The organism is Clostridium lentum, from assembly GCF_014287815.1.
GTDB classification, from domain to species: Bacteria; Bacillota; Clostridia; order Clostridiales; family Clostridiaceae; genus Clostridium; species Clostridium lentum.
Genome location: NZ_JACOOQ010000020.1, coordinates 1 through 50108 on the forward strand (window position 1 = coordinate 1; position 50108 = coordinate 50108).

The 50108-nt window shown below is 30.2% G+C and carries 40 protein-coding genes, 11 tRNA genes, 1 rRNA gene, 1 pseudogene and 3 other annotated features; of the genes and pseudogenes, 46 read left to right on the forward strand and 7 right to left on the reverse strand.

Annotated features, from left to right (window positions below):
* The 3 genes from H8R92_RS11010 to argS form a co-directional block, all read left to right on the forward strand.
* The coding region (locus tag H8R92_RS11010; protein WP_186835485.1) for an integrase core domain-containing protein at positions 1-434 on the forward strand (434 nt) is incomplete at its 5' end.
* A 288-nt stretch (positions 435-722) separates the two neighbouring features.
* Entirely contained in the window at positions 723-1763 is a 1041-nt protein-coding gene (locus H8R92_RS11015) for a helix-turn-helix domain-containing protein (RefSeq protein ID WP_022211375.1), read from the forward strand.
* A 73-nt stretch (positions 1764-1836) separates the two neighbouring features.
* Positions 1837-2054, forward strand: a binding site (T-box leader).
* Between the two features lie 48 nt (positions 2055-2102).
* A complete protein-coding gene (argS, locus tag H8R92_RS11020) occupies positions 2103-3860 on the forward strand; it encodes an arginine--tRNA ligase (RefSeq protein ID WP_022211376.1) in 1758 nt (585 codons plus the stop codon).
* 210 nt (positions 3861-4070) lie between these two features.
* Here argS and asnS read toward each other — a convergent pair whose 3' ends face one another.
* Positions 4071-5465 carry an asparagine--tRNA ligase gene (gene asnS / locus H8R92_RS11025; protein ID WP_022211377.1) on the reverse strand — a complete coding sequence of 465 codons (1395 nt, stop codon included), beginning with the start codon at positions 5463-5465 and terminating at the stop codon, positions 4071-4073.
* Between the two features lie 51 nt (positions 5466-5516).
* Positions 5517-5750 (reverse strand) — a binding site (T-box leader).
* Positions 5751-5912: 162 nt separating this feature from the next.
* Positions 5913-6611: a metallophosphoesterase family protein gene (locus H8R92_RS11030; protein WP_022211378.1), complete on the reverse strand. Its 699-nt coding sequence runs from the start codon at positions 6609-6611 to the stop codon at positions 5913-5915.
* A 137-nt stretch (positions 6612-6748) separates the two neighbouring features.
* On the opposite strand from H8R92_RS11030, the gene H8R92_RS11035 reads away from it, so the two are divergent.
* Positions 6749-7825, forward strand: a complete 1077-nt coding sequence (locus tag H8R92_RS11035; RefSeq protein ID WP_022211379.1) for a M24 family metallopeptidase — start codon at positions 6749-6751, stop codon at positions 7823-7825.
* 35 nt (positions 7826-7860) lie between these two features.
* Here H8R92_RS11035 and H8R92_RS11040 read toward each other — a convergent pair whose 3' ends face one another.
* Together H8R92_RS11040 and murC are read right to left on the reverse strand one after the other, a co-directional pair.
* Positions 7861-8679, reverse strand: coding sequence for a purine-nucleoside phosphorylase (locus tag H8R92_RS11040; protein WP_022211380.1), 819 nt, complete (start codon positions 8677-8679; stop codon positions 7861-7863).
* 28 nt (positions 8680-8707) lie between these two features.
* Positions 8708-10084: a UDP-N-acetylmuramate--L-alanine ligase gene (murC, locus tag H8R92_RS11045; protein ID WP_186835486.1), complete on the reverse strand. Its 1377-nt coding sequence runs from the start codon at positions 10082-10084 to the stop codon at positions 8708-8710.
* 250 nt (positions 10085-10334) lie between these two features.
* Here murC and purR point away from each other — a divergent pair, with 250 nt between their 5' ends.
* The 35 genes from purR (at position 10335) to lysS (ending at position 42710) form a co-directional block, all read left to right on the forward strand.
* Entirely contained in the window at positions 10335-11150 is an 816-nt protein-coding gene (gene purR, locus H8R92_RS11050) for a pur operon repressor (RefSeq protein WP_022211382.1), read from the forward strand.
* 120 nt (positions 11151-11270) lie between these two features.
* Complete coding sequence (gene spoVG / locus H8R92_RS11055) at positions 11271-11552, forward strand: septation regulator SpoVG (protein WP_022211383.1); 282 nt, start codon at positions 11271-11273, stop codon at positions 11550-11552.
* A 211-nt stretch (positions 11553-11763) separates the two neighbouring features.
* Positions 11764-13134 carry a bifunctional UDP-N-acetylglucosamine diphosphorylase/glucosamine-1-phosphate N-acetyltransferase GlmU gene (gene glmU / locus H8R92_RS11060; protein WP_022211384.1) on the forward strand — a complete coding sequence of 457 codons (1371 nt, stop codon included), beginning with the start codon at positions 11764-11766 and terminating at the stop codon, positions 13132-13134.
* Between the two features lie 59 nt (positions 13135-13193).
* Entirely contained in the window at positions 13194-14156 is a 963-nt protein-coding gene (locus H8R92_RS11065) for a ribose-phosphate diphosphokinase (protein WP_022211385.1), read from the forward strand.
* A 181-nt stretch (positions 14157-14337) separates the two neighbouring features.
* Positions 14338-15024, forward strand: coding sequence for a response regulator (locus H8R92_RS11070; protein WP_022211386.1), 687 nt, complete (start codon positions 14338-14340; stop codon positions 15022-15024).
* Positions 15024-16427, forward strand: coding sequence for a HAMP domain-containing sensor histidine kinase (locus H8R92_RS11075; RefSeq protein ID WP_022211387.1), 1404 nt, complete (start codon positions 15024-15026; stop codon positions 16425-16427). The genes H8R92_RS11070 and H8R92_RS11075 overlap by 1 nt, the downstream gene beginning before the upstream one ends.
* Positions 16428-16454: 27 nt before the next feature.
* Positions 16455-17567, forward strand: a complete 1113-nt coding sequence (locus H8R92_RS11080; RefSeq protein WP_022211388.1) for a S1C family serine protease — start codon at positions 16455-16457, stop codon at positions 17565-17567.
* Positions 17568-17691: 124 nt separating this feature from the next.
* A complete protein-coding gene (gene pth, locus H8R92_RS11085) occupies positions 17692-18267 on the forward strand; it encodes an aminoacyl-tRNA hydrolase (RefSeq protein ID WP_022211389.1) in 576 nt (191 codons plus the stop codon).
* Positions 18268-18290: 23 nt separating this feature from the next.
* A complete protein-coding gene (mfd, locus tag H8R92_RS11090) occupies positions 18291-21797 on the forward strand; it encodes a transcription-repair coupling factor (protein WP_186835487.1) in 3507 nt (1168 codons plus the stop codon).
* Between the two features lie 100 nt (positions 21798-21897).
* Complete coding sequence (locus H8R92_RS11095) at positions 21898-22950, forward strand: peptidylprolyl isomerase (RefSeq protein WP_022211391.1); 1053 nt, start codon at positions 21898-21900, stop codon at positions 22948-22950.
* Between the two features lie 238 nt (positions 22951-23188).
* Positions 23189-23737, forward strand: a complete 549-nt coding sequence (spoVT, locus tag H8R92_RS11100) for a stage V sporulation protein T (protein ID WP_022211392.1) — start codon at positions 23189-23191, stop codon at positions 23735-23737.
* 119 nt (positions 23738-23856) lie between these two features.
* On the forward strand, positions 23857-25392 hold the full coding sequence (locus H8R92_RS11105) for a putative polysaccharide biosynthesis protein (protein WP_022211393.1): 1536 nt from the start codon (positions 23857-23859) through the stop codon (positions 25390-25392).
* A 29-nt stretch (positions 25393-25421) separates the two neighbouring features.
* Positions 25422-26870, forward strand: a complete 1449-nt coding sequence (gene yabN, locus H8R92_RS11110) for a bifunctional methyltransferase/pyrophosphohydrolase YabN (protein ID WP_022211394.1) — start codon at positions 25422-25424, stop codon at positions 26868-26870.
* 232 nt (positions 26871-27102) lie between these two features.
* Positions 27103-27378: an HU family DNA-binding protein gene (locus tag H8R92_RS11115; protein ID WP_022211395.1), complete on the forward strand. Its 276-nt coding sequence runs from the start codon at positions 27103-27105 to the stop codon at positions 27376-27378.
* A 100-nt stretch (positions 27379-27478) separates the two neighbouring features.
* A complete protein-coding gene (locus H8R92_RS11120; protein ID WP_022211396.1) occupies positions 27479-27739 on the forward strand; it encodes an RNA-binding S4 domain-containing protein in 261 nt (86 codons plus the stop codon).
* Positions 27740-27792: 53 nt separating this feature from the next.
* Entirely contained in the window at positions 27793-28089 is a 297-nt protein-coding gene (yabP, locus tag H8R92_RS11125; RefSeq protein ID WP_022211397.1) for a sporulation protein YabP, read from the forward strand.
* An 8-nt stretch (positions 28090-28097) separates the two neighbouring features.
* On the forward strand, positions 28098-28487 hold the full coding sequence (yabQ, locus tag H8R92_RS11130) for a spore cortex biosynthesis protein YabQ (RefSeq protein WP_022211398.1): 390 nt from the start codon (positions 28098-28100) through the stop codon (positions 28485-28487).
* 78 nt (positions 28488-28565) lie between these two features.
* The gene (locus H8R92_RS11135) at positions 28566-28841 is read left to right on the forward strand and encodes an FtsB family cell division protein (RefSeq protein ID WP_022211399.1); all 276 of its coding nucleotides are present in this window, start codon (positions 28566-28568) and stop codon (positions 28839-28841) included.
* Positions 28842-28920: 79 nt separating this feature from the next.
* Positions 28921-29325 (forward strand): S1 domain-containing RNA-binding protein, encoded by a 405-nt coding sequence (locus tag H8R92_RS11140; protein WP_022211400.1) that lies wholly within the window; start codon positions 28921-28923, stop codon positions 29323-29325.
* Positions 29326-29548: 223 nt separating this feature from the next.
* A tRNA-Leu gene (locus H8R92_RS11145) sits at positions 29549-29635 on the forward strand.
* A gap of 22 nt (positions 29636-29657) precedes the next feature.
* Positions 29658-29733 (forward strand) — tRNA-Met (locus tag H8R92_RS11150).
* Positions 29734-29737: 4 nt separating this feature from the next.
* Positions 29738-29814, forward strand: a tRNA-Met gene (locus tag H8R92_RS11155).
* Between the two features lie 5 nt (positions 29815-29819).
* Positions 29820-29906 (forward strand) — tRNA-Leu (locus H8R92_RS11160).
* A 23-nt stretch (positions 29907-29929) separates the two neighbouring features.
* Positions 29930-30005 (forward strand) — tRNA-Met (locus H8R92_RS11165).
* Between the two features lie 6 nt (positions 30006-30011).
* A tRNA-Met gene (locus tag H8R92_RS11170) sits at positions 30012-30088 on the forward strand.
* Between the two features lie 5 nt (positions 30089-30093).
* Positions 30094-30180 (forward strand) — tRNA-Leu (locus tag H8R92_RS11175).
* A 253-nt stretch (positions 30181-30433) separates the two neighbouring features.
* Positions 30434-32818: a stage II sporulation protein E gene (spoIIE, locus tag H8R92_RS11180; RefSeq protein ID WP_186835490.1), complete on the forward strand. Its 2385-nt coding sequence runs from the start codon at positions 30434-30436 to the stop codon at positions 32816-32818.
* 113 nt (positions 32819-32931) lie between these two features.
* Positions 32932-34326 carry a tRNA lysidine(34) synthetase TilS gene (gene tilS, locus H8R92_RS11185; RefSeq protein WP_022211402.1) on the forward strand — a complete coding sequence of 465 codons (1395 nt, stop codon included), beginning with the start codon at positions 32932-32934 and terminating at the stop codon, positions 34324-34326.
* Positions 34327-34331: 5 nt separating this feature from the next.
* Positions 34332-34868 (forward strand): hypoxanthine phosphoribosyltransferase, encoded by a 537-nt coding sequence (gene hpt / locus H8R92_RS11190; RefSeq protein ID WP_022211403.1) that lies wholly within the window; start codon positions 34332-34334, stop codon positions 34866-34868.
* Positions 34869-34896: 28 nt separating this feature from the next.
* The gene (gene ftsH, locus H8R92_RS11195) at positions 34897-36702 is read left to right on the forward strand and encodes an ATP-dependent zinc metalloprotease FtsH (protein WP_186835488.1); all 1806 of its coding nucleotides are present in this window, start codon (positions 34897-34899) and stop codon (positions 36700-36702) included.
* Between the two features lie 236 nt (positions 36703-36938).
* Positions 36939-38609, forward strand: coding sequence for a formate--tetrahydrofolate ligase (locus H8R92_RS11200; RefSeq protein ID WP_186835489.1), 1671 nt, complete (start codon positions 36939-36941; stop codon positions 38607-38609).
* 132 nt (positions 38610-38741) lie between these two features.
* A complete protein-coding gene (locus tag H8R92_RS11205) occupies positions 38742-39521 on the forward strand; it encodes a type III pantothenate kinase (protein ID WP_022211406.1) in 780 nt (259 codons plus the stop codon).
* A 5-nt stretch (positions 39522-39526) separates the two neighbouring features.
* Positions 39527-40510, forward strand: coding sequence for a tRNA dihydrouridine synthase DusB (gene dusB, locus H8R92_RS11210; protein ID WP_022211407.1), 984 nt, complete (start codon positions 39527-39529; stop codon positions 40508-40510).
* A 191-nt stretch (positions 40511-40701) separates the two neighbouring features.
* The gene (greA, locus tag H8R92_RS11215) at positions 40702-41184 is read left to right on the forward strand and encodes a transcription elongation factor GreA (RefSeq protein WP_022211408.1); all 483 of its coding nucleotides are present in this window, start codon (positions 40702-40704) and stop codon (positions 41182-41184) included.
* A gap of 14 nt (positions 41185-41198) precedes the next feature.
* A complete protein-coding gene (lysS, locus tag H8R92_RS11220; RefSeq protein WP_022211409.1) occupies positions 41199-42710 on the forward strand; it encodes a lysine--tRNA ligase in 1512 nt (503 codons plus the stop codon).
* A 278-nt stretch (positions 42711-42988) separates the two neighbouring features.
* Here the strand turns inward: lysS and H8R92_RS13610 are convergent.
* Together H8R92_RS13610 and H8R92_RS11240 are read right to left on the reverse strand one after the other, a co-directional pair.
* Positions 42989-43502 (reverse strand): annotated as a pseudogene (locus tag H8R92_RS13610) (transposase); the annotation flags it as partial.
* A gap of 89 nt (positions 43503-43591) precedes the next feature.
* Positions 43592-44560: a polysaccharide deacetylase family protein gene (locus tag H8R92_RS11240; RefSeq protein ID WP_022211413.1), complete on the reverse strand. Its 969-nt coding sequence runs from the start codon at positions 44558-44560 to the stop codon at positions 43592-43594.
* Between the two features lie 221 nt (positions 44561-44781).
* Between H8R92_RS11240 and H8R92_RS11245 the strand changes: the two genes are divergently transcribed.
* The 6 genes from H8R92_RS11245 to murD all read left to right on the forward strand — a co-directional run bounded on the left by H8R92_RS11245 (position 44782) and on the right by murD (position 48471).
* A tRNA-Asn gene (locus H8R92_RS11245) sits at positions 44782-44856 on the forward strand.
* A 32-nt stretch (positions 44857-44888) separates the two neighbouring features.
* Positions 44889-44963: transfer RNA gene (locus H8R92_RS11250), tRNA-Asn, on the forward strand.
* Between the two features lie 32 nt (positions 44964-44995).
* Positions 44996-45070, forward strand: a tRNA-Asn gene (locus H8R92_RS11255).
* 33 nt (positions 45071-45103) lie between these two features.
* Positions 45104-45178 (forward strand) — tRNA-Asn (locus H8R92_RS11260).
* Positions 45179-45322: 144 nt separating this feature from the next.
* Positions 45323-45490, forward strand: a binding site (T-box leader).
* A gap of 49 nt (positions 45491-45539) precedes the next feature.
* Positions 45540-46931, forward strand: a complete 1392-nt coding sequence (locus tag H8R92_RS11265; protein ID WP_022211414.1) for a glycine--tRNA ligase — start codon at positions 45540-45542, stop codon at positions 46929-46931.
* A gap of 160 nt (positions 46932-47091) precedes the next feature.
* A complete protein-coding gene (murD, locus tag H8R92_RS11270; RefSeq protein WP_022211415.1) occupies positions 47092-48471 on the forward strand; it encodes a UDP-N-acetylmuramoyl-L-alanine--D-glutamate ligase in 1380 nt (459 codons plus the stop codon).
* Positions 48472-48490: 19 nt separating this feature from the next.
* Here the strand turns inward: murD and H8R92_RS11275 are convergent, their stop codons facing one another.
* Positions 48491-49522 carry a DUF5050 domain-containing protein gene (locus H8R92_RS11275; protein ID WP_022211416.1) on the reverse strand — a complete coding sequence of 344 codons (1032 nt, stop codon included), beginning with the start codon at positions 49520-49522 and terminating at the stop codon, positions 48491-48493.
* Between the two features lie 478 nt (positions 49523-50000).
* Here H8R92_RS11275 and H8R92_RS11280 point away from each other — a divergent pair.
* Positions 50001-50108, forward strand: a 16S ribosomal RNA gene (locus H8R92_RS11280); the annotation flags it as partial.

Below are 50108 nucleotides of genomic sequence, written 5' to 3' on the forward strand. Positions count from 1 at the left end.
TAGAAAACGTTTTAAAAAGAGACTTTACAACTACTTATATTAACGAAAAATGGGTAGGAGATATTACATATATTCATACTAGTAGGGATGGTTGGTGCTATTTAGCTTCAGTTCTTGACTTACATTCTAAAAAAATAATTGGCTACGCTTTCGGTAAAAGAATGATTAATGATTTAAAAGAGCTATGTAAAGAGTTTAATATTATACAATCATTTAGTAAAAAAGGTTGTCCTTATGACAATGCTTGTATAGAATCTTTCCATTCTTCAATGAAGAAGGAAGAAATCTATAGAAATACATATCGTACCTTCGAAGAAGCCAATATAGCTATATTTAAATATATTGAAGGTTGGTATAACAGAAAAAGGATACACTCTTCTATTAATTACATGACACCAGAACAATGTGAGTTATTAGCTAGAAGTGCAGCATAAAAAAGTTTGACTTTTTGTGTCCAAAATATTGACATAAGACCAGTTCACAAGAAATGAATTATAAGATTAGATAGTTTCACTTTCAATTCACTGATAATCAGGAATTTATAGGGGAGATTAAAGTATAAATTGTATAACTTTTATATTAATTATTTATATTAATTAACTCATGGTTAAATTTTTATCTTTACAATTAACTACAGCTCAATTGTTTACATTAAAATATCTTGTTAAAATAATAATACCAAAGGCTTTTGATATTATTTAAAATGAGAGGTTAATAATACTATGAAAATAAATGATATTATAAAGAAAAAGAGAATTACACTAGGAATGACACAGGAGCAAGTTGCAGATTATCTTGGTGTTTCAACACCAGCAGTGAATAAGTGGGAAAAAGGTGGCTGTTATCCTGATATAACATTATTACCAGCACTAGCTAGGCTTTTAAAAGTAGATTTAAATACATTACTTTCTTTTAATGATGACTTATCAGAGAAGGAAATAGGTAATTTTTTAAATGAATTATATGAAGTTGTAAGCACTAAAGGTTTTAATACAGCATATGAAGTAGCTATTGATAAGATTCAGCAATTTCCTAATTGCTATAAGTTGATTCTAAGCACTGCAACCATGTTATCAGGAATGATTTGTATGTTTGGAGTAGATAATAGAGAATACTATGAAGGACAAATAGAAGCTTTATATGTAAGAGTGCTAGAAAGTGAAGACTTAGAGGTTAAAAATGAGGCAACCTCTATGCTTATAAATAAATATTTAGAGAGAAATGAATATAAAAAAGCACAAAGCTGTATAGATAAATTACCTACTGTTACATATGATAAAGATAGGTTACAAGGAAGACTTTATATTAAAAAAGGTGAGTTTGATAAGGCCTCTGAACTTTTTAGCTATAAGTTAATAGAAGCAACCACAGATATTTTTACAATATTAATATCCATGATGGAAATAGCTTTAAAGGATGGTAGAAAAGAGGATGCCAAATATTTTGCAGAGATTTTAGACAAAACAACAGATTTATATGACCTATTGGATTACAATGGACAAGTTGGATATTTCAAATTATACAGTGATGAAAAAGATGCAGATAACTTTGTAATTGTACTTAAAAAAATGCTAGAAGCAATGAAAAAGCCATGGAACCCATCAAAATCTAAACTATATGCAAATATGAAGGTTAATCAAAGTGAAGAAGGATTTGAACAATTTATTGATACCTTTGTAAATACTCTGAAAAGTGATGTTGAAGGTGAACTAGGTTTTGTAAAAAATAATGAAGAATTTAATGAATTAATAAACAATATTTAATAAATAAAATAATAATTTGATTTTTCATTAAATTTGTTTTATCATATATTTTATATTAATATTAAGAAGAATAAAAAATTCTATGAAAAGAAGAGTACTTATTTATAATTATCTACTAGCGAGTAAGAATAGAGTGGAAGTCTTATAAGATATGAAATAAGGAAGAGGAACTTGGAGAAGCTACCTGAGCATTTATATGTAAGGGTGTGACGTTAACTGCGTTAAAGTTTTGAGTGAACTAGAATTTTCTAGTTAAATTGAGTGGTACCACGGAAATATTCCGTCTCTTTGTATTATAAAGAGGCGGTTTTTTTATATTAAAAAAATAGGAGGCAGATTATGAAAATATTTATTGATCAAATCAGCGATATAGTTAAAGATGTTTTTGAAGGACTTGGATATGACAGGGAATCAGGAAAGGTAACTGTATCAAATAGACCAGACCTTTGCCAATATCAATGTAATGGGGCGTTACCTAATGCTAAGAAACATGGAAAAGCACCAAGAGTTATAGCAGAAGAAGTAGTAGCTAAATTAAAAGAAAATAAAATTTTCTCTAAATTAGAAATAGCAGGACCTGGGTTTATTAATATAACAATTAATGATGAGTTCTTAATTGATTATATTAATAAGATGAACAAGGATGAAAAATTTGGTACTTCACCAGCAACAGAAATTAAAAAAATAGTTGTAGATTACGGTGGAGCAAATGTTGCTAAGCCTTTACATATAGGGCACTTAAGATCTGCAATCATTGGTGAAAGTATTAAGAGAATTGCTAAATACTTAGGACATGATGTTATTGGTGATGTTCACTTAGGAGATTGGGGTCTTCAAATGGGTATGGTTATTTCAGAAGTGGAAAGAAGAAATCCAGAATTACCATACTTTGATGCAAGCTTTGAAGGAGAGTATCCTGCTGAAGCACCATTTACAATAGATGAGCTTGAAGATATATATCCATATGCAAGTAAGCTTGCTAAATCAGATGAAGTTGTAATGGAAGCTGCTAAGAAGGCAACAGTGGAACTTCAACAAGGAAGAAGAGGATATGTTGCTTTATGGAAGCATATCTTAAATGTATCAGTTGCTGACTTAAAGAAAAATTATGGAGCATTAGATGTAAGCTTTGAATTATGGAATGGTGAAAGTGATGCACAAAAATTAATTCCAGATATGGTTAAGGAATTAAAGGAAAATGGATATGCACATGAAAGTGAAGGAGCTTTAGTTGTTGATGTAAGTAAAGAAGATGATAAAGCACCTATTCCACCACTTCTTTTATTAAAATCTGATGGAGCGTCACTATATGGAACTACAGATTTAGCTACAGTTGTAGAAAGAGTTAGAGATTTAAGAGCTAATGAAATAATATACTTAGCTGATAAGAGGCAAGGACTTCACTATGAACAATTCTTTAGAGCAGCAAGAAAATCAGGAATTGCTAGGGAAGATATAGTATTAGACTTTATTGGTTTTGGTACAATGAATGGAAAAGATGGTAAGCCATTTAAAACTCGTGAAGGTGGAGTAATGAGACTTGCTGACTTAATAAGCATGATTAAAGAAGCTGGTAAAGAAAAACTTAAAGATAATAAAAATATAACAGCAGAAGAAGTTGAAGAAATATCATCAAAAGTAGGGTTAGCTGCTTTAAAATATGGTGATTTATCAAATCAAGCTTCAAAAGATTATATCTTTGATATAGATAGATTTGCTTCATTTGAAGGAAACACAGGGCCATATATTCTTTATACAATAGTAAGAATTAAGTCTATCTTAAATAAAGCTGCCATGGATATTTCTAATGTATCTATAGATATACCAACAACTGAAGCAGAAAGAAACTTAATGCTTCAAGCAATTAAGTTCAATGAAATGATAGAAAGCAGCTTTAGAGATAGAGCACCTCATAAGGTATGTGAATATATATATGAATTATCCAATAACTTCAATAAATTCTACAACGATACAAGAATAATATCAGAAGAAGATGAAGCTAAGAAAGCATCATGGCTTGCATTAATAAATCTTGTGAAAAACATCTTAGAAGAATGCTTAGAATTATTAGGTATGGAAAGCGTTGAAAGAATGTAGTAAAAATGAAAAATTAAAACTGAATAATTTAATTTTTTATAAAAAAAAGCACCTTCAACAGGTGCTCTTTTAAATAATGGGGGGATGGGAACCTGTTTTTACACAGGTTTATATCTACATTTATAGTATTGACTTTATTAATAAAATTATACAAAAAATAAAAAATAATTTTAAAATAAAAAGAGCACTAAAGTGCTCTTTTTACAATATTTAGAAGTCGGATTGACCAGTTGTTCTTGGGAATGGTATTACATCTCTGATGTTAGACATACCAGTTATGTACATGATAAGTCTTTCAAATCCTAAACCAAATCCAGCATGTTTAGTTTCTCCATATTTTCTAAGTTCTAAGTACCACCAGTAATCTTCTTCATTAAGATCTAATTCAGCCATTCTTGTCTTTAAGACATCAAGTCTTTCTTCTCTTTGGCTTCCTCCTATGATTTCACCTATTCCTGGAACTAAACAATCAGTTGCAGCAACAGTTTTTCCATCATCATTAAGTCTCATGTAGAATGCCTTGATATCCTTTGGATAATCTGTAACAAATACTGGCTTCTTGAAGATTTCTTCAGTTAAATATCTTTCATGTTCTGTTTGAAGATCAATACCCCATTCAACTGGATACTCAAAATCTTTTCCACAGTTTTTAAGAAGTTCAACTGCTTCTGTATAAGTAACTTTACCGAAATCTGAAGTTACTATATGATTTAACTTATCTAATAATCCTTTTTCAATGAATTGGTTGAAGAAAGCCATTTCTTCTGGACATTCATCCATAACGTATTTAATTACGTATTTTAACATGTTTTCAGCAAGTTCAATATTATCATCTAAATCAGCAAATGCTATTTCAGGTTCAATCATCCAGAATTCAGCTGCATGTCTCGCTGTATTTGAATTTTCAGCTCTGAAAGTAGGACCAAATGTATAGATATTTCTAAATGCTAAGGCATAACTTTCACCATTTAATTGTCCTGAAACTGTAAGGTTAGTTTCTTTGCCAAAGAAATCTTCTTTGTAATCAATTTTTCCATCTTCAGTTTTTGGAATATTATTAAGATCTAAAGTTGTAACCTTAAACATTTCTCCAGCACCTTCACAGTCACTTCCTGTTAAGATTGGAGTATGAGTATATACAAATCCTTGATCTTGGAAGAACTTGTGGATTGCATATGCTGCTACAGATCTTACTCTGAATACTGCTGAGAAAGCATTACTTCTTGGTCTTAAGTGAGCAATTGTTCTTAAGTATTCAAAAGTATGTCTTTTCTTTTGTAATGGGTAATCAGAATCTGACATACCTTCTATTACAACTTCTTTAGCTTGAATTTCAAATGGCTGTTTAGCCTCTGGAGTTTCTACTAAAGTACCAATAACTTTTATTGATGAGCTGATTGGTAATTTTGAGATTTCTTTAAAGTTTGATAGGTTGTTATCAAAAACCACCTGAATATTTTTAAAGAAGCTACCATCATTAACTTCTATAAATCCAAATGCATTTGAAGCTCTTAAAGTTCTTATCCAACCAGAAATAGCAATTTCTTTAGTTAAATATTCTTGAGAATTTCTGTAAAGTGATTTTACTAAAACTACGTCTTTCATAATTTACCTCCTAAAAATTTTTATAATAAAAAAACCTCTCATCTCCATAAATAATGGGACGAAAGGATAACTTACGTGGTACCACCCAAATTGCCTATATTAAGGCCACTTAGTGCATAATGCAAAATTAATAACGGATTAAACCCGTCTAAGCCTACTAAAGTTTTACTGGTTCGGTTAGAAACTCCGAGATGTTCTTCACAAATGATTTCGTATAAGGCTTACACCATCCCTTATTCGCTAAAAACTACCTTCAAATGCTACTCTTCTCTTCATAGTAATTACGATATTTATATTTAATAATTCGATTTTACAATAGTTTGCTAACATTTGCAACTTAAATTCATAATATAATAGCTATTTATGGCTACTTAAAATAAATAAATTAACGTGAAGGGTACATTCATTGTTTAACTAAAGTAGAGCATCTTTCAATGCTCTATTTTATTACTCTTGTCCTGTTTCATATGAGTTTACTATGGCTGAAGGGAAGTTTAACATAGTACAGTCTTTCATGATTCTTTTGTATTCATATTTCAGTTCTCTGATAGTAACATCAATTTTACCTAAATTGTTAATATCTAATATTGCGTATGTAATATTAGGTCTACCTATTTTAGGTTTTCCAATACTTCCTATATTAACAATAAGTTTATCATTAAATTTTTTTATATATGGTATATGAGTATGAGCACAAATTAAAACATCATCTTCAAAGTTTTCCATAACTTTTTTTGTGTTTTCTGCATCTTCAAATAGGTATTCATTTATTAAGTTAGGACTTCCATGAGTAAAGCATAAATTAATACCGTTAACTGTATATTTTAATTTTTCAGGCAATGAATCTAAATAAAATTTATTTGAAGTTCTTAATTCAGAGCATGTCCAAGGTAAAGAAAAAGAGTTAATTTCAGTATTTCTTATATAAGTATAAGCACCATCCACCACTGAAGCATCATAATTACCTTTTATACAAGGAATTTCTCTTCTCTTTATTAAAGCAATAACTTCATTAGGATGAGGTCCGTAACCTACAAAATCTCCTAAGCATACTATCTTGTCTACTTTTTGATCATCTATATCTTCTAATGCTTTCATTAATGCGTATATATTTCCATGAATATCTGATATGGCTGCTATTTTCATTTTTAAATCCTCCAATGTATTTACTAAGATAATTATATCATTAATTATAATTTTAGTGACAAAAATAGAAGTGGATATTATTGAAAATATAAAGTATTATTATAGAAAGAATTGATAGTGTTTTGGAGGTGTTTTTTATGAAAAATAGTAGAGTAAATAAGGTTTTAGAAGGAATGATGAGAGAAGGATTATCACAAATGATAATTACATCTCCAGCATCTATATTTTATTTAACAGGAAAGTGGATACATCCAGGTGAAAGAATGATTGCTTTATATATAAATAAAAATGGCAATCATAAAATGGTTATTAATAGGTTATTCCCTGTATATGAAGATTTAGGTGTAGAAATGATTTGGTATGAAGATACTGAAAATCCTATAGACCACTTAAATAAATGTATTGATAAGAATGAAATTTTAGGAATAGATAAAGATTGGCCAGCGAAATTTTTAATACAACTTATTAATAGTAATGTAGCTAAGGGATTTGTTAATGGTTCGCCAATTATTGATAGAGTAAGAATGATTAAAGATGCTGAAGAGATAGAAATAATGAAAGCATCATCAAAAATAAATGATGCAGTAATGCTTAAGCTTTGGAATAACTTAGAAGTAGGTAAATCTGAAAAGTATTATGTAGGTCTTTTACAAGAATTATATGAAAGTGAAGGAGCATCAGGATTTTCATTTTCTCCAATAATAGCCACTAGCCCTAATGGTGCAGATCCACATCATGGCACAGGCAAGGACCTTATCAAAGATGGCGATAGTATTGTTTTAGATATTGGTGGAAAATATAATTCTTACTGTTCAGATATGACGAGAACAGTATTTATTGGAAAAGAGCCAAGTAAAGAACATGCTGATATATATAATATTGTAAAGAGTGCTAACGAAAAAGCTATTTCAATCATTAAAGAAGGTGTGAAGTTCTCAGATATAGATAATGCAGCAAGAAATCTTATTAAAGATGCTGGTTATGGAGAGTATTTTACTCATAGAACAGGTCATAGTATTGGAATAGAAGTACATGATTTCGGTGATGTAAGCGGAGTAAATCATGAAGAAGTAAAAGCAGGCATGATATTCTCAGTAGAACCTGGAATATACCTAAAAGACAATATAGGTGTAAGAATAGAAGATTTAGTATTAGTGACAAAAGATGGTTGCGAAATACTAAATTCAGTAACTAAAGAAATAGTTGTATTATAAAAAGCTAAAAAGCTGTACCGCAAGGTACAGCTTTTTTAAATTGTTTTAACTATTCTATTCATTAAATTAATGAAGTTAGTTTTAACTTTTGTAGAAGTTTCCATAACTTCTTCATGGCTTAAAGGCTGATCTAGTATTCCAGCAGCCATGTTAGTAATGCAAGAGATTCCCACAGTCTTTATACCAGAGTGGTTTGCAATGATAACTTCTGGAACAGTAGACATACCAACAGTGTCACCACCTAAAATTCCAACCATACGAATTTCTGCTGGAGTTTCATATGTTGGACCAGATAGCATCACATAAACCCCTTGCTTTAAGTTTAATCCTAAATCTTGGCCTGCTTCTAATACTTTATTTCTTAGGTCTTTGTTATATGCTTCAGACATATCAGGGAATCTTGGACCAAACTCATCAAGATTTCTACCAATTAAAGGATTTGTACCAGAAAGATTGATATGGTCATTAATAATCATTAAATCTCCAGGGTTTAAATCTGTATTTACAGCTCCACAAGCATTAGTTACAACAAGTTTAGAAACTCCTAAAAGCTTCATAACTCTTACAGGGAAGGTAACTTCTTGCATTGAATATCCTTCATAGAAATGAAATCTTCCTTGCATAGCTATAACTTGCTTTCCTTCTAATAAACCAATTACTAGTCTTCCTTTATGTCCTTCTACAGTAGATGTAGGGAAGTTAGGAATATCGGCATAGTCAAAGAATTCAGCTTGCTCTATTGTATCAGCTAAAGAACCAAGACCAGAACCTAATATTAATCCTATTTCAGGGGTATATTTGCTTTTGCTTTTTATAAATTCAGCAGCTACTGATATTTTGCTTAATAAATCCATTAGTATCACCTCTTAAGTTTATTTTTTATTAAGAATTAAGTAGAAGTTCTCCTACTTTAACAACATCTCCAGCTCCTACAGTAAGAACTAGATCATCTTTTTTAACTTTATTTTTTAAGTAGTTTGCTACTTCTTCATGGCTATGAAGATTTATGCAGTTAAAACCTTTTGCTCTTATAGAATCACCAAGTTCATCTGATGAAACAAGACCAGTATCTTTTTCACGGGCAGCATAGATATCCATTAGGATAAGCTCGTCAGAATCTTTAAAGCAAGTAGTAAAGTCATCAAATAAAGTTTTTGTTCTAGTATAAGTGTGTGGTTGGAATACACAGTATACTTTATTATGAGGAATAAGTTTTGCTGTATTTAAAGTGGCAGCAATCTCTACTGGATGATGAGCGTAATCATCAATTATAGTAGCACCATTAAATTCTCCTTTGTATTCAAATCTCTTATGAGCACCTTTGCAGGCAGCTAAGCCATTAATAACAGCTTCATTAGGAATTTCTAAGATTAAAGATGTACATATTGTTGCTAGAGCATTTAGGATATTATGTCTTCCTGTTGTGCTTAAAGTAACATCAAATAATTCCTTATGATGATGGAATACAGTGAAAGTAGCACAACCCTTATTGTTAAATGAAATATTACCAGCTGTAACATCGCCTTTATCAAATCCGTAGCTTAAAGTTTTACATTTTGCATAGTTAAGAACTTCCACTACTCTAGGATCTTCTGCACAACCTACTAGATATCCGTCATCAGGGATTAAGTCAGAGAACTTTTTAAAAGTATCTTCAATATGATTGATATCTCTGTAATAATCCAAATGATCAGCATCTATGTTAAGGATAATACCTATGTAAGGGTAGAATTTTAAGAAAGATGCTTTATATTCACATGCTTCTGTTACAAAGTATTCACTTTCGCCAATCTTATAGTTTCCATGGATAGCATCAACATCTCCACCTACAAGGATAGTTGGATCTAAGTTTGCTTCAATAGTTATGTGGGAAAGCATAGAAGTAGTAGTGGTCTTCCCATGAGTACCAGCAATAGCTACATTATACTTATGTCCTTTCATGATATAGCCTAAGAATTCAGCTCTATCCATCAATTCTATGTTTTGAGCTTTGGCTTCTATTAATTCTGGATTATCAGCAGGAATTGCAGCTGTGTAAACAACTAAGTCAACGTTTCTTAAGTTTTCTTTTTTATGTCCAATATATATTTCAGCATTAGCTTCTCTTAATTTATTTAAAACTTCAGATTCCTTAGAATCAGAACCAGAAACTCTATATCCTTTTGTTAGTAGTATAGCAGCAAGTCCGCTCATACTTACTCCACCAATTCCAATGAAGTGGACTTTCTTATGTTTATCGATATTTAAGTCAAAAGCCATCATATCAACTCCTTTATATAATCTATCTATAATTATATACAAAATTTACAATTTGAACATATAAAATAATAAATATATGAAAATATATATTGAAAAAAAGGGGATAAGGCAATTATATATATTTAGAAAGATTTTTAAAATTAGTGAGTAAAACTATTGATAATAAGCTATATTTAGAATAAAATATGAATATTATAGGGTAGAAAAAATATGAAAGTTCGTGATGAGGCATATAAAGAAAGGAGAAAAAATGGAAAAATTAAGCAGAAATAATAGGGTTGTAATCATTACTAAGATTTTAGTTGAAAATCCCAATAAGGTAATAGGCTTAAATAGATTTTCAGAATTATTAAATGCAGCTAAGTCAACAATAAGTGAAGATATAGTTATTGTTAGAGAAGTACTAGAAAAATTAGAAATGGGTAAAGTTGAAACTATATCTGGAGCAGCTGGAGGAATAAAGTTCATTCCTCAAATGGGCGTTAGTGCTAAAGAAGAGTTTGCTAATGAATTATGTGATGCACTTATGGAAGAAGGAAGAGTTGTTCCAGGTAACTTCATCTATTTAACAGATATAATGTATAATCCACAAATAATAAGTAAGGCAGGTGTCATATTAGCTTCTTATTTCAAATCAATGGATGTAGATTATGTTGTGACAGTTGAAACAAAAGGTATTCCACTGGCTTATGAAGTTGCTAAGAGTTTAGGTATAGAGTTAGTAATTATAAGAAGAGAAAATAAAGTTACAGAAGGGCCTACTGTTTCTATTAATTATTTATCAGGCACAAGTGGAAGAATACAACAAATGTCTTTAGCAAAGAAATCTATGAAGCCTTCTAGCAGATGTGTATTTATAGATGACTTCTTAAGAGGCGGCGGAACAGCTCAAGGGATAACTGATTTATTAAAAGAATTTGATAGTGAATTAGTTGGTACTGGGGTGTTAGTTGATAATATAGGTGTTGTCAATAAGAGAGTAACGGATTATGTTTCAATCATCGATATTGAGTATATAAGTGAAGACGGTAAGATAAAAGTAACTCCTTCCAATCTAATAAAATAAGAAAAAACCAGTTGTTTGATATATTTTTTTGTAAAATTTAAAAAAAATTAAGTAAAAAAAAGGATTTTTAAACTTTTTATAGAAATATATTTATATAAAAGCAACTGGAGGTGGAGTGAAATGACAATCACAGACGTTAGAGTTAGAAAAATAGCATCAGAAGGAAAAATGAAAGCTATTGTATCTGTGACATTTGATAATGAATTTGTAGTACATGATATTAAGATTATTGAGGGGCAAAATGGTTTGTTTATAGCAATGCCAAGCAGAAAGACACCAGATGGTGAATTCAAAGATATTGCACACCCAATCAATACTGAAACAAGAGAAAGAATACAAAGTGCAATTTTAGAAGCTTATGAAAAGGCAGTTTCTGAAGAAAGCCTAACTGTAAGTGAATAAAATTTATATCAAATATTAATTAAAAAGAGGCATAGCCTCTTTTTTGTTAAAATAAATATAGTATATTATTTCATTATAGTTAAATGTAAGCTATATATATTTTATAGAGGAAGGTTGAAATCAAAACGTTAATGAAATATAATATATTAAGGTATGCGAACAATAAATGGATAAAATGAAATTTTGTCCTCATAATTGAAGAGGTGAATTTATGTATAAGTGTGCTCTTATTTTAGCAGCAGGGCAAGGGACAAGAATAAAATCTGATTTACCAAAGGTATTACACAAAGTTTGTGGAAAAGAAATGGTTAATCATGTTATAGATACATTAAGAAAGGCAAAAATTGAAGATGTAAATGTTATTGTTGGAAAAGGTGCAGAATTAGTTAAAGAAAAAACTAATAGCAGAAATGTTAGCTATTCACTTCAGACAGAACAGCTTGGAACAGGTCATGCAGTTAAAAGTGCTATAGAGTTTTTAAGTGGGAAAAAAGGAACTGTAGCAGTTTTTTGTGGAGATGCTCCATTGATAACAGAAGAAACGATAGGAAGATTATTTAATGAACATATCAATAATGAAAATAGCACAACACTTTTAACATCTATATTAGATGATGCTACAGGGTATGGAAGAATCATCAGAGATGGAGAAGAAGTCCTTAAGATAGTTGAACATAAAGATTGTAATGAAGAAGAATTAAAGGTTAATGAAATGAATGCAGGAGTTTACTGCTTTGATATTGAAAATCTTTTAAACTCTTTAGAAAAATTATCTAATAACAATGCACAAGGAGAATACTATTTAACAGATGTTATAGGGATTCAAAAAAGCGAAGGTAAAAAAGTTGGCGCTGTTGTTGTTGATTATGAAGAAACAATTGGTGTAAATTCAAGAAGACAGCTGGCAGAAGTTGAAGAAATACTAAGAAACAGAATAAACAACAGACATATGGATAATGGAGTCACATTAATAAATCCAAGTGTTACGTATATAGGTGCTGATGTAGAAATAGGCAAAGATACTATTATATATCCAGGAAATACTATTGAAGGTGTAAGTAAGATTGGAAGTGGGTGCATTATATATCCAAATTCAAGAATAAATAATAGTGTCATTGAAGATAATGTTCAAGTAGAAAGTTCTGTAATAATAGATAGTAAAATAGGAAGTTATACAACAGTAGGTCCATTTGCTTATATAAGGCCAGAATCTATCATAGGAAGCCATGTTAGAATTGGTGATTTCGTTGAAATAAAGAAATCAACAATTGGCCATAATACGAAAGTATCACATTTAACATATGTTGGTGATGCTGAAGTAGGAGAAAATTGTAATTTTGGCTGTGGAACAGTAACAGTTAATTATGATGGAAAAAATAAAAATAAAACAATAATAGGAAACAATAGTTTCATTGGATGCAATACTAATCTTATATCTCCAGTTAAGGTTGAAGATAATACTTATATTGCAGCAGGATCAACAATAACTAATGATGTAAAAGAGGGCGAACTTGCAGTAGCAAGAGCTAAGCAAAGAAACATTGAAGGTTGGGTTGAAAAAAGAGGGTTAATTAAAAAGTAAGTATTCTTACTTTATAATATAAATAGCTAGACAGCCAAAATAAGGAGGATCTAATAAGTATGATAGCTCATGGAAAAAACATAAAAATATTCGCAGGTAATTCACATCCAGAATTAGCAGAAGAAATTGCAAATTTATTAGGATTGACATTAGGAAATTCAAAAGTTTCAACTTTTAGTGATGGGGAAATATCAGTAGATATAAATGAAACAGTTAGAGGAGCAGATGTATTTATCGTTCAATCTACTAGCAGCCCAGTAAATAACAACTTAATGGAGCTTCTAATCATGATAGATGCTTTTAAAAGAGCATCAGCAGGAAGGATAACAGCAGTTATTCCATACTATGGTTATGCAAGACAAGATAGAAAGGCAAAATCAAGAGATCCAATTACAGCTAAGTTAGTGGCTGACATATTAACTGCAGCAGGAGCAGATAGAGTATTAACAATGGATTTACACGCATCACAAATTCAAGGGTATTTCAATATACCAGTAGACCATTTATTAGGATCACCAATATTGGCAGAACATTTCATTGAAAATGGATTTGAAGAACAAGATGATGTAGTTGTTGTATCACCAGATCTTGGAAGTGTTACAAGAGCAAGAAAATTTGCAGATAAGCTTCATGCACCAATTGCTATAATTGATAAAAGAAGACCTAAGGCAAATGTTTCTGAAATAATGAACATTATAGGAGATGTAAAAGATAAGAGATGTATACTTATCGATGATATGATCGACACTGCTGGAACTATTGCCAATGCAGCAAATGCATTAAAAGACTTAGGTGCTAAAAATGTATATGCATGTTGTACTCATGGTGTATTATCAGGACCAGCTTTTGAAAGAATAAATAATTCTGCTATTGAAAAGCTAGTTATGTTAAATACAATACCATTACCAGAAGACGAGCAAAATTTAGAAAAATTCAATTCAATATCTGTTGCGCCTATATTTGCAGAAGCTATTAGAAGAATTTATGATGATAAGCCAATAAGTAAATTATTCGAAAACTAATTACATAAAATAATCTTCAAGTTATAATTAATTTGAGGATTATTTTTTATTTTAAAATTATAGCAAGATTTCTTTAAAATAATAAATATAAAAAAATGTAACAAATGTTAATTTTATAAGAAAAGTAAGGTAGTTTGCTAGGTTTTAGGATAGAATATTTTTATAAGGATGGTGTAAGAAAATGGACGATAAGTTAGGAAAAATCTTAATTGTAGATGATGATGAAAATATAAATGAGCTAATAGACATGTATTTAAAAAGCTCAGGTTATGAAACAAAAAAATGTTTTAATGGGCTAGATGCTTGTAATATAGTTACTAATGATAATATAGGATTAGTAATTTTAGATATTATGATTCCAGGAAAAGATGGTGTGGAAGTACTGAAATTTATTAGAAAGCAAAGCAATGTACCAGTGATAATGCTTACGGCAAAAGGTGAAGTCTTTGATAAAGTACTTGCTTTAGAACTAGGTGCAGATGATTATATGGTAAAACCTTTTGATCCAAAGGAGCTTTTAGCAAGGGTAAAGGCTGTAACTAGAAGATATAGTCCAGAAGTTAAAAATAATGATGTTATAAAGTTTAGTGATCTTACTATTGATATAGGAGGATATGAAGTAATTTATAGGGATAATATGGTAAAGCTTGCACCGAAAGAGTTGGAATTACTACACTACATAGCTAGTTCTCCCAATAAAGTATTTACTCGTGAACAACTGATGTATGAAGTTTGGGGATATGATTATCCAGGGGATTCAAGAACTGTAGATGTCCATATCAAGAGGCTTAGAGAAAAACTAAAAGGCGGAGAAACATGGGAGGTACAGACCGTATGGGGTGTTGGATATAAGTTTGAGGTGAAGTAATGTCAAGGAAAGAAAGTATAAACCAAAGGATAATAGTCACCTTTATTTCTGTTACAAGTATAGTGTTGATTTTTCTAGGTTCAATTATGACGATATTATTTAATAAAAATTACCACAGTACAAAATTATCAAATTTAGAAAAGCAGATGGGTATAATTGAGAATTCCATAAATAATTATTTAAATCAACAGGATGGTTCATATAGCCAACTTAAAGAAATAATAAAGATGGCCTGCATATCAACTAATACTGAAGCTATAATTACCGATAGGCTAGGATATGTATATTTAGTGAATGGGGAAGATTATCAGAATTTAATGTATAGCAAAATTAAATTAAATACAGAGTCTTTATCTTCCAATATAGAATTTAAGAAAGAAGTATTTAAGGTAGATAATGCTTCAATAAAGGGATATGTAAAAGCTATATATGAAGATGGTGAAATTGATGGATATATGATTATGGTTATGCAAAATGAAAGTGAAAGAAATTTTAATATGTTTATTATTTGGATAACAGTTATCATTGAAATAATAATCTCTGCAATAGTAATTAAAATAGTAACTAATCAGATAATCATAAGGCCAATAGATAATATTAATAATGTAGCTAAAAGGTTAGCAAAAGGTGAAGTAGAAAAGAGAGTAGTGGTAAATTGTAATAATGAAATTGGAGAGTTAGCAGAATCATTTAATATGATGGCAGAATGCTTAGAGAAGTCAGATACAAAAAGGAGAGAATTTATATCAAATGTATCTCATGAGCTAAGATCACCAATTACGTCTATAAAAGGATTTATTGGAGGTATTTTAGACGGAGTAATTCCAAGAGACAGAGAAAATTATTATCTTAAAATTGTTTATGATGAAGTAGATAGACTAGCAAGGCTAGTAAATGATTTATTAGATATGTCGGCTATGGAGTCAGGAAAATTTAATTTGGCAATTACTGAATTTGATATTAACCAAGTTATAAGCCTTTGTATTTTAAACTTAGAGCACAAGATTCAGGAAAAGGGGTTAAATGTTAAAGCCACATTCCACAATAACAGGGCTTATGTATTAGGTGATAGGGATAGAATAATACAAGTAGTTACAAATATTATTGAAAATTCAATTAAATATAGTAATGATGATGGCGAAATAAAGATAGATGTATATTCTAAAGGAGAAAAAATATATGTAGATATATTTAATTCTGGAGAATGTATAGAGGAAAAAGAACTTAATAAGATATGGGATAGATTTTATAAAAGTGATAAATCAAGAACTAATAAGCTTAGTACTGGATTAGGGCTTCCTATAGTAAGGTCTATATTATCACAACATAATGAAGATATATGGGTGAAGAATATAGAGGGAAAAGGTGTTAGCTTTATATTTACGCTAAAGAAATCTCACTAAAAGGGAATTGTTTCGGAGGTGTAATTGATGGATGATAATGTTGATAGAAAAACTAAAGAAAATGATAAGATCTATAAGATAATTTTTGAAAAGAAAAATACTCGTACTAATATACGCATAGGAATTAACTTAGGAATTATAGTAATAATAGCATTAATAGTATTAAGTGTATTTTTAAATTTTATTATTAAATATAAATACGGAGATGTTATTGAAGAAGTTAAAAATACAAAATTTAATAAAAATAATATGATTATTAGTGATTATACTTCAGTGGTAAAGAAAGTATCAAAGTCATTGGTAACTATAACTGAAGATAATGGAGAAGCTAATAGTGTTACAGGCGTAGTCATAACTGAAAGAGGAGTAATACTAACTAATTATTCAGGAATCAAGGATATGGAACACTTAAATGTGATCTTTAATAATGATGAAGAAGAATCTGTAGAGGGAAAGCTTTTATTAAAGGATGAAGAATTTGATTTAGCACTAATTCAAGTAGATTATGAAGGGAATATTCAGGCTATTAAGTTGGCTGATGAAGATAGCATTGTGGAAGGACAGGGAATAGCTGTATTAGGCAGTGTATACTCTGAAGGTCAAAAAATAGAAAGTATTATTCCAGGAATAATTGTCGCTAGGTATAATAAGTCAGGAAAATACGATACTTTAGTAGAAGAATGTACCTTGCTTCAAATAAGTGCACCTATTAACTTAAATAATACAGGTGGTCCTATATGTAATGCTAATGGTGAACTTATAGGAATAGGTAGTCTTTATCTTACTGAAAAATTTGGTTTAGAAGGCGTTTATTATGGTATTGAATTGAAAAACTTAGATAATATAATAAATTCAACATCAATAATAAAAGAAGTATTAGGTATTACAGAAGGTGGAATATTGATGGATATAGAGCATCATAAACATGGTTTTTATGTTGGACAATTGAAAAAAGTCGGAAATGCATATAAGTCTGGTATTAAGCCAACAGATATCATAGTATCAATTGAAGGCGTTAATATATCTAATATTAATGGAATAACTGAAATGTTAAATTCTAAAAATAAAGGAGATACTATATCTTGTGAAGTCTTAAGTGATGGAATTATAAAAGAAGTAGAAATAAAAATATATAATTAATATATAAAAGGATATTTGGTGATTTATGCTAAGTATCCTTTTATTAAATTTATTATTATTTTATAAAAGGAAAAAATGGTATAATATAAAGTAGATTATTTTAGTACAGAGAGGAATTGACAGAATGTATTTAGTAGTAGGATTGGGAAATCCAGGTAAAGAATATGAGGGAACAAGACATAATATAGGATTTGAAGCCATAGATTATTTAAGTGATAAGTATAATATAGAATTAAATAGGGAAAAATTTAAAGGTGTTTTTGGTGAAGGATTTATTCAAGGTAAAAAGGTAATTTTATTAAAACCAACTACATATATGAATTTAAGTGGAGATAGTATAAGGGAGGTAGCTAATTTTTATAAGCTTTCTAATGAAGAAATTATTGTCTTATATGATGATATAAGTTTAGCTATTGGAAGGCTTAGGGTAAGAGAGAAAGGAAGTCATGGAGGACATAATGGGATAAAGAGCATTATAGCTAATTTGGCAACAGATGTATTTCCAAGAGTTAAAATTGGTGTGGGAGCACCAAAAGGAGATTTAGTTTCGCATGTTTTAGGGAAATTTTCTAAAGAGGAAAATGAAGTTTTAGATAAGACATTAAGGGCAGTAACAGAAGCTGTGGAAATAATGATAGATAAAGATACTAAGGAAGCAATGAATAAGTGTAACGGATTTGATGCTTTAAAGTGTGTTTAAACTTTTAAGGAAGGTGTGTATAAATGAGATTACAGGGGGTAATGCAGCCCTTAAAGGATAATATGAAATTTAAATCAATAACTGAGAAAATTTCAGAAAAAACATTCCCTATAAATATATATGGCATATCGGAATCAGGTAAAAGCTACATTATAAATGGAATATTTGAAGAGAATGATAATTCTATGGTGATAGTAACTCATAGTGATGTAGATGCCAAAAATTTATATGAAGATTTAAGTTTTTATACAACGGATGTTTTTTATTTTCCAGTGAGAGAAGTAGTATTTTATAATGTAGATGCTATTTCAGGAGATTTAAGATGGGCAAGGCTAAAGGTAATAAAGGAAATATTACAAAACGAAAGAAAGAAAATAATAGTTACTTCTATAGATTCACTTACATCTTTATATACTCCTAAAGAGTATTATTTAAGATATAGTATGATAATAAAGACGGGAGATAATGTTGATTTAAAAGAAATATCTAAAAGTCTTCTTCAGTGTGGCTATGAAAGAGTAGAAGTTGTTGAAGGAAAAGGTGAATTCTCATTTAGAGGAGGGATACTTGATGTATTCCCTCCTACATCAGCATACCCATATAGAGTTGAATTGTTCGGTGATGAAGTAGATTCAATAAGGACATTTAATACAGAATCCCAAAGAAGTATTGAAAAGGTAAAGGAATTTAGTATTTTCCCTTCTAAAGAGGTTATTGTAGATGATGAAGGTAGAAATAGGGCAGTGCAAACTATTAATGAAGAATTAAAAAATATAGTTGCTAATGTATCTAATTTAAATAAAGAAAGTGTAGAAAAAATAAAGGGAATAGTAGGAAAAAATATTGAGTTACTAAATAATACTTATTATTTTGAAACCATTGATAGTTATTTACCATTTTTCTATGAAAAATTAGATAGTTTCTTTGATTATTTAGATGGATATACTTTTATAGTAGATGATTTTAAAAGAAGCTTAGGAAAAATGGATAGTATTTATTATGAATTCAATGAAAATTATATATCATTCCTGCAAAGAGGAGACATACTTCCACTACAAAATAATCTTTTATTAAATAAAGGAGAACTGGAATCTAAATTAGAAAATAGTAGCCTTATAACATTAAGTTCATTCTTAAATAAAAGTGACAATTTATTTAATACTGTAGATATTGGTTTTGAGGAAATTACATTAAATAAATATAATGGACAGTTAAATTTACTTATTGAAGATATTGAGGAGCGTAAGGAAAAGAAATATAAAACTGTCATACTTGCAGGAACAAGACCAAGAGGCGAAAGGTTAGTGAAAACCCTTATGGAAAAAGGGATTTCCAGCACATATAAAGATTCAATAGATAAAATTGAAGCTGGAGAAGTAGTAATTACTTTTGGTAATCTTATAAGAGGATTTGATTATCCAGAATTAGAACTTAGTATTATTTCTGATAAAGATATTTTTGGTGAGACAAGAAGAAAACATTCTGGCAAGGCAGTAAAAAGAAAAGGTGTTGCTAAAATAACTAGTTTTGCAGAGTTAAAACCTGGTGATTATGTAGTTCATGCAAACCATGGAATTGGTATATATAAGGGAATTAAGCAAATGGTAGCTGGTGGAACCACTAGAGATTATCTAGATATTGTTTATGATAAAGGCGATAAGTTATATGTTCCAGTAGATCAGCTTGATTTAGTACAAAAATATATTGGTAGTGAAGGAAATTCACCAAAGATTAATAAGTTAGGTGGAGCAGAATGGCAAAAGGCAAAAGCAAAGGCAAGAAAATCTATCAATGAAATTGCTCAGGATTTAGTGAAACTTTATGCAGCAAGAGCAACGCTTAAAGGCCATAGCTTTGGAAAAGATACTGAGTGGCAGAGACAGTTTGAAGATGAGTTTCCATATGAAGAAACACCAGATCAATTAGCATCATTAGAAGAAATAAAAAGTGATATGGAATCAGATAAACCAATGGATAGATTGCTTTGCGGAGATGTTGGATACGGTAAGACGGAAGTTGCCATAAGAGCTGCTTTTAAAGCTGTAATGGATGGAAAACAGGTTGCTTTCTTAGTGCCAACCACTATTCTAGCAGAGCAGCATTATAATAATTTTATTAAAAGATTTTCTGATTTTCCTATAAAAATAGATATGATAAGCAGGTTTAGGACACCAAAGCAACAAAAGGCAACACTTCAAGCTTTAAAGGAAGGTAATGTTGATATATTGATAGGAACTCATAGGCTTGTATCAAAAGATATTGTATTTAAGGATTTAGGATTACTAGTTGTTGATGAAGAGCAAAGGTTTGGTGTTTCTCAAAAAGAAAAAATAAAAGGTATGAAAAAAAATGTGGACGTACTTACATTAAGTGCAACTCCTATTCCAAGAACACTTCATATGTCCCTTACAGGAGTGCGTGATATATCAGTAATTGAAACACCACCAGAAGATAGATATCCTATTCAGACGTATGTTGTGGAACAAAATGATCAGCTTATAAGAGATGCCATACTTAGAGAAATAAGTAGGGATGGTCAAGTTTATTTTGTATATAATAGAGTGCAGAACATTGATAGTATGGCTAACTATATTAGAGATCTTGTACCTGAATGTAAGGTTGGGATTATGCATGGTAAAATGACAGAAAAAGAGTTAGAAACTGAGATGATAGCCTTTATGAATAAGGAATATGATGTTTTAGTATGCACTACAATTATTGAAACTGGTATTGATATATCAAATGTTAATACAATGATTGTGCATGATGCAGATAAGATGGGACTTTCGCAGCTTTATCAATTAAGAGGAAGAGTTGGAAGAAGTAATAGGGTAGCGTATACTTACTTTATTTATACTAAGGACAAGATACTTACAGAAGTAGCTGAAAAAAGACTAAAAGCATTAAAGGATTTTACTGAACTTGGATCAGGATTCAAAATTGCCATGAGAGACTTAGAAATAAGAGGAGCTGGAAATATGATGGGGTCATCTCAACATGGGCATATGGCGAGTATTGGCTATGATTTATATTGTAGAATGTTAGAAGACACCGTAAAATTAGTAAAGGGTGAAATTGAAAATGAACCTATAGAAACATCAGTAGATATGAAGGTGGATGCATTTATACCATCATCATATATAACTGATGAAATTCAAAAGATAGAAGTTTATAAAAAGATTGCCGCCATTGAAGATATCAATGATTTTATGGAAATAAAGAGTGAATTAGAAGATAGATATTCAAATATTCCTGATTCAGTGTATAACTTGATGGATATAGCATATATCAAGAGCCTATGTAAAGGCTTATATATTGAAGATATAAAGGAAATTGCTAAAGAGTTAAGGTTTAAATTTGTTAAGGGATATAAAGGCTTCGAAGGTATATATAGTGTTTTATTGAAGCAATATAAAGATGATGTGATATTGTACTTTGGAGAAACGCCATCATTTGCAATAAAGTTAGATAATATAAAGAAAGAAGCCGCATTAGAATATTATAAAAAATTATTAGAAGATATAAGTTAAAATTCACAAAAAAAATACACTATAAAAATTGAATAAAAGCAATAATACTGTTATACTTAGACGTAGATACTTAAAAAAGATGTAAAGTGAGGGAGTAACTTTGGGAAAAGTAAAGAAATTAGTAGCAGCAGCTATGGTATCTGTTATGTCATTATCAGTTGTAGGCTGCAATATGATAGAACAAACAGCTGAATCAAAAGCTAAGACTGTATTAGCTAAAGTTGGAGATACTAATATAACACTTGGAGATGTTGATTCAGAGTTAAAGGCTGATATAGACAATTTAAAACAAACTTATGGGCAAGATTATGAATCATCTATACCTGACTCTTTAAAAGAGCAATTAAAGACTGTAAGAACTCAAGTTTTAAATCAATTAGTTAATGAACAGATAATGTCTCAAAAAGCAAAAGCACTAAATTTAATTCCTTCAGATGAAGAATTAGAAAGTAAAATAAGTGAGAAAACAGAAGAATTAAAAGGTGTTTATGGTGGAGAGGAAGCATTCAAATCAGCTTTAGAGTATTATGGATATACTGATGAAACTTTCAAAGAATTTATGAAAACTCAAGTAATTAGTGAAATAGTAACAGAATATATGACTAAAGATGTTACTATATCTGATGAAGAAGTGGAAAAATACTATAATACTAATATAGCTAATTACACAACAAAACCATCTGCTACAGCAAACCATATATTATTTAAGTCTAATAATGAAGATAAGGAGGCAGCAGATGCTGAAGCTCTAGCTCAAGCTAATGAAGCAAAAGCTAAAATTGATTCAGGTGAAGTTACTTTTGATGCATTATTTGAAAAATACTCAGGAAATAAAGCAGCAGGAGTATATCCTATATCAGAAAGTTTAGGAACAGTTGAATATGATAAATCTGGTTATGATACAGATTTCCTAGCAGGACTTGAAAAACTTGGAGAAGGTGAAATTTCAGCTCCAGTTAAAAGTTCTTTTGGGTATCATATAATAAAAGCTACAAATGTTGTGAAAGAATCAACAGTTAAAAGTTTTGATGAAGTTAAAGACAGCATTAAAGAAAAGCTATTAACTGAAAAGAAGAAAGAAGTTTATAATACTAAATTAGAAGAGTGGAAAAAAGAATTAAAAGTTAAAACTTATGAAGATAAGCTTTCATAATTAGTAGTGCAGGAGTAGTTTCCTGCACTATTTTTTTGAATAAATATAGATAAAAATTTCTTGAATTTATTATTCATTACTGAGAATTCAGAATTTAAATATGTTGGAATAGGTTAGAATTAAACCCTCTCTAGACTACCCATTATAAATAATGGGTATAAGTGCATAAAATTTCTAATACTCCAAATAATAATAGCGTAAATACTAGTCAAATGAAAAAGGGAGGTAGCTCGTAGAAATGAAAGCCACTGGAATTGTAAGACGTATTGATGATTTAGGAAGAGTAGTAATACCAAAGGAAATAAGAAGAACTTTAAGGATAAGAGAAGGAGATCCTTTAGAAATTTTTACAGATAGAGAAGGTGGAGTAATATTAAAGAAATATTCTCCAATTGGTGAATTAACTGATTTCTCAAAAGAATATGCAGAAAGCTTACAGCAAGCAATTGGACATATAATATTAATAGCAGATAAAGATGCTTTTGTTTCAGTAAGTGGTGCATCAAAGAAAGATTATATAGAAAGAAAAATAAGTAATGAATTAGAAGGAATTATGGATGGGAGAAAAGCCACTTTAATTGTTGAAGAAGGTAAGACAATACCTTTACATAACGATGAAGATGTAGGAGAGTATAGCAATCAAGTTATAGCACCTATCATAGCTGAAGGTGATGCTATTGGTGCAGTAATGATACTTTCTAAAACTCCTGGAGAGAAATTCAGCGAGATAGAATTGAAACTTGCAGAAACAGCAGCAGCTTTTTTAGGAAAACAAATGGAACAATAAAAGTAATTAACATACAAAGAAAACTTGCGGTGAAAGGAGGAAAAGAAAAAATAAAAGGCATAATACCTCTAGGCTTGAAATAAGAATTAATTAGTAATATAAGTTTGGAGGTATTAAATATGAAGAAGCAATCTTTGATTAAAGGAAGCATAATTCTTGGACTAGCTGGAATTATTGCGAAATTTTTAGGCTTCTTTTTTAGATGGCCGTTAATAATGCTTATAGGCGATACTGGAATTGGATATTATCAATTATCATATCCTTTATATATGTTTTTTGTAGCGATGGCTTCAGGAGTACCCATTGCAATTTCTAAAATGATTTCTGAAAAAAATGCTGTGGGAGATATTGAAGGAAGCTATGAAGTTGTTAAAGAATCAGTTTATTTAATGGCAACACTAGGTATAGGCACATCTTTATTATTATTTTTCTTAGCAAAACCTATAATATCATTTCTTAAATGGAATTCTAAATCATACTATTCATTAATAGCTATTTCTTTTGCACCTATGATGATATCATTTGTAAATGTGTTCAGAGGATTTTTTCAAGGTATGCAGAACATGACACATACGGGAGTTTCACAAATATTAGAACAAATGGGACGAGTTATAGTAGGGGTAGGGATGGCAATAATTCTTTTACCAAAGGGTATTGAATATTCAGCAGGAGGTGCTTCACTTGGGGCTGCAGGTGGAGGCATATTAGCATTAGCATATTTATATATTAAATATTCTGAAGTAAGAAAGGAAAATGGAATAAAGAAAGTTAAGAGTAATCCAGAAGTATTAAATAAAATACTTCAAATAGCTATTCCAATTTCTATTGGAACTACAGTGGGAACTATAATGAGCTTGATAGATTCAATACTTGTGCCGCAAAAACTTTTATTAAGTGGTATAAGCGAAGCTAATGCAACCATACTTTATGGACAACTTACAGGTAAAGCATCAGTTTTGGTAAATATACCATTAACAATATCTATGGCAATTGGTACTTCATTAATACCAATCATTGCTGAAAGCTTTATATTAAATAAAAAGAAGAGCATGGAAAGTAAGATAAATATGTCTATGAAGCTGTCAACGGTGATAGCTTTTCCAAGCACTTTAGGATTATTCTTTTTGGCAGAACCTATCATGAAATTAATTTTCTTTAAGAATTATCAAGGAATAGAAATATTAAGATACCTTTCACTTTCCATACCATTCATAATAATTACTCAAACATCTACATCTGTATTGCAAGCATCAAATCATTATATAAGACCTGTTATAAACTTATTTATAGGGTGCTTAGTAAAGGTGCTATTAACATGGTATTTAGTACCGATACCTAAGATAAATATATATGGAGCAGTCATAGCAAGTATAGGGGCATATATAACTGTGGCAATGCTTAATATGATATCTTTAAAAGGTAAGCTTAAGGTAACTATAGATTACTATAATTGTTTTTTTAAACCTCTTGCAGCAGCACTTGCTATGTCTGCAGGCGTAGTAATGACTTATGTGAAAGTGATGAAGTCCATAGAAAGTGATAGTATTTCTTGCTTATTAGCAATATTTGTGGGTATTATTATATATATGATAGCAATTATGCTTTTGAAAGTCTTTCGTTTAGAAGATATAAAAGGCAGGTTAGTAAAAAAATAATTAAAAGAAATACAAAAGGAGAAAAGTTTATGATAAAGATAGTAGGTCTTGGTCCAGGAGCTCCAGAAGCGTTAACATATGGAGCAATTAAAGCATTAGAAGATAGTGACAATCTTTTCTTTAGAACAGAAAAGCATCCTACCGTTGATTATTTAAAGGGAAAACTAAAGGATTTTAACACTTGTGATAACTATTATGAAACAAGTGATAGTTTTGACGAAGTTTATGAAAAGATTGCAAAGGATTTAATTAGCAATTATCAAGAAAAAGGGGAACTTGTATATGCTGTTCCAGGGCATCCTCTTGTAGCAGAAAGATCTGTATTTAACTTAATGAAGCTTTGTGATGAAAATAATATAACATATGAAATATTGCCAGCAGTAAGCTTTATTGATGCAATGATGGATGTTCTTAAGATTGATCCAATAGAAGGATTAAAGGTTATTGATGCATTTGATATTAAAAATCAGGTTCTTGATAAAAGAATAGGGACAATTATAACACAGGTATATAATCCTTTAATTGCGTCAGAAGTAAAGTTAGAACTTTTAGAGTATTATAATGATGATACAGAAATTTATTATGTAAGAGCAGCAGGGATAAAGGGTGAGGAAAGTGTAAGAAAGATACTGCTATATGAGCTGGATATGCAAGAAGATATAGATTATCTTACGTCTGTATATATTCCTAAAAATCTTGAGAATAAGAAAGATGTATATGATCTTGTAAACTTAATAAGAACATTAAGAAGTGAAGAAGGTTGTCCATGGGATAGAGAGCAAACTCATGAGAGCATTAAAAATCAATTATTAGAAGAGTGTTATGAAGTGATGGATGCCATTGAAAAAGATGACATAGACTTATTAATAGAAGAACTAGGTGATGTACTTCTTCATGTAATTTTCCATGCTGTAATTGGAGAGGAAGATGGCTACTTTAATCTATCTGACGTAGTGGATGGAATATGTAGCAAGATGATATATAGACATCCACATGTGTTTGGTGATGAAACTGCAGATACAAGTGAAGAGGTGCTTAAAAACTGGGATGATATAAAGAGTAAGGAAAAGAAGTTTAATACTATATCAGAAGAGATAGATGCTATAGCCAATGCTTTGCCAGCTTTATTAAAAGCACATAAAGTACAAAAGAAGGCAGCAAGAGTTGGGTTTGATTTTGAAAATACATTAGAAGCAGCAGCTAAAGTTCAAGAGGAATTAAACGAAATATTAACTGAATATAATTCTAATAATATGGAAAGAATAATAGATGAAGTTGGTGATTTACTGTTTGCATGTGTAAATTTAGCTAGATTATTGAAGGTAGATGAAGAGGAAGCCTTAAATAAAGCAAGCAAAAAATTTGCAATAAGGTTTAAATACGTAGAAGATAAAGTATTGCAGAATAATAAATCTATGAAGGACGTGTCTATTGATGAACTAAATAAATTTTGGGATGAAGCTAAAAATAATGAATAATACTGTTTGTTAAAAGGAATTTCAAGATTTATGGAGAATATTTAATTTAAAGTAGATTATTGAACTATGCTACATGAAAATGTTGTGATAGCTACATTTTTATAGAAAAATAGCTGTATTGCTATAGACTAGTGTTAAAAGTGGTTATATAATAAGGTAATGTAGTTATAGTACATAGGTATAACAGTTAACTACAATAAAAAATAGCTGTTTATTTAAGGAGGATGTAATTGTGAATAAAGCAGAATTAATTACTAGCATGGCTGAAAAAAGCCAATTAACTAAAAAAGATGCAGAAAGTGCATTAAAGGCATTTATTGATTCAGTTCAAGAAGCTTTAGAAAGTGGTGAAAAAGTTCAATTAATAGGATTTGGTACTTTCGAAACAAGAGAAAGAGCTGCTAGAGAAGGTAGAAACCCAAGAACTAAGGAAACTATCACTATTCCTGCATCAACAGTTCCAGTATTCAAAGCAGGTAAAGAATTTAAAGATAGAGTAAACAAATAATTTTTTATAAGAACCCGAGTTTTTCTCGGGTTTTTATTTTAATATATAGAAAAAATATAATAAAATAAATATTACAAAGAAGTGTTTGGAGGAAGAGAAAATGAGATTAGATAAGTACTTAAAAGTATCTAGAATAATTAAAAGAAGAACTATAGCTAAGGAAGCATGTGAAAATGGAAGAGTTGCTATAAATGATAAGGTAGCAAAACCATCTACAGATGTTAAAGAAGGGGATATAATTGAAATTACTTTTGCTACAAGAAAGCTTAAAGCTAAGATAGTTAATATAGCTGAGCATGTTAGAAAAGAAGAAGCCAAAGAAATGTATATAATAATTGAAGGGGAAGAAGATAAAGAATAAATTATAGGCTACTTTCATATATTTTAAATAAGGAATATATGGGGGAGTAGATAATGGAGAAAAAGGTTGAAAATAGTAAGTTAGAAGATAATAGAGGAAACTTAATTTTAGAATGTAGAAAAAAACTTACTATGACTGGAATAGTTGAAGTAATAAGCTTTGATGAAGAAAAAATAATGCTAAATACTAAATTAGGTCCTTTAACGATAAAAGGTTTAGGATTAAAAATGAATAAACTAGATGTACAAAATGGTGATGTGATCATTGTGGGAGAAATAAGTGCAATGATATATAGTAGCAAGGAGATTAAGAAAGAAAAAGAAAGTATAATTGGAAGGCTATTTAAATAGGTGAGAGCATGCCATTACCAATAAATATTCAATTTAGTATAATAGTATATTCGTTTTTATCAGGATTATTAACAGGCGGAATGTTTGATTTATATAGAATTATTAGAGGAAGCAAGGTACCAAAACCTATCCTTGTTATTGAAGATATATTGTTTAGTATTTTAGCAGCAATGATAGTATTTACATTTTTGTTATATACTGATTATGCTTTTTTGGGAGCATATGTGTATATATTTATAATTTTGGCAATATTTATTTATATGAAGTTTATTAGTCCAACATTTATTTCTATTGAAAGGTCTATATTTGATTTTATTTCAAAAGTAGTAAGAGTATTGCTAAATAATGTATGCTATGCTGCAAAACTGATTTTTTCTTTTATTACAGGAAAAAGATAAATACTCAAAAAATTACTTGAATAAAGTAGTTAGAATGTTTAAAATATATTTATATTATATAAAAGAAGGTACTATTTTATGAAAAAGAGGCTTACATTAAATAAAGTAATTATAATTGTGATTTTTGCTGTATTTATATTTAGTCTGATTAGACAAGGAGTTGCTCTAAAAAGAATTAAAGAAAATCTTTCAGTGGAAAGGCAAAATTTAAATCAGCTAAAAGAAGAAAATGAAAAGTTACAAGCCGAAGTTGAAAGTGCTCAATCTAATCATGAGTATATAGAAAAGCTTGCTAGAGAAAGATTAGGGTTAATCAAAGATGGTGAGCAAGTTATAGAAAGTTTAGAGCCTTAAGAATAGTATTATTTAAGATTAAAAAGGTTATTATTTTAATAACATATATTAATAAAATTTAAGGAGGATTCTTTGTAACATGACCTTAATGGCAGGAAACATATTAGAAGGTACAGTAGTAAATATCACAAATTTTGGAGCTTTTGTAGAAATTGAAGGAAAAACAGGCTTAGTTCATATATCTGAAGTAGCAGATTCTTTTGTAAAAGATATAAGAGAGCATCTTAATGAACAAGATAAAGTTAAGGTGAAGGTAATATCAATAGATGATAATGGAAAGATAAGCTTATCAATAAAGCAAGCAAATGTTGTTAAAAAGTCAGCAAAGCCAGCGGAAATTGAATGGAAACAAGAAAAGAAAAAAGCTCAATCTGGAGAAAAATTTGAAGATATAATGTCTAGATTCTTAAAAGATAGTGAAGAAAGACAACAAGACTTCAAAAAACATCAAGAATTTAGAAGCAGAAATAAAAAAGGTTTTTAGATAGAAATATAATATTTTAATTTAATATATAAATAAGAACACAGAATTTTTTCTGTGTTTTTATTATTAACATAGGGAAAATATTGTTCTCAAATAGCTATTTTATTAGGGTTACATAAAAAGTCGCAAAAAAATAAAAAAAATAGCGAAAAAATGTTGACACGTTATAAAACATAATATATAATTAATTTTGTCGTCAGGCGGCGACGAAAAGTAAGAATAAGCTGAAGTGGCGGAACAGGCAGACGCACAGGACTTAAAATCCTGCGGTAGCGATACCGTACCGGTTCGATTCCGGTCTTCAGCACCAATAACTAAATTCAACTTTATATCGCGGGGTGGAGCAGTTGGCAGCTCGTCGGGCTCATAACCCGAAGGTCGTAGGTTCAAGTCCTGCCCCCGCAACCATCATGGCGGAATAGCTCAGCTGGCTAGAGCACTCGGTTCATACCCGAGGTGTCGTAGGTTCAAGTCCTATTTCCGCTACCATATAGGCTGAAGTGGCGGAACAGGCAGACGCACAGGACTTAAAATCCTGCGGTAGCGATACCGTACCGGTTCGATTCCGGTCTTCAGCACCAAGTTGAATTTAGTTATACAATATCGCGGGGTGGAGCAGTTGGCAGCTCGTCGGGCTCATAACCCGAAGGTCGTAGGTTCAAGTCCTGCCCCCGCAACCATAATATGGCGGAATAGCTCAGCTGGCTAGAGCACTCGGTTCATACCCGAGGTGTCGTAGGTTCAAGTCCTATTTCCGCTACCATATAGGCTGAAGTGGCGGAACAGGCAGACGCACAGGACTTAAAATCCTGCGGTAGCGATACCGTACCGGTTCGATTCCGGTCTTCAGCACCAAGAGATTCAAATTTTATTTGAGTCTCTTTTTTCTTTTCATAAAAATAATAAAAAATAGATAATTACGACAAAAAGTATTTATTTAAAGAAGAAAAAATATGAATATAAAAGAAATAAAATAAAAAAACTAGCATGATAAAATGAAAATGGAAAATTAATGTCTTACGAAAAAAATACTGGAAAACACTAAATGACATAATAATTTAATGGTAAATGATATCATTAAGTTATTGTTAAGAAAGGTGTGATTGAAATGCAATATGATGCAGGGGTTTCGGTATATAAGAGAATTGATAGTAAAAAAGATAGAATTACTAAATATAAATTAACAGCAGCTAAAATTATACTTATATTATTATGCGGATTTATGTTAAGTAGGGTAAAGTTTAGAGTGGTGGATGGATTGACTATTACACCTTTTGGTATGGCATTTTTGATTTCAGTTATAAATAAAAGAAGAAGTAAAGAGACTATAATTGCTTTTTTTGGAGTGATTATAGGGGGGTTAAGTGTTTATAGTAATGATGCTGATTCATATGTATATCCTATTTTAGCAATTTCAATACTATTGATTTTCTATATAGCAGATAAAGCAGGGAGAAGAATTAAGACTAATAATATATGTATAATATGTGTAGTAGAATTCTTAATAATTGAAAGTATTTTTGGTAGTCAAGGTTTATCTGTTAATATAGCCTTTGCATTAATTGAAAGCTTAAGCATAATACCAGTATTTTATGTTGTTAATTATGGCATAAGTTGTTTAGATGAAATAAAGCATAATTATTTTTTTAATATGGAAGAATTGATAAGTATGGCCATAGTATTATGCTTAATGGTTGCAGGGATTGGAAATATTGCTTGCTTCGGTGTAAGTATAAGAAATATCGCAGCTTTGGCTATTATAATAGTAATAGCATATGCAGGAGGAGCATCAATAGGAACAGTTATTGGAGTAACCATGGGAATAATCGTAGGTGTAACCAGTAAAAATATATTACTTTTTATAAGTTTATATAGTTGTTGTGGGCTAGTTGTTGGTGTGTTTAAAGAAACTGGTAAAATATTTTCGGCTTTGGCGTATTTAATTGTAAGTTCAATAATAGTAGGATATTCAGTAACAATAAATATATATGGAGCAGTGGAAATAGCAGTGCCAGCAGTGATTATGTTGTTAACTCCAGCCAAGTTTATAGAGGGTATTTTGCAGGAATTAAGTAATGAAGAAAAAAATAGGATAATAAATGAAGCACAGATAGATGGAGTTAAGAGTGAATTTGTAGAAAGAATAGAAAACTTAAAAAAAATATTAGATAGATTATCTAAATCTATGAATAAATTATCAGGAAATCATAAGTTGTTAGTAAAAGATAAAAGCTCAGCTATGATAGAGAATCTTGCAGATCGAGTATGTAGTAATTGTGAAATGAACAGCAAGTGTTGGGGAAAGGAATTAAATAAAACTTTCTTTGAATTTTCAGAACTCATTGAGATGTTCGAACAAGGAAAAGGAAAGATAAATAAAAACCTTAAAGAAAATTGTGTTAAAAGTAATACTTTAATTAAGAGTTGTGAGGAATTTTATAATACTACTACTGTTAATGAAGTCTTAAAAGAAAGAATGGGTGAAGGAAGACAACTTATTGCAGAAAATATTGCTGGCATATCTCAGGCGATGGATGATGTAATAAAGGAATTTACAAGAGATGTAGATAATTGTTATGAGCTGGATAAAGTCCTTAAGAAAGCTCTGTCTAGAAAAAATATAGCATATAAGAATATATATTCTTATACTGATAAAAAGGGCAGGTTAAAGATTAAAATGCTTATGGAAAATTGCTATGGAGAAAATATATGTGGAAAAGCAATACTTCCTATTTTAAAGGAAGTTTTAAGAGTACCTTTTTCTATAAGTGATGAAGGTTGCAGGATAAATCCAGAAACTAATGAGTGTTCAGTGGTTATTGAAGAAAGTCCTAAGTATCATATGTTATCATATGTGGCATCAATACCAAAAGATGGAGAAAAATTTTCAGGAGATAGTTTTAATTTTGGTAAAAATAAAAATGGAATTTATGTAATAGCTTTAAGTGATGGTATGGGATCAGGTCCTGATGCAGGGTTAGAAAGTAGTGTTGCCATAGATATAATTGATGAATTTATAAAATGTGGATATGATGAAGAAATAGCTATAAAAGCTATAAATTCAATTATGAATATGAAATTTAGTGAAGATGAAAAATTTACAACATTAGACATGTCCATGGTTGATTTATATAGCGGAGAACTTTCAGTTATAAAAGCAGGGGCAGTGGCAACGTTTATAAAGAGGTATGAAGATGTTCAGGTAATAAGTGATAATTCATTACCTTTTGGAGCTGTGGAAGAAATTGAATACAAGAAGAAGAAAAAGAAGTTAAAGCATGGAGATATTGTTATAACCATCAGTGATGGAATTTTAGATGTAGATAAAAATAATATTGGTGATTATTCATGGTTGAGGACTTATTTAGAGAAGGCAACAACTAATCCTGAGCAATTATCAAGAGATATCTTAGATAAGGCAAAAGAATTAAGTAATGGAAAGGTAATGGATGATATGACAGTAGTGGTATCAAAATTATATTCATTATATTAAAAGAGGGGATTAGTCCCTTCTTTAATATTTTATATTAGATTTATATATTTACTTTAAAAAAATGTAAAGGTATTATTAAGGATGAAAATATAAAGCAAAGTAGGGGATATAAAGTGATTAAAAAAGTTAAATATTTCATTATAGATAATAACATGATAAAGGCAGAAGAAAAAATACTAGTAGCTTTGTCTGGTGGTCCAGATTCAGTTTGTCTTTTACATATATTGTATAGCCTTAAAGAAAAGTTAAATATAAAGTTAGGTGCTATACATATAAATCATATGCTTAGAGGAGAAGAAGCACTTAAAGACGAAAGATATGTAAATGATATCTGTGAAAAATTAAGAATAGACTGCTATATAGAGAGAATAGACATAAACAAAGTAGCCAGTGAAAATAGTATATCTCTAGAAATGGCTGGTAGAGAAGAACGTTATAAGGCATTTCAAAAAATAAAAGAAAAATACGGATATGATAAAATTGCTGTAGCTCATAATGCAAATGATCAAGCAGAAACAATACTTATGCGTATGATGAGAGGAACTGGTTTAGAAGGATTAGTAGGTATAAAGGCTGTAAGGGAAGGAGGAATAATCAGACCTATACTTTGTTTAAATCGTAGTGAGATAGAAAGCTATTGTGCAGAAAATCATTTAATGCCAAGAATAGATAAAAGTAACATGGAGAGAATTTATAGCAGAAATAAAGTGAGACTGGATATACTTCCTTATATGAAAGAAAACTTTAATAAGGATATTATAGATACTTTGAATAGGATGGCATTAATATTAAGCAAGGATAATGAATATATTGAAGAGCAGTCTAATAAATGTTATGAAGAGTATTGTAAATGCACAAATCATAAGATAGTTATAGAACAAAATCTTTTTGTAAAAGAAAAAGAAGCAATAGTAACGAGAGTGATAAAGCGAGCTTTTAAAGAAATATCCAAAAGTCATCAAAATTTTGAAATGAAACATATATATGATGTCATTGATTTATATAATAAAGGAACAGGAAAAAGTATAAATTTAACTAATAGTATCATAGCTGAAAATACTTATGGAGATATTATATTTAAGAAGAAAAATAATATGAAAATCACTAAAGAAGAAAGTGAAGTCTCTATTATGAAAGAAAGTGTAATTGAAGAAATCAAATTTAAAAATTACATGATTAAAATGGAGGTAATAGATAGAGAAAAAAACGTAGAATTTTCCAATAATGCCTTAATAAAACTTTTTGATTATGATAAGATAGAAGAGAGAATTGTAATTAGGAATAGAAAAGATGGAGATAAGATGAAACCTTTAGGGATAAAGGGTACAAAGAAACTAAAGGATATCTTTATTAATCTTAAAGTTCCTAGAGAGGAAAGAGACGTTATTCCACTTATATGCTTTGATGATGAAATAGCTTGGATAGTTGGGTATAAGGTTTCTGAAAGTTTTAAAATTACAAAAAGTACTAAGAGAGTGCTGAAAATATCTTTTGAAGGGAAGGAATAAGTATTATGAAAGAAGGCATTAAGGAAATTTTATTTAGTGAAGAGGAGATTAGTATAAGAACTAAAGAATTGGCTAAAATTATTGACGAGGATTATAAGGGGAAAGACTTATTGCTTGTAGGAGTTTTAAAAGGTTCAGTAGTCTTTATATCAGAATTACTAAAGAGATTACATAATCCTTGTGAAATAGATTTTATGGCAATATCTACTTATGGAAAGGAATCAAAAAGTAGTGGCGTAGTAAAAATACTTAAGGATTTAGATAGAAGTATAGAAGGAAAAGAAGTATTGATTGTAGAAGATATAGTTGATAGCGGCATTACATTGAAATATTTAATGTCTTATTTAAGTAGTAAAGGTGCATCTTCAGTAGAAATTGTTACATTATTAAATAAATCTGCTAGAAGAGCTGTAAATGTTAATGTAAAGTATATAGGTTTTGAAGCACCAGATGGATTTTTAGTAGGATATGGTTTAGATTATGCTGAAAAGTATAGAAATTTACCTTTTATAGGTATATTAAAAGAAGAAATATATAGTTAAAAAGTACTAGATGAAAGGGGGGCCTTGGATGAAAAAATATTCAAGTGCAACTATTTGGATAATAGGATTGTTGTTGTTTTTTGCAATAGCAACTTTCATGCTTGATGGAAGCAGTGTGTCAAATAGAATGGTATATAGTGATTTTCAACAAAAGTGGATTAATGATCAGGTTGAAAGTATAAATGTAAATTCTGATAAGATGACTATTGAGGTAACAACACGGGATGAAAATAAGTATACGGTATATGCACCAAGTTCTATGATTGAATTTTTAAATGAACAATATCCTAAAGATGATATTAAAATAGAATATGTTGCACCGTCTAATAGCAGTATATGGGTAAGTCTACTTCCTACTATAATGATAATTATATTGTTTGTAGTATTTATCTTCTTCTTTACACAACAGTCACAGGGTGGAGGAAGCAGTGGAAGAGGAGTAATGAACTTTGGAAAAAGCAAAGCTAAGATGGTTACTCCTGATAATAAGAGGGTAACTTTTGATGATGTAGCAGGAGCTGATGAAGAAAAAGCAGAATTAGAAGAGATTGTTGACTTTTTAAAGCAACCAGCAAGATATGTAGAAATGGGAGCAAGAATTCCTAAAGGAGTTTTATTGGTTGGGCCTCCAGGTACTGGGAAAACACTTCTAGCAAAAGCAATAGCTGGAGAAGCAGGAGTACCTTTCTTTAGTATTTCAGGATCAGATTTTGTTGAAATGTTTGTTGGTGTTGGTGCATCAAGAGTAAGGGATTTATTTGAACAGGCTAAAAAAAATTCTCCATCATTAATATTTATAGATGAAATAGATGCTGTGGGAAGACAAAGAGGTGCTGGTCTTGGTGGAGGACATGATGAAAGAGAACAGACATTAAATCAATTACTAGTAGAAATGGATGGTTTTGGAGCTAATGAAGGTATTATAATGATAGCTGCTACTAATAGGCCTGATATATTAGATCCGGCTCTTTTAAGACCAGGAAGATTTGATAGACAAATAATGGTTGGTAGACCTGATAGAAAAGGTAGAGAAGCTGTATTAGAAGTTCATACTAAGAAAAAGCCGTTAGACAACGATGTTAGTTTGGATGTTCTAGCAAAAAGAACTCCAGGATTTAGTGGAGCTGATTTAGAAAATCTAGCGAATGAAGCTGCACTTTTAGCTGTTAGGAAGAACAAAAAGAAAATAGGCATGGATGAATTTGAAGAAGCTATAACAAGAGTAATAGCAGGGCCAGAAAAGAAAAGTAGGACAATAAGTGAACATGATAGGAAGCTTACTGCTTATCATGAAGCAGGTCATGCTGTAGTAATGAAATGCTTAAAAAATTCAGATCCTGTGCATGAAATAAGTATAATTCCAAGAGGTATGGCTGGTGGATATACAATGCATCTTCCAACAGAGGATAGGACATATACATCAAAAGAAAAGTTATTAGATGAAATGGTTGGACTTTTAGGTGGTCGTGTGGCTGAAAAACTAATTTTAGGAGATATAAGTACAGGTGCTAAGAATGATATTGATAGAGCAAGTTCCATTGCCAGAGCTATGGTTATGGAATATGGTATGAGTGATAAAATAGGAACTATATCATATGGTAGTGATAGCAATGAAGTATTTTTAGGTAGAGATTTAGGAAGAGGAAGAAACTTCAGTGAAGAAGTAGGAGCAATGATAGATAAGGAAATTAAGAGTTTAATTAGTAATGCTTATAATACTGCTGAAGAGTTATTAAAGAAAAATGTTAATAAGCTACATGCAGTAGCTAGTACTTTGTTAGAAAAAGAAAAAATTGATGGCAAGGAGTTTGAAGAAATTTTTGATGCCAACTAAAAGTAATGAGCTATATCAGGATATATTTTGATATAGCTTATTTTTTTAAGAGAAATTTTAAAATAATAAAGAAAAGACATACATTATATTTTTAAATATATAAAAAGAGTAATAAGAATCAATAAAATACGAAAAATATTATAAAAACTAACAATAATATTCGATTTGGTGTTTTAAATATTTTTTTTCAATGATATAATTAATTATAAAGTTAATTAGTAGTGGAGGTATACTAAATGAAAAGCGATATACAGATAGCTCAAGAAGCTAAGATGAAAAATATAAGAGAAATTGCAGCAGGATTAAACTTAAGTGAAGATGACATTGATCAATATGGTAAATATAAATGTAAAATATCTTTAGATGTACTAGAAAGAAGTAAGGAAGAAAAAAAAGGAAAGCTAGTATTAGTAACAGCTATAAATCCAACACCAGCAGGAGAAGGTAAATCTACAGTAACTATTGGGCTTGGTCAGGCTTTGAATAAAAGAAATAAAAAAGCCATAGTAGCTTTAAGAGAACCATCTTTAGGACCTGTTTTTGGGTTGAAAGGTGGAGCAGCTGGTGGTGGATATGCACAAGTAGTTCCTATGGAAGATATAAATCTTCATTTTACAGGAGATATGCATGCTATAACAACTGCTAATAATCTTTTGTGTGCAGCTATAGATAATCATATACATCATGGTAATACTCTAAGAATAGATGCAAGAAGAATAGTATTCAAAAGAGTTATGGATATGAATGATAGAGCTTTAAGAAACATAGTAGTGGGAATGGGTGGAAAAATAAATGGTTTCTTAAGAGAAGATGGCTTTATGATAACAGTAGCCTCAGAAATAATGGCAATTCTTTGTTTAGCTACTAGCCTGCAAGATTTAAAAGAAAGAATAGGCAATATCATGGTTGCTTATGATTTAGACGGTAATCCAATTTATGCAAAGCAATTAGAAGTTCAAGGTGCCATGACATTATTAATGAAAGAAGCTATTAAACCAAACTTAGTACAGACTTTAGAAAATACCCCAGCAATAATTCATGGAGGACCTTTCGCCAATATAGCTCATGGATGTAACTCTATAATAGCAACAAAAATGGCTATGACTTTAGGCGATGTAGTTATTACAGAAGCAGGCTTTGGAGCAGATTTAGGAGCTGAAAAATTCTTAGATATAAAATGTAGATATGGTGATTTAAAGCCAGAATGTGTTGTTGTAGTAGCTACAATAAGAGCATTAAAACATCATGGTGGAGTAGCAAAGGCTCACTTAAATGATGAAAATGTTGAAGCACTTCAAAAAGGTGTAGTAAATTTAGAGAAACAAATTGAAAATATGAAGAAATATAACGTGCCAGTTGTTGTTGCAATAAATAAATTTGTCAGTGATAGTGAGGCTGAAATTAAATTTATTGAAGAATTCTGTAATGAAAGAGGCGTAAGAGTAGCATTATGTAATGTTTGGGAAAAAGGTGGAGAAGGAGGATTAGAATTAGCAGATATAGTTAGTGATGTCTTAGAAAATAATTCTGCTGACTTTAAAGTTTTATATGATGAAAAAGATACAATAAAAGAAAAGATTGAGACTATTGCCAGAGAAATATATGGAGCAAAAGGTGTAAATTACACTACAGCAGCTTGTAAGCAGATAGAAGAATTAGAAAAATTCAACCTTGATAAGTTACCTATATGTATGGCTAAGACACAATACTCATTGTCAGATAATCCTTCTCTTCTTGGAAGACCAGAAGGATTTGAGATAACAGTTAAAGAAGTAAGAGTATCAAATGGTGCTGGATTTATAGTAGCACTTACTGGTGATATAATGACAATGCCAGGATTACCAAAGGTTCCAGCCGCTAATAAGATAGATATTTTACAAAATGGCGAAATAATAGGTTTATTCTAAAATTTTACAAATATAATACTTGACAAATAATATGTAATTGTTAAAATTAGAGTGTTAATTTAAATTGTTACGTAATATTTGATAATAAATGCAGCTTAAAGGCTGCTTTAATTATATTAAGGTGGTGCTTTTATGATTTTATTAGTAGATGTTGGAAATACTAATATAGTTATAGGTGTATATAAAGAAAATGAATGTATAGTTAGTTGGAGAATCAGCACTGATACGAAAAAAACTTCAGATGAATATTCAATTCAAGTTATGCAATTACTTAATCAATATGATTTAAATCCTAAAGAGGTTAAGGGTATAATAATATCATCTGTTGTACCAAATATAATGCATTCTTTAGAGAATATGGTTAGAAAAAGCTTCAATATTGAACCTATAGTTGTAGGGCCAGGGGTCAAAACAGGAATAAATATTAGATATGATAATCCTAAAGAAGTTGGTGCAGATAGAATAGTAAATTCTGTAGCGGCTCATGATATTTATAAAAGAGATTTAATTATTTTAGACTTTGGAACTGCTACAACTTATTGTGCAGTAACAAAAGAAGGTGATTATTTAGGTGGATGTATATCTCCAGGAGTTAAAATTGCATCAGATGCATTATTTGAAAGAGCAGCTAAACTACCAAGAATAGAATTAGAAGTACCAAAGAGTGTTATTTGTAAGAATACTATAACAAGCATGCAAGCGGGAATACTATATGGGTATATAGGGCAGGTTGAATATATAGTAAGAAGAATGAAAAGAGAAATGAATGAACTTGGAATAGATAATCCATATGTAATTGCTACAGGTGGATTGGCTAATTTAATAGCAAAAGAAACGAATATAATAGATAAAGTAGATTCAAGTTTAACTTTAGAGGGGTTAAGAATTATATACGAAAAAAATAAGGAGTAAAACAAATGAAAATAGGAAACCTTAATTTTGAAAATGGAGTTTTCTTAGCGCCTATGGCAGGTGTAACAGACATTTCTTTTAGAGGATTATGTAAAGAAATGGGTTGTGAACTTGTATATACTGAAATGGTAAGTGCTAAAGCCCTATATTATGGAAGTGAAAACACTAAAAGTTTACTAAGAATAGCAGAAGAAGAAATGCCAGTAGCAGCACAAATTTTTGGAAATGATCCTCAAATAATGGCTGAAATGGTACAAAGGCATTTTAACCCAAGGGAAGATATATGTATTTTAGATATAAATATGGGATGTCCTGCTAATAAAATAACTAAGAATGGTGAAGGTTCAGCATTATTAAAGGATCCAAAGCTAGCCGGAAATATAGTTGAAGCTATAAAAAAAGTTTCCACAAAGCCAGTTACTGTTAAGTTTAGAAAAGGATTTGATAATGAAAATATAAATGCAGTTGAATTCGCTAAAGTTATGGAGTCAGCAGGAGCTGATGCTATTGCAGTACATGGAAGAACTAAACAGCAAATGTACGAAGGTAAAGCTGATTGGGATATAATTGCTAAAGTAAAGCAAAGCGTAAGTATTCCTGTAATAGGAAATGGCGATGTTTTTACAGCAGAAGATGCGCTTAAGAGAAAAAAGGAAACAAATGTAGATGGAATTATGATTGCTAGAGGAAGCATGGGTAATCCATGGATATTTAAACAGATAGATAATCTGTATAAAGGAAAAGAGCCTCTAATTATAACTCCGGAAGAAAAGATAAAAATGTGTATAAGACATTATGAATTAGCTCTTAAATATGATGGAGAGCATAAAGCTGTAAGAGAGATGAGAAAACATTCATCATGGTATATTAAGGGATTACATAATAGTAGTGAAATAAGGAATATAATAAATACTGTAGATGATAGCGCTAGAGTTATGGAAATATTAGAGGAATATAGAGAAAGTTTAAGAAATATAGAAATTATATAATAATTTGTATATAATTATTATAGCAAAAATTATTAAAATGAATATAAATTAATTATCAAGGAATACTATCAGCAAATTATAGGTTTATTGACATATTAAATACGCTGATTTATAATATTTAAAATGATTTCAAGAATAATAATCTATTAAAATAGACATCAGTAAAGTGAATGTTCGAAGGGGAGAAAGATATGAGCCAAACAAAACAATTCATAATGACTTATGAAGGTGTAAAAAAACTTGAAGAAGAGTTAGAATATTTAAAAACTGTAAAAAGAAAAGAAATTACTGAGAAAATCAAAGTAGCTTTAGGATATGGAGATTTAAGTGAAAACTCTGAATATGATGAAGCTAAGAACGATCAAGCATTTACAGAAGGAAGAATTCTTCAATTAGAAAATATGTTAAAGAATGCTGTAGTTGTTGATGAAAGTGAATTACCTAATGATGTAGTATCAGTTGGTTCTATTGTTAAAGTTAAAGATTATGACTTTGATGAAGAGGTAGAATATTCAATTGTTGGTTCAGCAGAAGCAGATCCAATGAATTTTAAAATATCTAATGAATCACCAGTTGGAAGTGCTCTAGTAGGTAAAAAGGTTGGAGATATAGTTGAGGTTTCAGTACCAGACGGAATAAATAAGTTTGAAGTCTTAGGAATAAGAAGAGATTAATTGGAGGGATACTAATGTCAACTGAAGAAATGAATTTACAAGAGCTTGAGTCACAATTTAGTGAACAAGAATCTCTTAGAAGAGAAAAGTTAGTTAAATTACAAGAAGAAGGAAAAGATCCTTTTGATGTATATAAAGTAAAAAGAACTCATTCATCTAAGCAAGTTAAAGATAACTTCGAAGAATTAGAAGGAAAAGAAGTAACTGTTGCTGGAAGAATAATGTCTAAAAGAGGGCAAGGTAAAGTTGTGTTCTCTGATATATATGACAGAGATGGAAAAATTCAGCTTTTCATAAAAATTGATGAAGTTGGAGAAGAAGCTTTAAAACAATATAAGACTAATGATTTAGGTGACTGGGTTGCTGCTACAGGGGAAGTATTTAAAACTAAAACAGGTGAAGTATCTGTTAAAGTTAAAACTGTTGAATTAATCAGTAAGTCATTAAAACCATTACCAGAAAAATGGCATGGGTTAAAAGATCCAGATTTAAGATACAGACAAAGAGAAGTTGATATTATAACTAATCCAGAAGTAAAAGATACTTTTATAAAGAGAAGTCAAATAATAAGTGGAATAAGAACATTCCTAGATAATAGAGGATTCTTAGAAGTTGAAACTCCAATGCTTGCTACTATAGCTGGTGGAGCTTCTGCAAGACCTTTTATTACTCACCACAACACTTTAGATTTAGATATGTTCTTAAGAATTGCTCCAGAATTATATTTAAAGAGATGTATTGTAGCTGGTTTTGAAAAAGTATATGAATTAGGAAGAACTTTCAGAAATGAAGGTATGTCAGTAAGACATAATCCTGAATTTACTATGATTGAATTATATCAAGCATTTGCTGATTACAATGATATGATGGAATTAACTGAAAACATGGTTGCAGAAGTATGTAAGAAGGTAAATGGAACTACTAAGGTTACTTATCAAGGAGCAGAAATAGACTTCATGCCACCTTGGAGAAGAATAACTATGGTTGATGCTGTTAAAGAATATGCAGGAGTTGACTATAATGAATTTAAATCTGATGCAGATGCACAAGCTGTTGCTAAGGAAAAAAATTTAGAATTCTCTAAGCCGTTAAATACTGTAACTAAAGGTGAAGTGTTAAATGCTTTATATGAGGAATTCTGTGAAGAACACATGATTCAACCAACATTTATCATTGATTATCCGGTAGAGATTTCTCCTTTAACAAAGAAGAAGAGAGGAAATGAAATGTTTACTGAAAGATTTGAAGGATTCGTATTTGGTAGAGAATTATGTAATGCATATTCTGAATTAAATGACCCAATAGTTCAAAGAGAAAGATTTGCTCAACAAGAAAAAGAAAGAGAACTTGGTGATGATGAAGCTTACATGATTGATGAAGAATTCATGAGTGCTTTAGAAACAGGTATGCCACCAACAGGAGGATTAGGAATAGGTATCGATAGATTAATAATGTTCTTAACTGATTCAGCATCAATAAGAGATGTTATACTATTCCCAACAATGAAACCATTAAATAATAATTAGTATTTTAAAGGGGCTGTTGCAAAATGATTTTTAATCATTTTGTAGCGGCCTCTTTTTTTAAATGTAAAAATCTTCTGAACCCATGATCTTCCTTAATTACCCCAAATGTACCCTCTGCTTGAATAGACCTATTCATTCTTAGTATTATTCCTTATTTTCATTAATTATTTTATTTAAATCATCAATTATTTCTGAATATAGAGTAACATTTAAGCTATCGCTATCGGTAGCGTAGCACTTACCAAACTCTTCGTTTATTTCATTAACTTTTTCAATCATTTTTTTCTTAAGTTTTCTTTCAAATTTATCAACACTTTTCTTCCAAACAAATGAGTATTTATTTGAATTGGCTTCTATCTTAGTCCCATTAATAAATATATTTTTATAGTCTATTTCACCTAACTCACCTAATTTCATCACAAATTGATAAAATAAATTTTCACAACATTTTTTTAATCTACCAGTTCTAAATCTTGATATAGTTGAGTAGCTAGGAGATTTTTCGCCTTGTAGTAACCACATAAAATTTATATCTCTTTTACATGCTTTTTCTATCTCTCGTCAACTGTGAATATCATTTAAGTTTGCATAAACTAATACCATAAAAAGAGTCTTTGGTGAGATTGCTGGATTTCTACCATTTGTAGAGTATGCATTATATAATTCTGAATAATCTAGTCCCTCCAATACTGTGCTTAGCAATCTAACAGAATCAGTTTCTGGTATCATAATTTCTAGATCTATTGGCAATACTAATTGTTGATTAGTATTGTATAAACTGAATATGTTCATAATTTAAGTTTATGCAAAAAAGGTGGATTCTATCAAATCCACCTTTTCCCATATAATCGGCTAGTTGCTTTTGCAACAGCCTCATTTTTTTATTTAATTGTTCTAAATTCATATCCTTGACTTTGTAAATATTCAATTATTCTTGGAAGAGCTTTTACAGTTTCTTCTTTTCCATAAGTATCATGCATTAATAAAACAACACTATCTGCATTAGGTCCTAAAGCTTCTACACTTTCTTTAGTACATTGTACTAATTGATCTGCATTTTTCTTTGGACCTTCAGCATCTTTATCTAAGGCATTCCAGTCTACATTGTAATATCCGTCTTGTTCCATAGCCTCTTTCATAGCTGTACGCCCATCCCATGACCAATATCCACCAGGTAATCTAATAACTCTTGTTGTAAAGTCTTTTCCTAGTACCTCTTTCATTGCATTTTCATTTTTTTGAAGGTCAGATACAATATTATTTACATTCATAACTTTATTAGGATATAAGTATGAATAATTATGACTATATGTATGATTTCCTATTGCATGTCCTCTAGCAACCTCCTTTTTTAGTAATGCTTTTGCTTGATCATTAGCATCTATTGATGTTCCTAAAACAAAGAATGTTGCCTTTACATTATATTTATCTAATACATCTAATACACCTGGCGTATTAGTCGGTGATGGACCATCATCAAAAGTTAAATAAACAACCTTTTTACCATCTGTTCTTACTGGATATGTCTTAGTTCTATTTAAAAGTCCTTTAGTATTTGCTGCAACAACAGCTGCATCATCTGCATTAGGGTCCTCTTCAAAGGATGTATACCCACTATTATCTAATTTAGGAGTTTCTATTTCCTCCTTATTTTCTGTTTCTTCAGTATTATTGGATTGTTCACTATCACTTGTCCTATTATTTTCCATTTGTAAATTTTGATTTTCACGTTTAGGAATAAATTTAACTCCTACAAATACTGTAATTACTATTAAAATACGTATTGCTAATATTGCCCTTTTTCTTTGCCTTTTCTTCTTTTTATTAAATCTTTTTTTCTTATGATTCATTATTTTATGTTTCCCTCCACAACTTTTTGTCTAATTCATTTTATTATAAATCTGCTCTTTTTTCTAATAATACTATACAACATATCTATATATAAATTCGTTACAAAAGTTTTTGTAATTTATAAGAAAATTATAAGATTAAAAGTAAAATTTAAAAAAAAATTAAAAAAAGGGGTTGCATTTTTAAAAATTACTATATATAATATTCATTGTGGTAACGTTCCGCGATAGCTCAATGGTGGAGCACTCGGCTGTTAACCGATAGGTTGGAGGTTCGAGCCCTCTTCGCGGAGCCACTTTAAATTTAAAAGATATAAAATAATAGTATTCCGCGATAGCTCAATGGTGGAGCACTCGGCTGTTAACCGATAGGCTGGAGGTTCGAGTCCTCTTCGCGGAGCCACTTTAAATTTAAAAGACACAAAATAATAATATTCCGCGATAGCTCAATGGTGGAGCACTCGGCTGTTAACCGATAGGCTGGAGGTTCGAGTCCTCTTCGCGGAGCCACTTTAAATTTATAAAGACACAAAATAATAATATTCCGCGATAGCTCAATGGTGGAGCACTCGGCTGTTAACCGATAGGTTGGAGGTTCGAGCCCTCTTCGCGGAGCCACTTTTATTTTAAAAGAGTTTTATATGAACAGATATTATCTGCTTATATAAAACTCTTTTTTTCTTTATAGTATAATTGTTTTAATAAAATTTTAGAGGATACTTGACATATAAATCGCATTTGATAAAATTAAGGTATAATTTAATATATGCAGTGAAAAAGAAGAGTAATTTTAATATATTCTTTTAGAGAGATGATGGCTGGTGAGAATCATTAGAATGTTAAAATGAAGGGAACTTTTGAGCATAGTATGTGAAAGTTGGGCTTATGCCAAGAAGGGTGGAACCGCGGAATGATAATTTCGTCCCTTTATGGTATTAAGGCTTTTTTTAATACATAAAATTATTTTGGAGGTAAAAAGATGGCAGTAGAAAAAACTATGGATAAAATAGTAGCTCTATGTAAAAGCAGAGGGTTTGTATTCCCTGGATCAGATATATATGGAGGATTAGCAAATTCATGGGATTACGGCCCATTAGGAGTAGAATTTAAAAACAATGTAAAAAAAGCATGGTGGAAAAAATTCGTACAAGAAAGTCCTTATAATGTAGGTGTTGATTGTGCAATATTAATGAATCCACAAGTTTGGGTTGCATCAGGACACGTTGGAGGATTTTCAGATCCCTTAATGGATTGTAAAGAATGTAAAGCTAGATTTAGAGCTGACAAGTTAGTTGAAGATCATATGACTGAAAATGGTGCAGAAGTTGCTTCAGCAGATGGTTGGACAAATGAACAGTTAATGGAGTATATAACTAAAAATAACATAGTATGTCCTAAGTGTGGTAAATTAAACTACACTGAAATAAGAAAGTTCAACTTAATGTTTAAAACTTTCCAAGGTATAACTGAGGATTCTTCAAGTGAAATATTTTTAAGACCAGAAACAGCTCAAGGTATATTTGTTAACTTTAAAAATGTTCAAAGATCTTCAAGAAAGAAAGTTCCATTTGGTATAGCACAAATAGGTAAATCTTTCAGAAATGAAATTACACCAGGGAACTTTACATTTAGAACAAGAGAATTCGAACAAATGGAATTGGAGTTTTTCTGTAAGCCAGGAACTGACTTAGAATGGTTTGGATTCTGGAAGGATTATTGCTGGAATTTCTTAATGAACTTAGGTGTTAATAAAGATAACTTAAGAATAAGAGATCACGGACAAGAAGAATTATCATTCTATTCAAATGCTACATCTGATATAGAATACTTATTCCCATTTGGTTGGGGAGAATTATGGGGCATAGCAGATAGAACTGACTACGATCTAAATAAGCATGCTGAACATTCAGGAACAGATATGACATATATGGATCCTACTACAAATGAAAAGTATGTACCATATGTTATAGAACCATCATTAGGAGCTGATAGAGTTACTTTAGCATTCTTAGTAGATGCATATGATGAAGAGGAATTAGAAGGTGGAGATGTTAGAACAGTACTTCATTTACATCCAGCTTTAGCTCCATATAAAGCAGCTGTATTACCATTATCTAAAAAGCTTTCTGAAAAGGCTGATGAAGTGTACTCATTATTAGCTAAGAACTTCAACATAGAATATGATGAAACAGGAAGTATTGGTAAGAGATATAGAAGACAAGATGAAATTGGTACTCCATTCTGTATTACTGTTGACTTTGAAACAGAAAATGATGGATGTGTTACTATAAGACATAGAGATAGTATGACTCAAGAAAGAGTTAAGATAGAAGAATTAAATGATTTTATAGCTAAGAGTTTAGAATTTTAGTTAAGGGAGAGAAGCTTTAAGCTTCTTTCTTTTTTTGCATGAAAATTCATGTAAATTAATGGAAATAATTATGGAATATAATTTTCTATAATGTTATAATTATAATAAATTTTAAAATGAAGCTATATTAAATGAAAAAGAAAATTGGTGTGGAGGAAAGATGAAAAAAGATTTTCAAGAATTTAAAAATTATATAAAAGGAAAAAAAGTAGCAGTAGTAGGAGTTGGAGTAAGCAACATACCTTTAATAAAATTTTTAATAGAATTAGGGGCTAGTGTTACTGCTTTTGATAGAAATACAGAAGAAAAGTTAGGAAGTGTAGTTGCTGAATTTAAGACGCAAGGTGTGGAGTTCCAGCTAGGAAAAGGTTATTTGGATAAACTTATAGGTTTTGATGTTATATTTAAGACCCCATCTATGAGAATTGATAATAAAGAGCTTTTAAAGGCAAAAGAAGAGGGAGCATATATAACTTCAGAGATGGAAGAGTTCGTTAGATATTGTAAAGGTAAGGTTTATGGAGTAACAGGTTCAGATGGAAAGACAACAACAACAACAATTATTTCAAAATTGTTAGAAGCACAAGGGTATAAAACTTGGGTTGGTGGAAATATAGGAACTCCTTTATTTTCTAAGATAGAAGAAATTAAAGAAGATCATATGGTAGTTTTAGAACTTTCAAGTTTCCAGCTTATGACAATGAACCTTCCTATAGATGTAGCAGTAGTAACTAATTTAGCACCAAATCATTTAGATATGCATAAAAATATGGAAGAATATATTAATGCTAAGAAAAATATATTCTTACATCAAGAGAGTCAGGATATATTAGTATTAAATTGTGAAAATGAAATTACTAATAGCTTTAGAAATGAAGCAAAATGCAGAGTAAGGGATTTTTCATCAAGAGTGAGATTAGATTATGGAGCTTCATATGAAAATGGAATACTATATCTAGATGGAAAAGAAATATGTAGAAGAGAAAATATAATAATAAAGGGAATGCATAATGTTGAAAACTTTCTAGCTGCTTTTGAAGCTACAAGAGATGATGTAGATAATTCAACAATGAGAAGAGTTGCTGAAACATTTCAAGGCGTAGAACACAGATGTGAATTTGTAAGAGAATATAAGGGAGTAAAATACTACAATGATTCAATAGCATCAAGTCCTACAAGAACTTTAGCAGGATTGAAATCTTTTGATACACAAGTAATCCTTATAGCTGGTGGATATGATAAGCATATATCATTCGATGTATTAGCTAAAGAAGGCTATCCTTATATAAAATCATTAATTCTTTTAGGTGCTACTAAAGAATCTATTAAAAAAGAATTTGATAAGGTTATAAAAGCTGAGAAGTTAAATATGCCTATATATATGGTAAAGACTTTAAGAGAGGCTGTAATGACAGCTAAGAGAATAGCTAAGGAAGGAGATATAGTTACTTTATCACCAGCATGTGCATCATTTGATATGTTCCCTAACTTTATGGTAAGAGGTAACAACTTTAAGGAAATGGTAAATAAGATAAAATAAAAGCAGGTTTTCCCTGCTTTTATTCATATGCTGTAAAATAACTTTTATTTATATTGATACCTTGCTTAGAAAACATTCCGCTTTCTGTAAGATAATAATCGCTTATGGCATCATTTATACGAGGCGTTTTTCCTATTACATTTAATTTATCATCAATGGAGAAAGAATAAAGATGATTTGAATGTTCTAGACTGATGAAATAAAAGGATTCATTATGATGCTTTAAATTTGTACCCTTTAATAAATCAATTCTTTGACTTTTTTTTGATGATAGATTTAATGAATATAGATAGTTATCTTCGGCATTTATATAAATTATAAAGTTTTTATATGTAGCAAAACTATCTACGCCTGTGCTGGTAAGTTTTTGTCTTCCAGAGCCATCTTTTTTTATTACATATAATGATAAATTATCATTTAAGTTTTGATAAAGTATATATTCACCGTTAACGATGAAGGAACCACATTTATCTGAAGATAGTTGTATGGAAGTGTTATTTTTTGTATTATAACATCCAAGAGTGTCACCCATAGCTTTATTTATATAAATTATATCATTTGCTGAACTAGCTATTTTACTAAAGCTATCAGACGAAACTAATGTTATTGATTTTTTTTCATAATCTAATTTATATAAGTTATTATTTTCTGATGTGTTTGTAAAGTATATTATATTATCAATAGAGGTCATAGATTCTACTGAATAATCATAGATATCTTGTATATTTTCATCTTCGATATAATTTTTTGATAATGATGAAGATGTTACTGAAAGTTTATTGTTATTATTGCTGTCTGAAAAGAATAGCAATTGTCCAATGGATATAAATTTACTATAGGATAAGTCAGAGGCAATAAAATTTAAGTTTTGAGTACTTTCATTATAATTAATTGTTTTAGATGGCAATGTTACTTTAGTACTTGAATAAGAACTACTTTCTGCATTAGATGAAGTTTTGGAAGTTGAATCAGTAGTAGTTGGATCGCTAGCTTTACTACACCCTATTAATAAAACACAATAAATTAAAGGTATTAAAATTAGTTTTTTCAAAATATAAGCCCTCCTACAATTTATATCTTAATATATACTTAATTTTCGTAGTAATTGATGTTTAACTTTAAGGAATAGATGATTATTATGAATTATGAGATTAAATCAGTAACACCGTTCCAGGTGTATCTATATATGAATTTGTTAGAAAAATAAAGATATAATGAGTATATAAAGAATAAATAATCAAAAATAATAATAAATAAGTTTATATAGCCTATTTAAAATGTTAAGATAATAAGCGTTCCAGGGAGCAAACAAACTTCCTCGAAAGAAAGGTTAGCATGTAGAAAAAAGTTCTAAAAAAGAATTTAAAAAAATATGTTGACAGATGAAAACAGAAATGTTATCATAAAAAAGCAGTCGAGAGACGCGAGATGATCTTTGAAAATTAAACAGAATATAGTTAATATAAAACCAGCAATTCTTTTAAGTCTTATAAAGACTCAAAGTAATTTGAGCAAAACAGATTAAACTTTTTATTGAGAGTTTGATCCTGGCTCAGGACGAACGCTGGCGGCGTGCCTAACACATGCAAGTCGAGCGAATGAAGTTCCTTCGGGAATGGATTTAGCGGCGGACGGGT

Coding starts and splice junctions, on each gene's coding strand:
- H8R92_RS11015 (WP_022211375.1), top strand. CDS start 723: ATGAAAATAAATGATATTATAAAGAAAAAGAGAATTACACTAGGAATG.
- argS (WP_022211376.1), top strand. CDS start 2,103: ATGAAAATATTTATTGATCAAATCAGCGATATAGTTAAAGATGTTTTT.
- asnS (WP_022211377.1), bottom strand. CDS start 5,465: ATGAAAGACGTAGTTTTAGTAAAATCACTTTACAGAAATTCTCAAGAA.
- H8R92_RS11030 (WP_022211378.1), bottom strand. CDS start 6,611: ATGAAAATAGCAGCCATATCAGATATTCATGGAAATATATACGCATTA.
- H8R92_RS11035 (WP_022211379.1), top strand. CDS start 6,749: ATGAAAAATAGTAGAGTAAATAAGGTTTTAGAAGGAATGATGAGAGAA.
- H8R92_RS11040 (WP_022211380.1), bottom strand. CDS start 8,679: ATGGATTTATTAAGCAAAATATCAGTAGCTGCTGAATTTATAAAAAGC.
- murC (WP_186835486.1), bottom strand. CDS start 10,084: ATGGCTTTTGACTTAAATATCGATAAACATAAGAAAGTCCACTTCATT.
- purR (WP_022211382.1), top strand. CDS start 10,335: ATGGAAAAATTAAGCAGAAATAATAGGGTTGTAATCATTACTAAGATT.
- spoVG (WP_022211383.1), top strand. CDS start 11,271: ATGACAATCACAGACGTTAGAGTTAGAAAAATAGCATCAGAAGGAAAA.
- glmU (WP_022211384.1), top strand. CDS start 11,764: ATGTATAAGTGTGCTCTTATTTTAGCAGCAGGGCAAGGGACAAGAATA.
- H8R92_RS11065 (WP_022211385.1), top strand. CDS start 13,194: ATGATAGCTCATGGAAAAAACATAAAAATATTCGCAGGTAATTCACAT.
- H8R92_RS11070 (WP_022211386.1), top strand. CDS start 14,338: ATGGACGATAAGTTAGGAAAAATCTTAATTGTAGATGATGATGAAAAT.
- H8R92_RS11075 (WP_022211387.1), top strand. CDS start 15,024: ATGTCAAGGAAAGAAAGTATAAACCAAAGGATAATAGTCACCTTTATT.
- H8R92_RS11080 (WP_022211388.1), top strand. CDS start 16,455: ATGGATGATAATGTTGATAGAAAAACTAAAGAAAATGATAAGATCTAT.
- pth (WP_022211389.1), top strand. CDS start 17,692: ATGTATTTAGTAGTAGGATTGGGAAATCCAGGTAAAGAATATGAGGGA.
- mfd (WP_186835487.1), top strand. CDS start 18,291: ATGAGATTACAGGGGGTAATGCAGCCCTTAAAGGATAATATGAAATTT.
- spoVT (WP_022211392.1), top strand. CDS start 23,189: ATGAAAGCCACTGGAATTGTAAGACGTATTGATGATTTAGGAAGAGTA.
- H8R92_RS11105 (WP_022211393.1), top strand. CDS start 23,857: ATGAAGAAGCAATCTTTGATTAAAGGAAGCATAATTCTTGGACTAGCT.
- yabN (WP_022211394.1), top strand. CDS start 25,422: ATGATAAAGATAGTAGGTCTTGGTCCAGGAGCTCCAGAAGCGTTAACA.
- H8R92_RS11120 (WP_022211396.1), top strand. CDS start 27,479: ATGAGATTAGATAAGTACTTAAAAGTATCTAGAATAATTAAAAGAAGA.
- yabP (WP_022211397.1), top strand. CDS start 27,793: ATGGAGAAAAAGGTTGAAAATAGTAAGTTAGAAGATAATAGAGGAAAC.
- yabQ (WP_022211398.1), top strand. CDS start 28,098: ATGCCATTACCAATAAATATTCAATTTAGTATAATAGTATATTCGTTT.
- H8R92_RS11135 (WP_022211399.1), top strand. CDS start 28,566: ATGAAAAAGAGGCTTACATTAAATAAAGTAATTATAATTGTGATTTTT.
- H8R92_RS11140 (WP_022211400.1), top strand. CDS start 28,921: ATGACCTTAATGGCAGGAAACATATTAGAAGGTACAGTAGTAAATATC.
- spoIIE (WP_186835490.1), top strand. CDS start 30,434: ATGCAATATGATGCAGGGGTTTCGGTATATAAGAGAATTGATAGTAAA.
- hpt (WP_022211403.1), top strand. CDS start 34,332: ATGAAAGAAGGCATTAAGGAAATTTTATTTAGTGAAGAGGAGATTAGT.
- ftsH (WP_186835488.1), top strand. CDS start 34,897: ATGAAAAAATATTCAAGTGCAACTATTTGGATAATAGGATTGTTGTTG.
- H8R92_RS11200 (WP_186835489.1), top strand. CDS start 36,939: ATGAAAAGCGATATACAGATAGCTCAAGAAGCTAAGATGAAAAATATA.
- H8R92_RS11205 (WP_022211406.1), top strand. CDS start 38,742: ATGATTTTATTAGTAGATGTTGGAAATACTAATATAGTTATAGGTGTA.
- dusB (WP_022211407.1), top strand. CDS start 39,527: ATGAAAATAGGAAACCTTAATTTTGAAAATGGAGTTTTCTTAGCGCCT.
- greA (WP_022211408.1), top strand. CDS start 40,702: ATGAGCCAAACAAAACAATTCATAATGACTTATGAAGGTGTAAAAAAA.
- lysS (WP_022211409.1), top strand. CDS start 41,199: ATGTCAACTGAAGAAATGAATTTACAAGAGCTTGAGTCACAATTTAGT.
- H8R92_RS11240 (WP_022211413.1), bottom strand. CDS start 44,560: ATGAATCATAAGAAAAAAAGATTTAATAAAAAGAAGAAAAGGCAAAGA.
- H8R92_RS11265 (WP_022211414.1), top strand. CDS start 45,540: ATGGCAGTAGAAAAAACTATGGATAAAATAGTAGCTCTATGTAAAAGC.
- murD (WP_022211415.1), top strand. CDS start 47,092: ATGAAAAAAGATTTTCAAGAATTTAAAAATTATATAAAAGGAAAAAAA.